This window comes from Pseudoalteromonas sp. Of11M-6 (assembly GCF_022347905.1).
In the GTDB taxonomy this organism is placed as follows: domain Bacteria; phylum Pseudomonadota; class Gammaproteobacteria; order Enterobacterales; family Alteromonadaceae; genus Pseudoalteromonas.
In genome coordinates this window covers 1-57,671 of the sequence record NZ_JAKRFW010000011.1, presented here as the reverse complement: position 1 = coordinate 57,671, position 57,671 = coordinate 1, and the positions used below count along the sequence as shown (strand labels likewise).

Below are 57,671 nucleotides of genomic sequence, written 5' to 3'. Positions count from 1 at the left end.
ACGCACTGTGTGAATCAACTTGATGTGAGTGCAGCGGATTCAGGGTTAACGATCATACAAATCCAAACAATAAACTCATTTACATCACCCTATATTTGTCTCTATGTGTATTTATCGGTGAGATATTAAGCAAATACACATCTCCCAGCGTAAATCACATGCTAAGCCATTGTAATGGCATTAATCCTATGTATAATGCGAGACATAGTTAGTTGTTAGATGTATAAACACTAACAGTACTGAATTTATTCAGGGGCTGATTAGGATTCGACGGGATTCAAGAAGCCTAAGGTGCATGTCGAGGTGCGGCTGGCCTCGTAAAAAAGCCGTATTTAAAGTAATCGCAAACGACGATAACTACGCTCTAGCGGCATAATAGCCCGCTAGCACTCCTCCATGATATTCTTGTGGATCTGGTTCTGGAGTGTCACCCTACACAAGATCGCTACGGAAACCCTGGCCGGGGTTGAAGGGCTAAAACTAAGCGGCCTCGCCTTTACTTATCGTGTTCGTCCGAGATTTAAAGGTTAACCAAAAGACGATACTAAACATGTAGGACCGAAGGTCGACGCTTTCCGGACGGGGGTTCAAACCCCCCCAGCTCCACCAAATTTTAGCGTTATAAATCAACCAGTTAGAGAGATTTTCTTTAACTGGTTTTTTTACGCCTGAAGCAAAGTGTCCACATCGTGACCACATTTGTTTTTTGAAAGTCCGCAATTTGTTCATCAGGGCGGTACATTGCCACAGTTCAAAAATATTTTTTCTGCGCGCATGGCAAGTTTTGTGAACAGGTAAAAACGGAGTGTGCTTGCGTTAACCATCAAGGGGCACGCCCCTTAATAATCCCCTTAGCTTTGACTTCCATGAATAGGTTTTGTTTCGTGTGGTGGTTTAGGTAATCTTACGCATCTTGCCAGTTTTCAAGCTCCTTGCCATGTATGGAATGTGGTCGGGATTCTCGGTTAGGAACTCGACCATTTGTCTGATTTCGACCTCTGATTGACAGGGAACCCAAAGCGTAACCTTGTTAAGTCCCCTATCCTTTTGCTTTTGTTCATACCGCTGATTACGTGTTTTCATGTGTCACCAGTGACGGGCTATGTATGTTGCCCTTGTTGATGTAGCGTGAATTGGTTTGTGGTGTGCGGTTGGGAAGCGCCAAAAGCGAAATTCAGACAAGCTGAATTGCGCTTTTTTGGGCGCTTCCGTTAGCCGTTACTCTGAGTACAACTTCGATGCAGCATCATCAGGGATTTGATTGAAGATATCGCCCATCGGTTTATACCTAAAAATGGCCGCTAACGTTTCCCCAATGTACGCCTCGATACCGATTTCTGTGTTTCGCAATCGATACCCGAGCATCAATAGTTCATTGCGATTGAACCTATCGATGAGCTGTTTGGATTCGGTTTCGACGACCAGTGTTAACTCAACAATTTGCCCCTTGTAAATTTCAGAGTACGTAACATATGCGCGGTTTGTTTGTATGAGTTCACGCATTCGTTGTTTTGGATCACTCGATATATTGACCCGTTTAGGTTTGGGTGTTGCCTGATTGGTGTTTGTCTCGGTCGACGTTGTGTCGGTTCTTGGCGTCGTTTGCTCACTGGCCTGTTTAGATTTGTCATCAACGATTTGTGTTTCACCACTAAACAAACTCGATAGATAGTAAATGGCGTAAGCAAAGATGGCGATAAAAAATGGCAAGTAAAGCTTAAAACTCTTTGATTTAAACAGGTTTACCCTATCGTCTTGGTAGACGTCTTTGTTATTGGTGTCCTGTTGGTGACTGAGGTATGAGCCAAAGTATTTAGGGTCGTAAGTATCTGTGCCTGATTTGATTTTCTTGAAAACAACATCACTTTTTTCACCCGACATAATGCCTTGGTACATTTCCCATTTGTACTTTTTATCGAGTCCGACCATAGATAATTTTAGAAACGTGATTTTGCGCTCAACTCGTCGTTTCCATGTTGTATGGCAGTCAGCCAGTGCTTGACCCATACACACAATGTCCATCCCCTTATGACGGTGTTCGGCAATAAACTTGGTCATTTCATCACTGAGTTTTTGACGCCCAGAGGGGAAAAAATTTTGTAGCTCATCGATAACCAGCAATGAATCATTTTCCACGTGTTTATAGACCTCAGTAACTTGCTCTTCAGTAATTTCGGTATAGAGTTCTTTAAGCTCATCGACCGTCTTACCTGTCAGCTCGGATACTTTGTCGTAGTTAAAGCCATTGAGTCGAGCATACACTTTACGACCTCTTTCGAGGTTGGGAATAATGTGCTTAACAATGGCTTCGTAACTTTTGCCAGAGCCTGGCAAACCCTCATGGAAAATAATCATTGCTGTGTCCTTACCACTGGAATAGTGTTAATAATTTTCGGGTGAGTCGGAATGTATACCCAAGACCAATAATCGCCAGTGCATCAGCAAACCCCGTTACCCCGAGCAAATACGCGACATCATTAGGGATAGCGCTAGAAAAGCCACTAATCCCACCTTGGATAAAATCAGGGGGCTCTATCATCGAAAACACATGCCTGAATCCCTCTAATATCAATGAAAATACCTGTAATGACAGCCACATTAGGGCATTAATTACAAAGAGGCAGACACCATAAAACCACTCGACCAGTGCTTGCCATGTGGCGATTAGCCAATCTATAAAATCATTCAATTGCTATCCTCCATGCAAAGAACGCTGCGCACAGCATTAGAATTGCTCGAATGAGCGGTAAAATATCCTGAACCACAGGACTACAAAATTGGTCAATTGATACCTCGAAAGATGCGTCTAAGACTCGAACGTTAGTTGACCATGTAGGACATGAGCCACCAAATGAGGTTTGGAAAAACCCGTTGACGGCCTCGAAAATCGGCTCTTTTTTCATTTCGGTGACGTGTTCTTCAAGTACCGTTCCGAAGTTTTCTTCTTCCCAATCAAATTCCGCGATTTCAGTCCATGCATCGGGTTTTGTTTCTAAATCTAGCGCTGGTTTTTCACCGTCATACTCGGCCATTTTGGTTAATAAATCGGTCTGTTTTTTCAGCTCTTTGTTAGTCTCACCAATAGCAGCAATAATGCCGTCCTCATCAACACCATTGATATCGGTTTCAGTGCCATCCTCACAGATGATTTTTGCGTCGCCTTTTTCAGCACCTGCAACCGTAGTGCATGATTTGCCATTTTCTAATGTTGCTGAGGTCTCAGCACAAACGATACTCGCCCCATCAGGCGTGGCAATAACAGAGCAGTCTTTGCCGTTCTCACCATCGACACCATCAGCGCCCGACTCCCCTTTTTCGCCTTTATCACCCTTATCACCTTTTTCACCTTTTAGGCCGTCCGTTCCTGATTCCCCTTTTTCACCCTTTTCGCCTTTCTCGCCTTTTTCACCATCTACGCCGTCAACACCGTCAACACCATCTTGGCCACGTTCGCCCTTTATACCGCGTTCGCCTTGGTCACCCTTTTCCCCTTTCTCGCCCTTTTCGCCTTGGTCGCCTTTTAACGTGCCTGACTGGATTAATTCATTGAGTTTGGTTTGCGATATAAACGAGGCTTCGATAGCTGAGATGCGCTGATTATCGAGCGCGCTGGATTCGGCGAGCATGCGAACCTGATTCCAGTTGATTGCGATAGCGCTATCTGGGCAATCCACTTTGAATATATCGCCGTCCCTTGTTGCGGTGCAAAATTTATCCTCATATTCAGGCTCTGGATTCGGGCTGGATGCGTTGCCGCAGCTCGCACCTGTAAATGTCGTCCCATTAACTGGAGACCACATCGTGTGTGAATCAGTTTGATGCTCGTTAATCCACACATTAGCAGTCACTTCACAATAGGCCATTGAGCCGTCAGGTTTACGCCCGTTCTCAACACAGCGTAATTTTGAGCTATCAGGATACTTATCATTGGGCGTAGTAACCGAGTAAAAACCCGCATCATTAGAAACTAAATCACTACACTTTTTAGGTTCTTCAGGGACTTCATTCGGTTGCAATCGGCGGTAGCACATTTCGTCGGCTTCACCATCACGTACCCAAATACCATCGCGTATGCTAATACGCAATTTTGCGGTATGCCTTGGCGAGCTGTCAGACGGACAGGATACGCTATCCTCAATGGTTCTAACGTGGTTTGCACTAAAGCGTTGGCTATACTCGCGAAGTTCGCAGTCTCCCTTCCAGTTTTCAACACCCTGAACGCCCCTTACTTCATTGTCACTAACCCATTCATAGTTAAAATGGCAACGACTGGCGCCATATGCCTCAGCCTGACTACTCCAAACACCACGACATGCTTCTCCTGCGGTTTCTCCCTCTGAAATGGATGTTGACGATGTGTCACACTGATACTCGCTGATAGTTTCAACTTTCGGACGTCTCGGGTCACCGACGTCATATTGAGTCGCTAAATCCGTTGCGGCCATTACCCCAAACGCGCAAATTGAACCTAACAGCAACACCAACCACAGGCGAACGATAAACCATGCTGTTTTTAATGGATGGCGCAGCATGTAGCATGCTAACCGCCACAATGACCGTGCGAACCTATTCAGATTCGAAGCCGCGAATGACTGCAACCGCGCAGGCGATACCCAGTGACGCATACCATAATCCCCATATCATTTGTAAACCCTCTGTGTTTAGATCAAAAAAGCCCCGCGAAATGAGGGGCTTTGTAGACTTGGCGTGTTGGTTAGCGGAACCAGCCGATTACCTTGTTGTAACCCCACTTAGCAACGCCCGGTGCGATTTTAACTGCTGCAATTGCAGTGATTGCCGCCACGATTGTTGCTGAGTCAACTGCGCCTGTGATACCTGAAAAGTCCATAATGTTCTCCTTAAAGTGTGTGTTTTATGGTTTGTCGTGTTCTGGCCGAAACCAGTTGATTACTGTTCCATAGCCCCAAGAGACTAAGTAACAAAGAATGACCAAACTGAAGCCAGCCATGAAAAGCATCTGTGCATCAGCTTGGGTAATTGCGCTTGGGTCAAAGAGACTTGAACCAAGCAAGAACTGTTGATATTCGTTAGGCTCAAGCAGTACAAAGCCCGTGCAATCGTCTATGGATTGTGGCGTTGGTTTGAGTTCGCCATATTCGAGCTGTACGCAAGTAGCCATGATTTCCCCCTTACTTCGCTTGCTGTGTTGCAATGGAGTTCAAGCGGAAGCCTTTCCATTCCATTTGGCGTGCTACGTTTGCGCCCTCGTAATATTCAAGGTTCAGTAGTACAGGTTTTAAGCCCCACCCGTTCGGGTCGGATTGGAGTTTTTCTAGCTGCGAGAATGTGCCGTTAGCCATTTGGTCATTCGTGACCTTTACCGTCCAAATGCTCGCGGGGCTTTTGGTGTGAAATTTAAATTCAGCGGTTTCAGGCAGTGGCGCGCCTTTGTCGTCCGTACGGTTAACACGTTGTAAGTCTGTGATTGCACCTTCAATACTGGCCATGGTTATTGCTCCTTTGAATAGTCTTCAATAAGTTGATGTTGTGACCGTAGTAGGTCGTTTAATTTGCTGTGTTGCATGTGAATTCCTTAGGGTTACAGTTAATGACACAAGTCCAAGGCGACTTCGTCGCTACCGACTACAGAAAGTGCCTCGTAATCCATAAACAAACACATGTTCTGATAGTCTTCGATTGCGCAGGATTCTAAGAACTGCATTTCTTCAACGCTTGGTTGTTCAAAGCGGCCATCATCTACCCAGTTCTGGATAGATTCAGATACTCCGAGCATTATCTTGCGCTGCGATTGAATGTCTTTTTCAGTCAAGACTTGGTTCGTACCGCGACGGGTAATAACCACAACCGAATCCCATGCAACGCCTAAAATACGTTTGGCTGGCATATCGCCATATTTGGTGGTGAAGTACGGGCTATTAGATTCACTGCGGCTGATTTCCCCTGTGATTTGGTCAACGATGTCAGGGATTTGATAGTGAATGCGTACCGCTTGGTCTTTACGTTTAACCTGCACACCACCCATCGCAAGACAAAAAGCCGCCCAATCGGAAGCGTCGGCCGCAGCTCTTACTTTCTCAAGGGCGTAACGGGAAACCGTGTCTAAGTTTGTGTTCATAGAGTTTGCAACCTCACATTTGCCGCTTTCACCCATGCCAAGGCGTCTAAGTTCGCGCCATGTGGTCACACTTGGGCCACCGATTTGCTGAAAACGTCTGATATTAAAAGTACTCGCCCATGTGGATGCGCGTTCGGCGGCATCAGCGGGAGCGATTGAGATTTTTCCCGCTTCAGAGCAAGTCACTTGATTGATGTGTTCACCGTTAACAGCTTTGGTGATGTATTTGGCGATATACCCCGCAGCACTGCCCTTTTTCGGGTCGATGCTGATTGCCTTAAAACGGGTTGATGATGTACGGACTTCACTCGGTGTGTCTTCAAGTGCCAAGGCTTTAAGGATTTTTCTAGCCTTAATCGCTTGGCCTTTTTCCATAAATAGCAGCATGTGCCAGTGTGGACAGCCGTCATGATGAGGCTCTACCACACGGAAACCATAAGGGCGAATATCTGATTTTGCGAACAATGCCCTTGCACGTTTCCATAGGTCATTGAAATAGTCCTGTGCATCGTTCGGTGTTGAGCCGTTGTATTTGCGGTTAGGAATGCCGCTTGCGTGTACCGAGTGAAAACGACTTGGCGCGGTGATGGTATAAAACTCTCCACGGTGGCCGAGTGTCTTTGAACACTCTTCAAAGCCACGAATGCGCACCATGAGTTCAGCGGCTAGCTGTTTACCAGACGTTGAACTTTTAGCAGCAACGTCTTTCAGTGATTCAAATTCATCAAAGGGGCTGGCATCATTTGGCACAACATACAAATCATTCATGATTGCGTCTGATTTGGCGTTGCGTTCGCGCTTGCTGCGAATCGTAAATTCGCTGACATAAGGCGATGACTTCTTATGTACGGTACGCATATCACGGGCTAGTTGCTCGATAACCAATGCTTGTTTGGTACGTAAACGACGACGCCACCAAAGCGGGCAAGCCATGCGATTTAGCGCACCTTTCAATAGGTTCATAACACTTTGACGATAGGCAGGAGAAAGCTTTGAGCGCTCAGCAGGTGATAACGTAAAGTAGTCATCATCAAATGTAGGTGGTTCAATGCAGTACACTCGAAAGTCAGCGCATAGTTTTTTATAGAGCTTGTAAGTCGGTTCACTGCACTTCAAGCGCAATTCGAATAAACGTGCCTTGTCTTCTGCGATTTCGCAAAGCTCATCATCAGAGACACTAAGATTAATACCACCTAAAGTAAGTACCCTATCGGCCTCTAATAAGCGTTTGCGTGCTTCAGCGTAACCAAAGAATTTTTCGGTAACCAAATAACCATTAGCAAGCATGACCGCTAAGTTGCTATGGGTATGTAGGATATCAGAACGCAATTGGTGACTATCGAGTTTTGATTCCGCCAAACGCTCTTTGTTCGGCAATTTAGCGCGAGCAAGGATAGCCGCAGCACTGGTATCAGGTCTGATATCAGCAACGGCATTTACCGCTGATTGTGCAGGGAATGTTTTTTCAAAAATCGTCAATTGGCGTTCGTTAAGCATGGCTAGCCCTACCCTTGAACTTGAAATTCTAAATTCGCGGCTTTGGCTGCCTCTGCATATAATGCAACCATGTTGATATATTTTTTGACACGAGCAGGATTCTCGTGAGGTGCGCACGGCGGGGTGTATGTGGGTAAGCGTCCATTTGCTACAGCATTAACCACATCCTTGACCTTTTGACCTTGCAGCCTAGCGTATTCGTCATACGTCAAAATAGGCGATGCGAGAGATAAAATTAATTGGTTACTCATGTTATATTCGTCTTTGTCTGTCTGAAACTAACGAAACGAAGCTTAGATATAGAAATTTTCTATGTCAATAGATATTTTCTATACTTGCGTGGATTTTTTACATATGAAAATAAACACAACTATCGAAGTGCTTGAAAAACTAAGGGTTTTATATGATTCGAAAACTCTAACTGAGCTGTCACGAAAATTAGGGAAAAACTCAAGTTGGGCTGCACAAGCTAAGAAAAATGATGCAATTCCGCTAGTAGAGTGCAGGCAAGCGTGTATTGATTTTGAAATTTCAATGGATTGGTTACTGTTCGACTCTAAAGGTACTACACTAGATAAAGCTTCAGTGCTGGAGGAAATTCAAGAGGGACTTTACGAGTCTAAGGAACTTGGAATTTTGGATGAAATAAGTGTAGAGCAACTAAAAGCGACATCTGTACTTATACTTAAGAGAATTGAAAATTTGGTAACTATCGAAAGTAAAGATAGAATCACTCTAGGTAATGCCAGAGAAGCTAAATAAACTTAGCTAGCTTTAAGTGAACGAAGATTACGATTTGCGTTATATATTAATATATATATAATTCGAGAGCCCATCGAAGCGGCAACTTTGATGGGCGATTACATTTCAATGCAGAAATGAAGCTTTAATCGGGAGTCGATCTATAGTGTGTAGGCACTTTGATCGTCTTTCCGTTCTGCTTTTTAGTATGTGATTTAACATATACTTTTTTCTTATTGGCTTTTGTCTTTGCCATAATTTTACCTTTTAAAGGGAAACTGCCCTATCAGACGTTGGTTAAATCACAACCAACGCTCAATCATTATACTATTTTATTTGATTATGAAAAGTGAATAGGTCTTCTGAGTCGATATCAACTTAAAGCGATTGTCCAAGAGGCTAACAAGCTTAAAAATAATAAGTCAGCAAACCCTTCCAATACTACTCTGCTCAGACTTTGTTGTCGAAAAAGCTTGATACACCACTTTTGCTACCTCATCTATCTTGTATGCACGTTTGGCATCAAATTGGTAAAGCTTTAAGCTGGCACTGATACAAGCTTTTTCTAACAGTGCATCTCTTTCCTGTCGTGATTTTTGCTTATGCGATTTATCATTTAACTCAATGGCCGCTAGTACCTTAGAAGTTTGTGGGTCACATAAAACATAATCGAAATGTTTTGAAGATATAGCATTAAAAGACTTCTGCCATAGTGATCGGTCTCCGCTAACATCTGGTTTTAAAACATCAGCAACTCTAACCTTTGAAAAGATAACCGCCTTACTTCCAATCACTGAAACTAAAACGTGATAAAAACTCAATTCGGCGGGAGACATTAACTCTGATATTTGCTTGTATTTAAAATCAGACTGCTTAGGTTCGTCGTTCTCGGTACTCCCCTTTTTAGAGCTTTTGGCCGCGAATACAACAAAGAGAGCCATAGCCAAAAAAAGTAAACCTATTAAAGTGTATTCTGTGATGAAGTTCATTTTACAATCCTTAGTGCCCTGTCAGGCTCGATATTTTCCTTTAACAACCTCTGTTGATAGAGGTCAAACTTTATATCCCATAGACGCTTAGCTTCAACTCGCTTTTCTATGGGTAATAATTTTATAGCTTGGTACTCCGACAATAACAACATGGCAAGTTCGCCTAACGGCATATCTTGCTCGCCTTGTTCTTTTAATACGAAAAAGAAAATCAAAAATACTAATATAAAACAGAGCAATGCTAGCGGTAGCTCGATATACATTGACGAACCTTGATATTTGACCAGCTAAGAATGAAGTTTGTTGAGATTAAAACTGCTGTTGTATTTACAATAACGGTGTAAAAATCATAAAACCAATGTGTTTGATGACGATATACAAATGCTAAAAAGTGCATAGCTAAGTATGCCGACATATTGACTATCGACATTAGATAAGCGAGTTTAACTTCACTTGCATGGCGTTCTTTAGTCATCGTATGAACAACGAATATTGCAAATACGGTAAACGCATCATAAATAAGCCAATTAAGATAATACGCATTAAGTGCAAAATATCGTCCCCCATCTTGTACAAGTTCACTCATGAAGAAGCTGGCCGAGTATGAGAGCGCGTAACAAACAGCTGCATACTTAATTGATAAATTCTTATCTTTAAAAAATGCCCACAAAGCAGCCGTGATCATTAAACAAAAAACTAAGGTGTCCATGGCCACTACCTGAGACCATGAACTGAGTAAATTAACTTCTAACATGGCAAACGTTTAACTATTAACCGTGCTAGTTTTAGTTACCTTTGCCGTTGCAGGCTCTTTTTCCGGTGGAACTACGACTGCACCACCATCACGGCCACCTGATATTTTTTGAAGTAAACTTAAAGGGATTGTTGATTTTTGGAATTGCATCGCTGTAACCTCCATTTGTTGCGATTCAGGGTATATTAATTTTTTGTAAAGTTTTGGTCAATGGAGTTTCGATGTATGACTATAAAAAAAGTGGCAAGTGGGTATAAAATAGACATCAGGCCGTGGGGAAGCGATGGCCGAAGGATTCGAAAGGTGTTTCCTACCCGAGGTGAGGCACAAAGATATTTAAACCACATGGTCGCTCAAGCTGAGGACAAACCTTGGAAGCAAGAAAAAACGGATCTCAGAAAGCTATCAGATATCGTCGCAACGTGGTACAAAATTCACGGCCAAACTTATACCGACCCGCAAAAAGCACTCAATAAATTAGAGATGATGTGCGAAGCATTCGGTAACCCAATTGCTCAATCATTCAGCTCAAAAACGTATGTTGATTGGCGTGGTAACCGAATGACAGGTGAAAAGGCTATTTCAGGTAAAACGGCCAATAATGACTTGGCACTTATCAAGGGGGTATTCAACAAGCTAATTGAAGTGGGTGAAATCAACTACCCGAATCCCCTAACTGATGTTAAACCATTTAGGCTACAGCAGACCGAACTTGCTTTTTTAACTGAAGATGAAATACAAACAGTGCTTAACGAGCTTAAACGCTCGTCAAATCCGCACGTCTATATCGTGGCAAAAATTTGCTTAGCTACTGGATGCCGAATAAGTGAAGCATCTTCACTAAAAGGTTCTCAAGTGATCCACTCCGGTGGTAACTGCAAAATTATGTTTATGAAGACCAAGGGCAAAAAGAACCGTACAGTGCCAATCACTCAAGCACTTTATGATGAGATACCCAAAAAATCAGGGCCACTATTTGCAGATTGCCGAAAGGCATTCGAACGAGCTATAAACAACACAGATATTATTCTACCAACTGGTCAGTGTAGCCATGTGTTAAGGCACACGTTCGCCAGTCACTTTATGATGAACGGAGGGAATATATTGGTATTACAACAGATACTAGGCCATGCGAAGATAGAGCAAACGATGGTTTACGCACACTTCGCACCGAGTCATTTAGAAGATGCTATTAGGTTTGGACCTAAAATTGAATGATAAACATAGAGTGTTACCAAGTTAGAGCTTCGCCTTTTATATGTTTATAATCTTGTAAAGCGTCACTTTTATCAATAAAATCAAGGATATAATCTTCATCAAACTCTAATTTCCGTAAAAATTTTTCTACTGAATCACTATCCTCGAATGCTTCATATATTTTGTTGTTGTCGACAATTTCTGGAAGTATGTCCCTAATATAACTAATCAGGGGTGAAGAAAAAATACGCTCCATTCTCTTCTGCTTAAGCTTAGCATTAGAGTTTTCAATTAAGCTCTCAAAATTTTCAGGCTGAAGCTTTTCCATAATAGTTTCAGTATATTCTTTGAGAACTGAACTTATTCCCTGCAAGCCAGATATTTGTGTAGAAAGGTCATCCAAGTTTTTATCAGCACTCTTTTCTGCTAGAAAGTCCGCGAATAGACCTGCCCACTGGTCTCTAAGCCAATTAGCTATATCATCAAACTTCTCAAAATCCTTTATCAGGTTATTCCGTTTCTGAGAGTAAATATCATCAATAAGTTTGAAGATGTTTGTATTATCTACATGAGCATATTCTATATCTGACCTGGTCCTATTCTTCTTGTAAGTATGGTATTCAGAGTGAACATTCTTTTCGATAAAAACATAGATAGGTATATCGCTTTTTCTAGCAGTTTCATATTCTTTTTTTGTTATTGAGTTATAGAACTTTATTCCCATATCCTCTTCACTTGCTTCTGCTTCAGATGCAGGAGCACCGTATCTACCACCTATGATAAGAACAAGAATATGACAGTTTTTAATCTCTTCGTAACATGAAACATCAAGAGGAGAGTCATGATGAAAAGAAATATCACCTTCCTCAAATAATACAGACTCATAACCATAGTTTTCAACGAATGCTTGTATACTATTTCTTATATGTTTCAGATCATAGTATGTAGAGCTGATAAATATCCTAGGCTTGGCCACAATAAATTCCTTAAAAAGTCGACTGCACTTATATAAACATGACCTTTAATTAAAGGCCATCATAGAAGCTAAAGTGTCCACATTGTGCCCACATTCACTAGTTAACACAAGATTCAACTAGCTTACACTAGATTACAAGCTATTGTTTTTGATATAAATCATTGTTTTTAAAAGAGCTGTGAGAAAATCGACGCTTTCCGGACGGGGGTTCAAATCCCCCCAGCTCCACCAAATAGCGACACTGAAACCCCATCAAAACACTGTTTTTGATGGGGTTTTTGTTTATTTATGGTTTGGGAATTGGTTCAATATGGGGTAGATCTGGGCGTGGAATGTCCCCAGTGTGCCCCGAGAAGAATGCACAAAAAAGCCGCATATAGCGGCTTCCAATCAAGTATTTCGGTTTAGAAGAACAGTGGTAACACTGCTTTCAGCACAGCGGCAATCTCTGGGTTAGTTACTGCCAGAGCACCAGAAGCGGCCCTCAAAGTTGAAGAACATCTGAAGAAGAACAACTAAAAAATAGAAGAAAAACTATTACAGTCAATTTAAATTTTTCTTTAAACAGAAGTAATAGTAACTTTAATATTACCAAACACCAAGCCGTTCGTACTGCTGGCGCTTCTGGTTCAGCTTTTCATCAGACTTAACTAACCTAAGTAATGCACGCAAGTAGCCTGCAGACGTGTTGTAGTCTCTGAGCTGTTCACACACTTGCAGTAAACGAGTTAGTATTTTCTTTTGCATAGGGAACAGCTTATTCAGCTTTTCCAGCTCAGCTTTGGCTTCCTCATACCTTGCATTTAGACCAAGTAATGATGCGTAACACAAAGACACATTGAAGTTGTCCGCATCATTGATTCGAGCAATCTCAATAAGGTCCTTTGCTAGATCAATGTTTCGCCACTTCAACATGGCTTTTATAGCAATAACTCGTGCAGATTCAATATCATTATCACCGCTATTCATAAAGACAGAGTGGTTATCTTCTATCAATTGCTCTAAGTCATTCCAACGTTCATCACGGTAAAGGGCGTGACATTGAAGGAACAGTGCATAGTTATTTTTGCTACGCTGATACTCTAGCTGAGCTGTCTTAGCTGCAGCTTTGTAATCAGTATCTTCTAGAGCCTGAGTAACCTCACTAGACCAATCTTTTCGAGTTGTTGTAGTCGTCTTAATGGTATTCTTTGGTGCAATGAAGGCAAGCTGTCTTTGCTTAGAAGCTTGAAAATCCGCTTTCAATGCTTGAATAGAACCATAACGATCTTGTGGATGCTTGTTCAAACATTTCAAGATCACAGCTTCTAATTCAGGGCATACACCAGAGTTGATTTCACTCGGTTTTGCAAAAGGAGCGTGGCTTCTCACCTCGATCTGTGTATCGTGAGGCAAGCGCCCCGTCATTAGCTGATACAACAGCACGCCTAGGCTATATACATCCCCAAAAAGCAACTCTTCCGCTTTTCCCTTACGCGAGCCACAATCACAAAATTCCGGCGCTGAATAAAGCACAGTGCCGCCATTTTCACGCGTTCTAACATAGAACTCTAACGGCAACGCTGAGCTACCAAAATCCGTTAATTTAACCAGATCATTTTGCCCAATAAGTATGTTGTGTGGCTTGATATCGCCATGTGAGATTGGTGGTACCAGTTCAGAAAGGTATTCAACAGCATCCAGAACTTGCTCGAATACATTGAAATAGTATTTTGGTGAGTTAACCGCGACACACTCATACTCGTTGCCAGGAAAAGCTTTCTCGGAACGGTTTAAATGAAACTCACGATTCTCTAATTTCTGGGCTAACGTTTCACTTGGAAAGTACTCCATCTCTATCACGTACAAGTGCTTCTCGGAAGGGATTCTCCCCATCTCAAATACTTGAATCACGTTTGGATGAGGATCTAACCCTATTAACTCTTTGCCTTCTGCTAGTACACGATCTGGTTGCGAGTTTTGTTTTGGAATCTTAATAGCGACAGTTTGCCCATCGGCTAGTCGTTCAGCTCGATAAACCCACCCGTGGGTCCCATCACCCAAACACTCTAACAAATAGTATTTATCCCCAAGCTGTTTATTCGCTTTAGGTAAAAACAGCCCTGCTACTTGATTCATTGCGCCTCCCAAAAGCTAACAGATTGTAGAAACAATTTTTGGCTCACCGAGTCTTCAAAAAAGAAACGATTAATCAAAAGCTGAGCGTTCTCGATACCCGGAATAAAAACACCTTTGCTATTCATCGCGCCATATTTTGCCAATTGATTTAACTCTCTAATATCTGGCGCAGAAACCACTTCTTTGCTCCAAAAAGAAAGCACAAGTAATGAAGGCTTCCTATTCCAACGATGGAAAGCCTCTAACAGATTCATTAACTTTGCTATTAGCTTTGTCTTGTCTGGTGTTGAACCATCATAACGCTCAAACTCAATGACTACTTCTGGTGATTGAGTCGCGTATGAGAACCATACAGAATCTGAACGAATATCATTACCCGCCCCCGATGGTGCAGGTGCCTCGACAACGGCCATAAAACCAAGCTGGTGCCCCAATGTGTTCCAAACACTACACCCTAAGCTATGAACCAGTACATCCTCATCTTTCACTCCCCAACCCGTTAGCACAGGGAAAGTTTTATCGATAAAGGCGTTTTGATTTAGCTCCGCTTTGATCTTGGATACCGTGTCAGCCATCAAAACGCTCCCAGACACTTAGTACATCTGGCGACTCACCGCCATGGATTAGTGCTTTAGTTCCGACTTTAACCAATAGAGGAGCTGGTATCGAACGGCCACAAATCAAGGCTTCACCCGTTGAAAGGCTGGATAGCTCATCAAGGTCTGCTTTACTCACCATGTCTGATGCCTTGGCAATGAATCGTTGGTCATCAGGGTTCTTTAAGCGCATGGTTATTAACGTATTACATTGAGAAGTCACATCGGCATCAAGCTTTGATGGGCGTTGACTAACTATCCCAAAGCCCACGCCAAATTTACGACCCTCACCGGCAATCTTTTTAATAATGCGGTGACTGACAGCATTACCACCAGCTGGCGCAAAGTTATGCCCTTCTTCGTATACCAAAAAGCACGGGCGTGTCTTGTCTGTCTTACTGGATGCAGCGCTTAGAATCTCACTCGATAGTAAGCCACAAACCACCTGTTTAGCGGTATCGCTTAACCCCTGCAAATCAACGACAACCAATCGCCCTTTGCGGTTCGAAGCTCGACCAACCATCTGATAAATATCAGTCGGCTCTTTCATTGCTGCTGAGTAAAAGCTTTTCGCTTCATTCAAAACACGGCTAAGCTTCATTGACGCTACAGCAGCACTTCGTCCGTTGAGTGCTTTGGCTTCTGCCTCAGATAAGTCATCCCAATCACGAAGCTCTTCGATGCCATCACCCAAGAAATAGCGCAAACGGTTAATATCGCGTGGGGTACTCTTATCAACACTACGCCAATAGCGAATCGCGACATCTAGCACACGTTGCTGTGGTTCTGTTAGCCCAGGTAAAATCTCTGAAATATCATCCATTTCAAAGTTATCAAACTGCAACGCCAATGGATGGTTCTTACCAGCATATTTATGATTGAAGGCATCATCCTGAGGTGTATAAACCTGAATACCCGCATCAGCTGCTTGAAGCTTCTCGATCATTGCCTTTATTTCAGGTAAGGCGGTTTGGTCTCGACTATCTTCTACAGAATCAAGGCCATCACTGAACTGCAGCTCACCTTTAGACAACGCTCGCCCATATTCTCCATGGGGGTCGAACACCACAACGGTACCATTATTAAAGGCAACCAAGCGCTCGATAATCCTACCAACTGTATAAGACTTACCAGAACCGGTCATCGCCAAAATGGCCATGTGTTCGGTGACTAGCTTGTTGACATCAAGGTATACCGGTACCGTATTTTCACCTCTTTCATAACCAACAAGGTTACCTAGATGAAGGCTACTATCTTCCTTAAATTCATAGAACTTACTTAAGAACTTAAAATCAACGGTTTCAACTTTAGCGCCAGGATCAAGCGGACGACGAGGAATTTTGATCTGGTTCGTTGCTGGGTCTCGGTATCCCACCAACTCGATAGTGGCATGCATGTTCTCGCCCGTCATATTGGCGCCTGGGAGCAGTTCTAGCTCGGTAACACTGTCCCCGAAGCCCGAATTAAAGAGCATATTTGAGCGATGAATTTTATTTACTCTGCCCAGTACAGCGACATCGAGCTCATCTCTTCGCTCTTGGTGCATAATCCGAACAAACTCTCCTCTTCGCACGGAGAAAGAGTTTTCTACAACCATAGTGAGTTTGTTTGCGTCACCGGTATTACCAACCAATTTACCTAGTACACTGTGTTTCATTTTTATTCCTCGTCCAACCCAGATAACCAGGTATCTTCTACATCGTTATTCTTGATTGCATCGCTTAACCCCTGACGGTAATACGCTGCAAACTGGTCCAGCATTTTCAATTGCTGCATCGCTAAAAGTTGTGGTAGTGGCTTTAGCTTGCTTTGACCTTGGATATCTAAAGCCATCAGTTTCCAAGCGACTGCATCAAGCTTTTTGGTGTCCCAGTCTTGAGCTTCACCCGCAAGCTGTACCATTTGAATTTGACTGGTGTGTCCGCCTCGATAGTGAAAGCCAATAACACCAGCATCAACTGCTTCAGCTGGCTCCATTCTTGAGCAGTTCTCTGTCATCCTAAATGCCATCGTGCGCGTAAACGATCCCAAAATGCCATGAATGAAACGCTTATCACCAATACCGGCTAAGCGAGACCCTATATCAGCGAGCTTATCCAAATTTTTCTGCTGGAGCTCATCTGTCGTTAACAAGTGCTTGCGACCTTCTTCTGTACGCAAATCTTGCTTGGCAATGTTAACGATGGCACTAAATCTTTCGGATACAATACTCGCTAATACAGGACCTTGAGGGTTCCACGGGAACAATTGTTCCCGATAGCTGGACCAGAATTGCGCTATCACATTTTTTGTACGCTGGTACTCCTCAACGTGTTTTACATTACGATCCAATGGCGTCATTGCCCTATCCAAAAATAGTGGCGTATCTAATAGAATTAATTGACTAGGGTTTCCTTGCTTTAGCTGCTTCTCGACCAATTGATAGGCCTGGCGAATTTCCACCAAATCTAGACGTTTTCGTTGCGCTTCAAAATCGATATCATCCAACTCTGATACAGAATCGTTACTACCGGTCCCCACTTGGTTTTGTTCGATACACATATCTATGCGAACCGCACCAGACGCGTATATATAGCCGCCTAAGGCGTTTTTAATACAGGAATGGGTGGCAATCCCGGAGACCGTCAAGTCAATAACCTTTGGCCGTTCAACACGCTTTACGAGACCAGCACTTTTGAACAATGGTGCAACGGCAAGCACATCTCTGATTTGTTGTAACAATCGCCCTGCACTTCCCGGCAGACGGATTTGTGATTCAACCGCCAAAGATTGCGCTAAGTTTTGTTTTCTCATCGTGTTGCATCCTTTAGCTGCTCTGCGTAAAGCCAGTAAGCACTGTCTTTGAGTATTTCTAACCCCTCAGTGGTTAGCCCACTCTCGTTTACATATCCAATTGCTAACAATCGAGAAAAGCCCTCATCCATTTCATTCCCTGTAAACTGAAAAACGGGAAATGCTTGATTAGATAGATAGGCATTCAGTTCTCTCGCAGAGATCGCCTGCCATGCGTATATACAGGCCATGATCGAATAATCAGTCGCTATTAACTGGGTTGGTTCATTGGCGGCGTCAGTCTCGATAGCATCTGGTGTTCCTGCTAACCGGTCAAAGAACGCAAACCATTCCCGCACTAACTCAGTTTCGTCAATTAATGAGATTGACCAAATTGGCAAACAAGTAACTGCAAACACTCCCGAGGCAGCATGATGTTTCAGGTAACGAGTATTCGCCGCAGAAGCGCCCCAAAGATGACCCTGTGAACGCTCACAAACACCTTGTCTACCTGCAATCTGCTGGGTTACCTCGGACTCTAATAGTCGCGCCAAAGGCGAATCGACAGAAGGCACTGCCTCACTGAAACCAATCTGCCAGTCTATATCCTCATCAATCACTCCAGAGGAGTAAGGGGGAAGCAACATCAACGTTCGCCCAGACAGCAACGCCCAGTCGCGCCACTCTCTCTTATTGGCTGCATCAAGCTGTTGAAAGTCTTTACCTAACATCAATACGCAACCTTGATGCGGTAGTGTTTCAGTGACGGGCTCCGTTCCAATAAGCGAACTTAAAAACCGCCCTCTGCGATGATTAGCAAGTGAAAGTGCTAAATAGAAAGTCATTAAGCGCCTCCAAAGGTGATTTGAAGTTTAATGATTCCTTTGTCCACTAATTCACTTTGCTCCTGAGAAGTAAGGTTAGGTTCTAATTTGCTGAGCATCAGCGAAGAAATTTCCACCCAGCGCTCAACAGAAATCGAGGTTCCTTGCAAGGCATATTCCGCGAGCTTGTACCAATCGCGATGACGACACTCAAGCTCAATAGCCAAATCAGACAACGATAAATCGGTAAACTCTTCATCTTTGATCGTCGAAAGTGCTGGCTTGCCTACCGCCATTAAAAGCGGCGTCACTTCTGGCCTTAAAGTCTGATTGGCCTTTTCAATGATTTCATTTCGATACCTCTTTACCGCAGACTCTACACTGTTCACCTTACCCATTAGCACACCGAGCTGTGCAGTTATGGGTCTCATTAACTTCACTGGTACATCTTTAATTGCTGAGAACTGCCCCGTTCTAGCATCGGTTGAGAACTTCTCTCTAAAGAGATCAACTTGCTCGTCTAGTTCCAGTAATGCATCTTCGATATCACGCAACGAATCTTGATACTCGAGGACTTTTTTTGGGTGTTCAGCTTCAGGGTAGTCGACCGGCAACATGTCACCAAGCTGGTGCTTGAGGGCCGAAAGCTTATTGTCCAGTTTGCTAAAATCAGCCTTTGTATCAGCAAACATTTTAAGCAAGCTACGATAAGCCTGTACGATATAACCACTGATATCCTCAAAGCTTCGATGGCTACCACTTCGGATATCAACACCCACTTCTCTGGCAAGATCATCCAGTCGACTGGAAACCTTGTCTAATTGCAACGTACGCAAATAGAAGTTAAGCGTCTCGGTTGAACCTTGATATTCGATTCGTTGTGTTTCGGTAACCTGAGACTGCTTGATCGCCCCTTGTAAAATGTTACTAATCGTCCCCAAAGAGAGGGTAAACAACTTAACGGGGAACGGAGCTTTAGCTGCAGGTTCGTCGCTAATAATCGAAGCGACGTTCGCACATGCCTCATCAATTCGTTTCGCAGAAGTTTGTACAAACTGAGCAAACTGATATGCCTGTTCAATACGCGAATACAGCGAACGAGAGTCATCTTCTAATCGAATACGCTGCTCCAACCGCAAATCCGCGCTTGCTTCTCGAGTATCTCGTACGGCACGAATATGATTGAGCACTTGATGCCGCAGACGAAGCAATTCGGGGAGCTCATCAACAACTGCGGATAGCTCTGATTTAAGATTTGTTTCCTTGTCGCTAATTTGAACCACCAGCTCAGCTGCCGCTTCCAAATGATTATGTGCTTTGGTGGTTTCAGTTCCATGCTTACCCTGCATGCCGGCAAACAAACCTGGGATCTTATCCTCTCCGAATACTTCTCTTAGCGCTTCAACTCGCCCTTGATAGCTATCCTCGCCTTTGCCTTTAAACCAAGCAACTGCGTAACCAAGCTCTCCTTCTTCAATCTCAGAGCGTGTAACAGGTAGCCATTTTTCTTTCTTAGCTTGGCGATCTTCAATCTTCGCTAAGTTCAGTTGGCTGCAGAGCCACATCCAATCACTGAATACCGCTTTAGAAGATAAGCCTTGACTCGCTGGGGACCACAAATACCCCCAGTACCACTTCTCTTGAGCGTCGTCCAATGTCCATGATTTGGCTTTTTTCGGGTTGGCTATCTCAGCCAAAAATGCAGGTACACGCGCCTGTGCCTGTGCCGGGTGCTCAATGTCGCTAAAAAGACCAGCATGTTCGTTTGACTGATAGCCACTTTGTAAAACTTTACCGTTTAGTGATAAACGGCTGAACACCGCTCGAATATCTGCCGCATCAACGCCATGCTCAGGCAAAATATCATTCAAGCTATTGACGTTGTTATCTTGGACTAGGAGTAAATGCCAAGCCTTAAAAAGCTTATTGCGATCATCATCGTTAATACGCCCAGAAGGCTTTAGAGGCCAGGCTATCAAACCACGCTCATTTAGCCATTGTCGCCATTCATGAATTCGGCTGTAGGTGTAATCACGAATGTTATTCAGACGGTTCTTGAACTTCGAGGTAAACACCTGCTCATTAAGCTCAAAGCCCTCTTGCAGACGCTGGTCGACACCAATTCTTTCAATCACATCAATTTCACTGGTGTTGAGATAATAGAGTAAGATGTTCTCTTTCAAATCGTCTTTAACACTGCCCTTGGCGTAATCGTCCATCACCCCAATCGAACCGGTGAATGCAACAACAGGTACACGCCCAATCGCCCCATATTGGCCTGTTATTTCTTCGTTTAGACGTGTGAGCTCATCTTTACTGTCTACCCAAGCAAACGCAGCTTTCCCTTGAGGATGAAGCTTTAAGCCCTCACAATACTGCAATCCAGAGCTTGCGCCTCGCCCTCCACCTGCTTTAGTAAATTGGATAGCCAAGTCTTGTTTACTTACAAAGGCTTCTTGGTTGTAGTTCCAATCTCGATCCAATAAGCGAAATAGCCCCAACAATCGAGTACGACGTCTTACAAGTGGTGAACGCTCCCATTCAGCCTTAAGCACTGACATCGCTTTTTCATGACCGTCGGCATAGCCTACTTCACGGAAAATCATTGAGTTTTGTTGTTGGGAGCGATAACGCATGTCTAAACGAAGCAGCATCGCCACACTTGGACCGATATGGGTTTTGTCTTCATCGTCTAACTGTTGTACATCACCAAAGAAACGTTTCCATAGTGCGTCAGCAGCAAATTCTGCAGCGGGATGACTATATAGCAGACTGATCAAGTGACGGAATTCTTGAACATCTAGCGGTACAAGGAAGGTATTTTCATCACCTGTTTCGTTAATGGCAAACGTGCGTAAATTCTGACGCAGGGCTTGAAGATTCAAACCTTGATCTACGCTTGGGTAGAACCACTCATCACGATCACGGCGGAATTTTCCATCTTGCAATGCTTGACGGCAATCAAGCATCGACCAATCAACTTTACGATATAAGCTGACGATCGGCTCATCATATTCATTTTTCAGTGGCAATAACGCCAACAAATGTTGATGATCGACATCTAGCGCCTTAGGTAATTGAGCAAACAACAAATTACGCGCTTGCTTAAGAAGTGCTTTGTCCTCAGTTTGAATGCCGTTAATCGCATTGTGATCTAAAACATGATCGGAGATCCGCCCAGAATTTTCTAAGACTTGATCAAATAACTCCCCCACATTGCTAAACTCTTGGCTATTCCCTGCGAGCTTATCTAGCTCAACATCAATATTAGCCATCACCACGTTGAACCAACCAAAGTTAGCGCCACTCATGGCATAAGCCGCTTCAACTAGACCTATCGGATATTGATGACGTAGCTTGTTACCCTCTTGCAGCTTAGCGACATAATCTGATACATCAGCAAAGGCATTATTTTCGAGTTCCACTAGCTCAAAACGACGCGCCGTCGATTGAATTTCACGCAGCTGCTGCCCCAATAGCGGGGAACAAAGCGCTACATAGCGCAACCATGGCAACTTACGACGTGGATCTTCCTCTTTAATCGCTTTACCAATCAGACGGATGGCCTCTCCATCCAGTTGGCAAGCGTCGTCCCTATCGATGCCGTAGGTAGCAGCTTCTGCGACAGTCTCTAGCTCATCAAGCACAATCAAGATATATTGAATACCAAACTTTTGAAGGTATTGGTAAGCCGAATCAACCAATTGGGTGACTGTAATGGTATTGCCATTTTCATCTTGAGCTTGGTCGTAATACAGCACCTCATCAGAAAAAGCATGATCAAGCATTAACCGATTCGCTAGCTCTGCAGCTTCAAAACCAAACGGCTCAATACGTTGCAGTGCCTGTTTAGCGATACTTGATTGAATAGAGCCATCAAACTGCTTAGTCGCCAATGGGGTCAACGCTTGATATAAACCATAGGCAAACCAGTTATCGGTGTTTTGAAACTTAGACACAATTTGCGAGTAGCGAATATAGAGGCCTAAGTACTCTTCTCGCTTACTCTCATCATCAAAGAGTTCAGCGTTTTCTAGCTCTCCACTGCCGTTACGCACGTACCAACCTTTAGAGCAATCATTGATCTGTGCAATCAACTCATAACCCAAACGAGACTTACCCCGCCCCCACTCGCCTTCAACGGCAAATACGTGAGCGAATTTATCGTCTTCATGGTCAATGGTTTTAATAAACGTACGATAACGATTGAAAAATTTACTTTGCCCAACAAGCGGGTCTTTTGACGGATAATCCGAAACACCTGTTGCCGCCCAGTTATGTTGTTCTGTCAGCGCTTTCCAAACATCTTGAGATTCATTGATAGCATTATTTTTTGTCATTATGTTACATCCTTTAAAAACTGCGCTGAGGTATTACTCGTATTGGTTGAATGGGCCTGGCTGATAAGCGACTCTTGCTCTTGGCGCCAACGCAAAGCCTGGGTACGGATCGCCTCTCGCAGTTTTTTTCCGTACAGGGCAAAAGCGCGTTGGCCTTTCATGCGATAACAGGCATCAGCAAACTGTGGGTTAATTTGGTAGTAATCCAGCTCGCCACTAATGCCATCTCGATGTTGCCATACTTGGCGTTTAAGCAATAACTCAATCACATCGCCAAGCTGCTGGTCAAGCTCTTGAGTACTGATAGCAGCTGGGAATAACGCCATAGATAATTCAGCCAAGATCCGCGAAACAAACTGAGCCAAGCTACCGCACAGCACCTCATCGCCATCTCGGTTTAGCACTAACACCTGCACCAAACTGGGTTTATAGCCACTTTGCCCGGATGGCAACTCAAGCATTAAACCGCCTAGCCCTTCGCTTGACCATATATCCTGCTCATAGGTGATCGCCGCTAGCAGCAATGCCCAAGGCGAACTGAGTACCCAATCGAGCGCTAAATCACTGCGGGTCTTTGTTGCATCTAGGGGGAGGTTATCAAATGTATGTTGGTCAAAATCATATTGCCCTATCTTTTGCTGCCCAAGCTCATGACGAGCACAGTCATCTGATTGTCTGGTCTCGATAGAACGAGAAGATGAGTAAGATGAAGAGAGCGAAACCAACAGATACGGGTTGTATTTAGTATTGGCTTTAGGCACCAGCAACAAGCGTCCCTTTACCCAATCAATGTCTGGGCGCTGACCTTGTAAAGCAGTTGGCGCGATCACCGGTAAGGCTTGTCCGCGCCATAAGCTCAATTGATAAGCGGTGGTTAATACGCGTGTTAAAATAGGTAGCGCACTAATACTGTCTGCTTGGGTACCCAATAGCTCACGCTCTATCGCACTATAAGGTGTTGCACTCAAAGAGGCCTCAGCGAGTGAAGCTTCTACCCACTCGCTGGCAGCGCCAAGCTGGTGGATACGCTCAACCAATTGCAGTGGATCGCTCAGCTCAGACGCCTCTTGGCAGCGTGCCGCCATAAGGTTTAACCAAGGCTGACGGAATTGGCTATCACAAGCGAGTACAGCAGCCACCAGCTGCGAGCTTGAACCAAGTTCGGTCACACCATCAAGTAGCCGCTTACTGGCTACCCAATGTTTGCCATCATCACAGGGGTAAGCCAAGCCAGTGAGCAGCTCGCGAACGGCTTTATCTTGAATAATGGCGCAGCCACTTTCCAACAGACGCTCTAACGGCCTGACCACGCTAGCCAACAAAAAGTTTTCGCTTTGCAGTAATTCGTCACTCAAGACGTGTGATGATGGCTGTTCCATTAGGCCTCCGCCATCGTATCGTCAGCGTCAAGCGCTTGATTGGCTTGTTCTAACAGGTCATAGAGCTGCTCGATATCGTCAAACAGAGGATCACCTTCGCCATCAATGCCCTCAGCTGTCATGCGTTCAAGCAATGCACGATCAAGTGACTCATCGCCTGCTTCTAGTGCTTGCTGAGCGGAAACCAACTGCGATTCGGTAAGCTGCCCTTCAATAAGGGCTTCAACCAGGGTTTTGGCTGCTTGAGTCAGTCTTGTAGAAAGCTTAAACAAGGTGTCAGCTGTGCTAAGAGCTTCACCAAGAAAGTTCTGAAAACCCAAATCAACATCTGGCACAGGAAGATTTCGTAAAGCGCCACTTGATAGATTTAACTGTCCGGTTGAGCCATACACGCCTTTTTCTATCAAGCGCTGCCCCGTATAAGTTCGAAGAAAACCGGCGATAAACGCTGGATTAGCTTTGTTTGAATCAATACGAACTAAGAATAAAGAATCGGTTATATATACCTCTTCATCATCCATAAAAATCGACGCACGACCAACTGTTCCTGCTCCTTGCCTTGTAACCAAAATGTCATTTCTTCTTAGTCGAACAATACGTTTGTTTTGCTCATCATCGGGGTCAACCGTTTCGTAACCAGTCTCATCCAAAAACAAATCTCTTGTTTGCTTTGATTTAATACATTTCTTTCCTATCGATGAAAATTTAGGCGTTGCTCCTTGTCGAATAGGCTCCAAACTAATTGCTTGCAAACTCTTGTAGTGCTTTGCAGAAGTTATAATGTCGAATGCTTCAGTAATTGCTGGTCGATACGTTTGCGCTGATAAAAAGTCATCAATAGCATCGGTTGCCACGGTGTTGATATGAAAAAACTCTCTTTCAGTGTCAACTGAGCCCATTTTGTTTTTATCGATAACGGTTTGAAAAGCCTGTTTAGTATCAAGGTCCTCATTTTTTAGTGACAAAAAATTTGTCAATTCCTTCGTTGCTTCTTTTTTGTCATTCACTAATAAGTCAGTGAGAGCTTCGGTAAGCGATGTAGGAAGAGTTTCTTGAATCAGTGCATCAATGAAAGCGGGGATGCGATACAACACCTTAGCCCAAGCGCGCAGTTGCTCGGCTTGACGAACTTTATCCCCGATGTATTTTTGGGAAATGGGATTAGGGCAATATACTTTTAGGAACCTCACTGCATCAGTTGAAGTCGTGGGCTGAGCGACCTCCTTAAGCTGTCTTTTTAACTGAGATAAACCAAACAGAGATGAGCAAAATGCATGTAAATAACCTGAATCTGATTCACCATCATGCAGTTTTGCAATAATAATATTCGGAGAAATACTTGTTTCACCTTCAATAAGTGCTACGCAAGGAACTCCTACACGACCAAAATATAAGTTACTTCCGTTATAAACTTTTAATCCATTACCCAATAAAAGGGACTTAGGAACCTTTACGAGTGACGAATCATCAAAAATATTTGATGTAATGTTTAATGGTCTAATGAAGTTAACACCATTTTCAGAATATAAATCATCTGCAATAGCATTCCCACCAAAAGGACCACAAGAAACACCATCAACGAGTGAATTAAGTGCTTTTGCACCGAGGTTATCTAATTTGTCATCCAGAGCAAGATATTCTGGATGATAGAAACCAGCATCTAAACGCTCACCTAATTTTGAAGCATCAACTTTGACTTGAAACATCACTCACCTCGCTTATAAGCAGCGACAATTGGGTCTAAGTCATTGCTTACACCAGCGGCATAGTCTTCAATGTTGTTCTTAACCAAGTAACCTAAGGTTTCTGCTACGGCCATAAACACATCGGTTTGTGGTTCAGGCAAAAACTGCTCTGGGTGCTTCTCACTAGCAGGGCGCTTTTGTAAGTAAAGGATTGAGGTTTTTGCACCTGTACCAGAAAGCTTAAAGGTATCGGATGGTAGTGATACTACGGCTTTTACAATTGCCTTTCCGCCGCTAAACTCACCGGTTTTTTCATCTTTTTTACCCATGATGTATTCGCGTACATAACGGTCACCCGAGTTACACAAGATACCGTCTGGCAATACAATCATTAAACGGCCACCAGGTTTAAGTAGCTGCAAACAGCGATCGATAAACAGTACGGCAGGGTCAATCGAGCCGCCTTTAACAGGTTTCCATTCGCCATTTTTACTTGGCTTGCTGCCCAGTGCGAGGCCTGACACACTCGGGAACAACTCGTACTTAGGCTTCTTACCCGTAGAAACATTACGCAAGTCTGTTCGGAAGCCAGCCCAAACTGGTGAGCCATCTTCGTTTAGTTCTAGTGGACCTGTGTCTTCCCACGTCATTTTGGTGTAGTCGTAGTAGGCGTTGTAGGAATCGACGACCTCTTCAGCAGGGCGGAATCCACCCAATACTTGTTCCATATCCGCTTCGTACGCTTTTTTCGACTCTTTACCGCGTTTATCAGATTTAAACTTCGGAGTACCAAATGGTGGGTTGGTACAGATCAAATCAAAGCTGTTAGGTTTTAGCGACGGCGTGGTTAATGAGTTACCGGTATAGAAGATTTTTGCTTTTGGTGCGCCTTGCAGTGCCATATTCACACGTGCCAGCATCACCATACGCGGCGCAGCATCTGCCCCCACAAAGCCATTTTCCAGTAAGTGGTTAAATTGCTGTTCGCGCTCTTGATCTGATAGACCCGCTACCGTATGCAGGAAGTTTTTAACGCGGCTTAACGCGACAGAACCAAAGCCGTAAGAACCACATGTAGGGTCGCAAAAGCGGAACTGACCAGAGGTGATTTGCGCGACGGCATTAGTATCGTTTTCAATGTCATGGAAAACCATATCCAGCATTGCATCTTTGACTGGCTTCGGCGTCAGGTAAATACCCAAACCGCCTTTGGATTCAAAGTTTGCGCGCAGGAATACATCGAACACACGACCAAGGAAGTCAGCCGATACATCGGCCAATGTGCCTTGGCGAGTTTCACCGTTTTTCTCATCGGTGAATGGTCCCAGGTCTTGAATCGCTTTTAACAGAGTTTCGTAGTTGCGCGGCTTTTCTAGGCGAAGGTGAGTTTTCGCATCAAAGATCGGGTTCGCTTCACCCGCGTCGTTAACCACAACATAGTCCGGATGTGATTTGAAATGGTCAAATGCAGCCTGGATCAGCTCAACAGCAGCATCACCATGTGCTTGTACATATTGGTAAGTAAAGATTTCTGGTAGCTGATACGCCTTGCCATTGTGTTCAAAACCAAGGTCACTACCTGATTTGTGGTGCACTCGGAATGATTCTAAGAACAGAATCTTCGCTACTTCCTCAATAATGTCGTTTTTGTCCGACACCTTATCTTTAACGGTTTGATAAACCTGTTCATGAAACGCGTCAAGGTCTTGCATTAGGTTACGGTATACCATAGCTGACCAAGCCAGATTCTGCTCTCCGCTCAAGCGTTCGTAATCGCGAATAAGCTCAATACCTGGAATTTCAGGTACCGCTTGGCTAAAACCTTTAAACTCATAGCTACGCTGGTTGTTCGCATCTGCCAAACAGATAAACGCTGGCCATTGGCTCTCGTCACCCAGCATGTCATTTTCACCCAGCAGCTCAAATACTAGTGCATCTAACGATTCTGGCTCTGAGTAATGCCAGTTACCATCACCAAGCACCAGTAACAAGATCTTTGGTGTTTGGTTACCCTCAACAATACCCCAGACAAGCTCTGCTTGATAAAAGTCTTGTGTTGCTTCTAGCGGTAGCGATTCGCTAAATTGACGAAATTGTTTGCGAACTGGCGTATAAATTGGAGCGAGTTCTGTAGCATTACTCATAATTCTTTTCCTAATACGTGCCTCTTTTGTTGAGGCTTTTCTATTGATCCAGGCTCAAAGGTCAAATTGGTTTACTTCAAGATAGGGATAACTAAGCAAGCTTAATTAAGGGCCCCATCATGGTTAATTTGGGGTGTTCTTGCACCGCGCTTTTCAGCATGCCCTCTGTGGCGACGATATGGCTGGGCAGCTTACTGAGCGCTAGCTTTACTGGTAACGGCCGCTTCAGCTCGACGACCAAATCTAGCAAAATGTCACCTAAGTTTTGGCTACTGTTATCCGCCGTAGCTTTCCCTTCAGTTCGAAGAGAAAATAGACCAGTATTCGCCTCTCTCTCCACTGCTGATTGGCAGTTTAGCCATAACGACAACTGACTCTTCTGCCAGCCTAACTCTTGCCAAATATGGCTTTGTTTTGACCAGATATCGTCAAGAGCTTGTGGCTGACTCGTCAGGCCATCAAGGGTCTGTTGCAGCGCTTGCCGTAACTCGATGTCAGTTAACATGGTTCACCTCGTCTAGATTTGGATGAACACTGCTATACACTTGTGCCATCTGTGCCTTTATCTGCTTCATCTCTGCCAGTGCTTGGCTTTGCTTTTTCAAGATGTTGTCTAATTCATTGTGCCAACGCGTCGCCAGCTCACTGGTTAACGGTGGAAACGTCACCTTGGCAAGATCGGATAAATTTATAAAAGCTTGTACACTGCCACTGACTAATTGAGCCATTTGCCATTTGATTAACGGCGTTTCTAACAGCAAGGTGTACGCTCCTGCATACTGGTGGAAAAACAGCGTTGCTAAATGCTCACTCGCCAGCGTATCTTGAGGCAAATTTTCGTTTATCCACAATACCTTACTTTCTCTCGCGAATGTTGAGAGCAGCACATCATTTTTTTGTACCAAGCGCTTTTTCACTCGGCTGATCTTAATCGTTTCGTCATGGTTTGAGTCGATCAGGGTAAGGTCATCAGACACTCGAAAGTTCGGCTTTAAATCTTTAATTTTAAGTAACTGATACCGTTCTGGCAGCGCTTGCTCTTGTTTCGGTTCAATAACTGCAAGTTCAGATAGATATTGGCCGCCGTTAGCGGATAGTTGATGGGTTACTTTATTGTGCTCTGAGTAACCAAAATCTAAACGCTCACTTAAGTCTTCAGATTTGAACCATGCCGTCTTTACCCTATTCTCATTCCACGAGATGGATAAGTTATCTAAGAAATCAGTTAACCAGGCTGAAACCTGTTCGCGCAGGTCTCGCAGCGACATTTGACTAAAGTAAAGCCGTTCTAAACACGAAAGGTAGTGCTCAGAAAGAGGAGTAAATTCATCAGGGGTTGGCGCTAAAGGCATATTCTTTAACTGCGACAGGCCCACACGAACCAGCTCGTCTTTTCGAATTCTGTTCTCTAGATAGTCAACATATAGAGGTTGCTGCAAGCAATAAGTTAACCAAAGCGCATCGTGGCGGTTTAAGCCACGAACGATTGCCATGTTGGCATCAATCGGATGTTGTCGATCAAACTCAGAAATATAAGCTGCAGATGCACTGCCGACCCTACGTACGACAACATCGGAAGGCTTAACGCAAGACTCGAATGAAAGTATCGGTGTTTGGTACTGACTACTCTCCGGATTCAATCTCATGTCAGCAACATGCCTCATTCGGTAATAGCGCTCTCCCACCAGAGTAGTTTCAATATCTATCGCTAGTTTCCTTGTTTCCTCATCAACCAATTTTGGCTGGTATTTGAGGGTTATAGGATCTCTTTTATTAGTATCCAACAAAGAAACATTTGCCATATACCACTCTGATTCTGGGCTTTCGCTAAATCGCCAACCATCAACAAACTTGACTTTATGGTCCTTCAACTGTGCCCATTGTTTTTGTTTTGCAAGCACGGGAAGAATAGCCGCCTTTGACAGGTGATAATCAGCCCGCCAGTCCGTCGCCTCTTCAAACTCTTCTTTTGGTATTTTTTTAATACTAACGGCCTGCATAGTGCCCCCCGATGCTTTTCTTATTTATGTACCTTAGTCGAACCGCCTGAAAAAATCAACAAATTAACATGCGAGTCAAAAGCGATGAGCAAAAAACAAAACCAACCATAAAACAATCTGAAATTTTAATTTGCGAGTTCAAAGCGAAAAAATAAAAATATTTCAAATTCACTGTTGACAGAATGCACAATCATGTTCAGTATACAAATGACATCGCAAACTTGCGAGTCCAAAGCGAAAATAAATTTATTATTAGAAGGAGCAGCCATGCTTAAAGTTACACCACTATCGATATACCTACTAAAATCTGAAGAGAGCTCAAATACTTCAGCAATCAAACTCAATGATGCGAAAAGCCATAATGTTGAGATAGAAGGGACCACCAGTACATTACATGTTCAAATACCTACTTCTAATCCCCCTGCTTTTACAGGATTATTTCATGCAGACAATCAGTTAAATGATGTCGATTTTGGCACTAATCAATCAACAGGAGCTGTATTAGAGGTACGCCACGCAGGCAAGACTTTTTTCATAGCCTTTGGAGCTGGCTATCACATGCTAGAAATGAGTTCCATGGTTCCGGACTTCGGATTAAGAACAGCCCTCAACCTTGTTGAGCGTAAAGATATCCGCGGTATTGATACAGCTTCAAATAAACACACTCCACTGAACAACCGTATTCAAAGCGGTTTAGGTATTGAAGTATCTGATTTTCCAATTGACATAGACGAAGATTTTCTGTCTGCAATCGAAGGAGCCAGTAGTGAAAAAATATTTGGTTCTCGTGTGGCAGGCCGAAGAAAGGCTTTACGAATCAAATATAAAGGGACCTTAACAGGCCTTCCAAAGCTATTACTTCGAGCATATTTAAAATATAGTGAGGAATTACCTAATGAATTTAAATGGGTGGACAATATTCGCGAAGTGACTGAAAGCTCAGTCACTACTTCTCTAAATATTGAGCTCATAAAGCGTTTAGTCAATTTATATAAAAATGGGCCAACAACAGGCGATAACCTAATGCTAATCGCTCCTGAAGTATATGAATCAGAGCTGATCACAGGCTTTAGCTATGGGGCAAGAAATAAGGAGCGCTCGGATCTTTTATGTTTGGAGCGATACTTAAGCTACATAATGCAAAAAGAGAATCAATTAAACCTCAAGCATTTAAAGGTTGACCATAAGGTATATGCTAAAGATGATAATCACAATACCTTACAAATATGGTCTGGCTACGAATGTATTTACTGTGAGTTTATTCACAACGGTAAACACTATGAACTTCGAGCAGGTGTATGGTATGAAATAAATACTGACTTCGTTAAAGAAATCAATACCGTTATGGGGAGAATCCCTATTTATCCATTAGCTTTACCTGAATACAACCATGATTCAGAAGGTGATTACAATAAAGATGTAGCTGCTAATGACACAAATATTAAATGCTTAGATACCAAAAATATCTATATTGGTGGTGGACAAAGTCGATTTGAATTCTGTGATTTAGTAAATTTAAACAATGGCCATGACAAGTTAACCGATTTAATTCATGTGAAGCATTATACTTCGTCGGCAACTTTGAGCCACCTGTTCAGTCAAGGTGTTGTTTCAGCTGAAATATTTAGGGCTAGCGAAGTAGCTCGTCAAAAATTATATACAAACCACCCTGGTGTTATGCCGCTAACAGATCCAGAGGCTATGCCTGATACAGGTAAGTATCGAGTGGTTTATGCTATCTATGATATTGCAGAACTACCAACAAAATTGCCATTTTTCTCTAAAGTTAATTTGAAAAATGCTTACAACCGCTTGAAGGTTTTAGGTTATGAAGTGGCATTAGCTCATATAAAAGTTTCGTCAGATAAAATGGCTAGTCTAAAATACAAAGGCCAAGCAAATAAAAAACAAGTAAGTGCGGCTGCTTAACAGAAGTTTACCTAGGGATTTGGGCTTAATTTAAGAGTGTTAGGCCCCCTTATTAATTTGCATCTCTAGCCGTCGCTTTTACCAAAATCCAATCTTCTACCTCACCTTCAACCCAGGCTACTGAATTTGCGCCTAATGACACGCTTTTAGGGAATTCGTCTTTAGCCATAAATCTGTAGACAGTTGCTCTGCTTAAGCCTGTTATATTTAGTACTTCTGATAATTTAATTAGTCTCATTTTATTCTCCTAATGGCTTAGTACATACCACAGGGGGAGGAGCATACTTTGATTACTTATAAGCCAAAGAACACCAGTGCCCAAAATTTGTCGTTCCAGCCAGCGGTTTTCAATTTGCTCCGTTGACTCGGTAAGCCGCATTCACACTGCTTGAGCATATTCATTACAAAACGCCTGAATAGGGCCATATTTTCCACCGCACCATCGAGACAAATTCTTGATGAATCCTCTTTAAAAACAACATCTAGTACATAGTGCTGACAGTTCTCTATACGCCAGTGTTGACGGATTTAGCGCCCTAGCACCTTATTTTTTGGTGACATTGAGCTGACGTAGTAGCTGGTATCAATACTGGTTTTACCGCCGCAGGTTCTGTGTCGTTCTACCGCGTTGAAATTGATCGGTTACAGCCTGATATAGCTTGGGCTGATTCTTTTTAACCTGCACCACAACATCGGCTTTTTTCGCAGCGATCATTTCAAGTGTTTGCCGTTGACAATGTAGCGCATTCACTGTGATAACACAGCCCTTAATATCAAGCATTTCAAGCAATTGCCGCACAACATTTATCTCGCCTTGCTTGGTTTCAGTGGACTGTTGTGACAGTACTGACTCTGTATCGTATACAGTAACAAGTTGTAATGCCGTCTTTTTATCGCCGCGATACGAACCACGCAGTACTTTACCGTCGAGTGCAATTTATCCAAATAACAATTCATAATGTGTCTTTCATGAGCCAAATTAGGCATAAATTCAGGATTGTCACTTCACCGTAATCACTATCAATTCTATGCTATCTGGACTAACATATTGATTAGAATTAAAGCGTAAGGAATATAGCGTGTCGTTAGCGAATGCTCACACAGTTCGCCAGAGCCGATTTTTGCCACTTGTTGCTGCACTACTTGTGTTAGTTGGCAGTATGCTTTATGGGCTGGTGTTATATGAGCAAGAAAAGGAGCATCATGCTGAAAAGGTAGCGGCGGCACTTGCCTCACGGCTTGACCATGTGACTGAGGGTGTAAACGAGCGCGTTACGCTGTATTGGTACGGTATTTTAGGGCTTCGCACTGCAATTTATGCGAATCAACAACACAGCTTTGACTATCAGGCGATGCAGCGTTATATCAGGTCGTTTGACTTCCAAGCGGAATATTCTGGGGCTCGTGGCGTGGGGATCATCAAATATGTCCCCGTTGATAGCGTAAGCAGCTTTGTGCAACAAGCACAAGCTGAGCGTACAGACAGAACATTCTCCATCAAAACGCTAAACCCACATAGCACCAGCAAATTTGTTATCCAGTACATTGAACCCGAAGCAAACAACGATAAAGCCGTCGGCTTGGATATAGGTTCCGAAGCTAGTCGTAGAACAGCGGCAATAGAAGCTGCAACTGCCAATGAGCCGAGGCTTACCGCCCCAATTACCTTAGTGCAAGCCGACAATAAAATTAAATACGGCTTTTTGATACTCGCGCCAATTTATACCTCTATTGGTATGGCAACAAATGAAGAAAATCGGTTAGACAACTTAGTTGGTTGGACTTATTCCCCGTTACTTATCGATGAGATCCTGTCGACTTTGCTGTCTTTTCGACAAGATGTTTCAATTCAAATTTCCGATGTAACCAATAACGATGAAAACACACCATTTTATCAGGTGCTAAAAGAAGATATTAAAGAGTTGGATAACTCGGTGGCTAAACAGGTCACCTTGTTTGGTCGCTCTTGGGAAGTAAAAATTTGGCCAACTCCGCAATTTATCCGTTCACTCAATCTCGTCTCTCCTAATACCATTTTGCAAGTTGCGCTGCTGGTGTCTGCGCTACTGGCAATCATCACTTATATTCTGCTTTTAAGCTTTACGCGTCAGCGCTTAGCAGAAAAGGAAAAGCTAGCAGCCGAAGAAGAAAAAGCACAGTCCCTTGCTAAACTGAACTCTTCATTAGAACAGGAAGTAAAAGCACGAACTAAAGAAATCGTAAAATACAGCCAACTTCACACCAGCATTGTTGAAGGTTCGGGTTATGCCATTGTCGCCACCGATCCTGACGGTATCATTACCCAGTTTAACCCTGCAGCTGAGCGTTTATTAGGGTACAAAAAAGATGAACTCATTGGTAAATCATCCCCTGCCATTTTCCATCTTGAGGAAGAGGTCATAGCAAGAGCAAAAGCGTTAACGGAAGAGCTTGGCAGAGTCATTGAACCTGGGTTTGAAGTGTTTGTCGCCAAAGCCAAACAAGGTGTGGTAGATACTAGTCGATGGACTTACGTTACTAAGCAGAATCAACACGTTCAAATTAAGTTAAATGTAACAACCTTGACCGACGAACACGGCAATATTGATGGGTTTTTGGGCATCGCATTAGATCTCACTGAGCAGCTCAAACATGAGCGAGAACTCTCGCACGCCAAAGAAGCAGCTGAGCAAGCAGCCAAAGCCAAAGCCGTCTTTTTGGCGAATATGAGTCATGAAATACGAACTCCCATGAATGGCTTATACGGCACATTACAACTATTAAAGTCGGAACCACTTAACAGCACCGCTACCAACCTACTTGAGAAGGCGACTTACTCGGTTAAGGCACTTAATACTATCATCAACGATATTTTGGATTTCTCTAAAATTGAAGCCGGTAGAATTGAGCTTGAAGAACGACCATTTAATATTGAGGTGTTGGTTGAACACCTACGCTCAGATTTCTTAGTGTTGGCAAAAAACAAGGGATTAAAGCTTAAGATCTACGTTGAACTTGAGCATAAGTTTTGGCTTGGAGACGAAGTCAGAGTCAGGCAAGTGTTGCTTAACCTCTTGTCAAACTCCATTAAGTTTACTGAAACTGGTAGTATTATTACCCATATAAAACCACTTCAAAATGATTCAGGTATGCTTATCACCGTTGCCGACACCGGCATAGGAATGACAGAAGCCACAATCAAAAAACTCTTTTCACGATTTGAGCAGGCGGATAAGTCCACCACCAGAAAATTTGGTGGTACGGGACTCGGCCTTTCTATCACCCGCTCCCTAATCGACCTGATGGGCGGCACGATAAAAGTAGAAAGTACTGTCGGAGAAGGCAGTCAATTTAGCATCGAGTTGCCCTTGCAAAAGGCTAAGTGTACATCAGAGCAACCAAAAGGCGATCCGCTAACAGCAGCAGACTTGAGCGGTACGTCCATATTGCTGGCTGAGGATAATCCAGTAAACCAGCTGGTAGTGCGCTCTATGATCAGTAAAGCCAATGGTGATATTACGATTGCGAATAATGGTAAAGAGTCCATTGAACAATTCGAGCTAAACAAACCCGACTTAATACTTATGGATATTCAAATGCCTGAAATGGATGGCGTTGAAGCCTGCAAGCGTCTCAAAAGAAAGGATCCCAATATCCCAATAATCGCATTGACTGCAAATGCCTTTGCGGAAGACAAAGCCTTGTATGAGCGCGTCGGATTTGATGGTTATGTTGCCAAACCCATAGAGCAGCTTGAGCTTATCAATACCATAGCGACCGTACTCGCACAGAGCCGCAATGTACAATAATAAATTAAGAAGCAAAAAACACTTTGCGGATACATTAAACATTCTTAATCGTTTAACAAAACACGTGTACCAGTCTTCCTTTGCTGATAAAATAAGCATGCTTTATAAAACGCTCAGAGATTTACGCCATGAAATGTTCTATATCACTTTTACTTAGTTTACTTATCACATTTTTGGCATTTGAAACTTTAGCGAAATGTAGCAAAACTTTGCGCATAGGAATGAACGAAACACTGTGGCCTCCTTATATTTCCCGTAAAGAAGGTAATGTCTCTGGTTTAGAGATTAATGCGCTAAACACCTTGTTTAACGACTCATCTTATTGCTTGGAATATGTCTTTTATCCCACTTCAGCGAGAATGCTAGCAGAGCTAAAGGTAGGTAAGGTAGATGTACTAATGGCTGCGACCAAAACGGCATCTAGAGCTAAGTTTGCTTACTTCACTACACCTTACCGCCAAGAAGTCATGGCATTATTCCAACATAAAGAAAAACCAAAAATTGGCGGCGAAGTCGAGTCGTTGATCCTTGCAGGAAACACATTTGCTCTGAATGCCGGCAGCTACTATGGAATTGCCTTTGAAAAACTGATCCAAGACTTTTATAACGATCAGCTGGTACACCTGCCCAATGCCGCTCGCCGCTTTAAAATGTTGGGTAAACAGCGAGTTGATTATGTTGTTGAAGATAAGCTCGCGGGCGAGCACTTTATTCAAGCCAAAGAGTATACCGATGTTATCTATTCTGGTATCGAGGCGAATAGAACTCCGGTTAGCTATATGCTTAGCAAAGTCAGTTTAACCACTGTAGACCTTGAAAATATTAATCGGCTAATTGAATTGCACCAGAGTGAACTCAACAATTTGTTTTCTTTTCATCACGTTTCCGATCCCCATTTATAATTGAAGAGGTAACCTCTACATTGTTGCTTATCTTTGTATAATGCTGTTTGTCGTAATTGATTTGGAACTATTTGTTACTGCCGACTACAGTTAATAGATGCGCAAAAATGTGGTTGGGATTTGCTTGGTTCGGTTTTTACTCTTTGTAACTTGTACATTTTATTTTTGCCAACATGCGTTGGCGAAAGACTTCTCATATTTTGAAAGTAAGCTAGACGAGGCCAGCGACTATTTAACGGTTAACCCTGCACAATCCTTGATTATTCTCGACAGTTTAGAGCAACTGCAAGATGTACCTGTACCGTTATTTATTCAGTGGCATTTGCTGAGCGCTCGTGCATCTGTACCAACAAACAAAGTTGATAGGCTCTATACCTCAATAAACGCGACCTTTCTGTATCCAGATGACATGTTTTTTAAAGCCAACCTCCCTACCATTTTGAGTGCGCTAGGGATTTGGTTACGCCGACAAGAATACCTTGATGATGCTGATACTAGTCTTAAGTGTGCCTACAAATATGCAGAAAATGACCGCCAACGACTTACGCTGACTAACAGTATGGCGCTAGTTGCCCGCAACCAAGATGACTACCAAAAAGCGAGAACATTGTATGCCAAAGCACGCAAATTAGCTGAGGAGTTAAAGCAAACCCCGGTACTTGCGATGATCGAAAGCAATTTGGGTAGCCTCGCACTTGATCAAGGTCGAGTATTTGAAGCCGAGCAGTATTTTCGCCATGCTCTGTTGGGCTATCAAGCCGTTGATAAACGCTCGGGTCAAATCTCAGCGGGGATTAACTTGATGTTTGTCTTTCTTATTCAAAAACAAATCGTGAACTACGAACGTTTACAAGGGCCCACGTCTACCCTAACCACAGCCTTTCCAAACGAATCAAAACAAGCTTGGCTACAATGGCTTGAGGCGCGCTATAAACAACTCGAGGGGGAGATGCCCAACCAAAGCACTAAGCAAGCGTTACAACTGGCATATACCCAGTTAGAAAGCGATAAAGTAAAGCTACTAGTACATAGATATTTAGCAAAAGAGTTAGGCGTCGAAGTAACGGCTCCCCTCCCCATCACAGCCAAGTCTTTTTCAAGCCCTTGGTTTGATAGAGTGAAGCTGTGTAGCTGGTAAGCAAATACATTCGTTCCTAAACGCAAAAAAGCCGCTCAATGAGCGGCTTTTTCAAATTGAATTTGCTTATTCAGCAGCCTTAGAGACCATCACCATTGCAGGGCGCAATAGACGACCGTTTAAGGTATACCCTTTTTGCATCACAGCAAGCACAGTATTTGGTGATACATCATTGCTTGGCTGAATTGACATTGCTTGGTGTAGCTCTGGGTTAAATGCTTCACCCTGCGGGTTTACCGCTTCAACACCAAATTTAGCAAGGGCATCAGCAAATGTCTTGATAGTCATATCAATACCTTCAAGCACTGGCTTTAAAGTTTCGTTTTCTTTGTCAGAAAACTCAATCGCACGCTCTAGGTTATCGATTACAGGTAGTAATTCGTTTGAGAACTTTTCTAGCGCAAATTTATGCGCTTTTTCAACATCCTGCGCTGCACGGCGACGAACATTTTCAAGCTCAGCAGCGGCGCGAACAACGCTATCTTTTTGTGAGTCGATAGTTTGCTTAGCGGTTTCAAGCTCAGCATACAGACCAGCGATTTCTTCTTCTGGGCTCAACTCACCCGCATTTTCTGCCTGCTCTTCCTGAGTTTGTTGTTCTGCTTGTGCTTCTACAACTTCCGCTTCCGCTTGTGTTTGTTCTTGTTCAAGCTCTTGCTCTGGGGCTTTTGTCTGCTCAGACATGTGGTGATTCTCCGATTCTTTACAACTGCGGTAATTATGGGGATTGAAATGAGAGTTTCAACCCTTTATTGCGGCAATTTTTTGAATTCCGACAAGATAGCTTCGATCTTTGAATCCGCAGGGCAAATGACGCAAAAGCGACTTTGATATTCTCCTTTGGAGAAATACGGCACACTAAGCACCACTACGCGATGTAAACCGAGCATGCTTAGCTCTTCGCCAAGCAACACGGATATACCGTCTTTAAACGCCAAGCGGTCTTCAACTTGGTCTAAAAATCCGACGCCAAGATTAATCTCTCTATCCAACTCTAGGCGGTTATATAAGTAGCGCTCGCCCACAACAATCGCATTATCTGAGCCTAATTGCTGACTTAACTGCTTAGTCCACTGGGCCAAAATATGATGACAACTCGGCGGTGCGCTGTGTGCCATGGCGCGCATTCGGTGCAACCCTTCAACTAAAGTTTGTTGACTGAATACAGTATTCATCCAAGCCGCGAACTGGTAACGCAACGCGTCGGAGTCATCAACGGGTTTATCTATACAAATATTGTGTGATTGCCCCGCTCTGTCTAACAGCAGGACCAGCCAATTTTTACGATCAAAATCGAGCACTTCGACACGGAACATTTGTTTGCTGCTAACTTGTGGTAATCCAACGCAGCAACAGACCTGGAAGTTTTGGCTCAATAAGTGGGCAAAAGAGACTATTGCGGATTGATCTGGTTGCCAATGAACGGCAACATCAGCCAGAGGAAAAAACTCCTGTAGCCAGAATTTTACACCTTGATCGGTGGGCACGCGGCCAGCTGACGTGTGCGGCGAATACAATAAGCCTTGATTTTCAAGTCTTGCCATTGCATTGCGCACGGTTGCAGAACAAATAGCAAGGCCGTCCTGCTTTGCTATTTTGCTGGATGCAACAGGCTGCCCTTCACCATTACAATAATGGCGCATGACCGCACACAGAATTTGTTCATCTCTGGGATTTAGTTTCATAATTATTTTAATATGGGTGTCAATTGCCAGTTTCAAGCACTACGCTTTTAATATAATCTTGCAACAAAGATACCAAGGACAAATGACTGAATGACGACCACGTTTAACACCATCGGCTTAATTGGCAAACCCAACCACGAAGGCGCGGGGACGACCTTACAACGACTCTACACATTTTTGCAAGCATTAGGATATGAAGTACTCGTAGAAGATCGCGTTGCGGAGCAAATAAAGTCGTTAGACGAAGACGCTGTTGTCGAGTTAGTTGAACTAGGTAAACGCTGCGATCTTGCTATTGTTGTTGGTGGTGACGGTAACATGCTTGGTGCGGCAAGAGTACTGGCTCGTTTTGATGTCGCCGTGATTGGGGTTAACCGCGGTAACTTAGGCTTTTTGACAGATTTGAACCCCGAAGGCTTTGAAGCGCAGCTAGAAGCGGTGTTAAGCGGCCAATTTATTGAAGAATCGAGATTTCTGTTAGAGGTGGCAGTATATCGACATCACCAACTTAAAAGCGCAAATTTAGCAATGAACGAAGCCGTATTACACGCTGATAAGGTTGCTCATATGATTGAATTTGAGGCCTTTATCAACGACGACTTTGTATTTTCCCAGCGCTCAGACGGTTTAATTGTCTCGACACCGACGGGGTCAACCGCTTACTCGCTTTCTGGTGGCGGGCCTATTTTAACCCCAGAACTCGACGCTATTTCTTTGGTGCCTATGTTTCCGCATACCTTATCCAGCCGGCCTTTAGTGGTGGATGCAGAAAAAGAAGTCAAACTTAAGTTAAGTCTAGAAAACACCGACAGCTTACAAGTAAGTTGTGACAGCCATGTTGTACTGGCTGTGCTACCTGGCGACGAGGTTATCATCAAAAAAGCGGAAAAAAGACTAAGATTGATCCACCCTAAATGCTACTCCTACTACAATGTTCTTAGACAGAAATTAAATTGGGGCAGTAGGCTTTACTAAGCACGCAAAGTTACGCAAAATAACCTTGGTTAATTTTTCTAATTTAGGTAAATAACAATAAAATGGCTTACGTTGTATTTTTCACATTGGCGCTGCTTATCACTATACTTTCAGTGTATTTAGTGATTGAAAATAATAGAAGAAAAGCCCGTGAAGCGGAAAAAAAAGCCTTTAACGATCGTTTAAAAGTGATTAGTAGCAACTTTAAACTTAAAGTTGCTGAATTCGTCGAAGCGAAGATTTTAAGGCCAAAATACGCACCGCAGATCAATGCAATTGTTGGCAACTTTTTTGTCGTTCAAGCCCACTCGGAAGAAAACTTAGCGCAACTGGAAAAAGTGTCTGAGTTATTTATCTATTCAGTGACAAACGAGCTTAACAAGTGTCGCTCAAATGGCAATATGGATTTGCTTGCTGAGCAATTACAATATTTTGTTGCCGAATTACCCACGGCAGGCATTGCCTATAATCGCGATTTCTATCGCGAGATGCTCCCGGCCCTCATTGCTCGCATTCAAACACCTGAAACACCAGCACAACAGCAAGATGAAGATGTATTAGACTCACCAGAACTAACTAGCTCAGAGCCAACCAACCAACAAAAGCAAGCAGCAGCCTTAGTAAAAGAGCATGCCGTCGGTTAATCTTGCTATTATTTTTAGCAGAATTTTTTAATTTGAGTTGCTAAACAACAAAATACTGTATAAATTAACAGTAATTCTCTGTTAGGGTGTACAGTATGCTTTTAGCTTTAAATATTCAAAATTTTGCTATTGTTAGTGCGCTAAATACTGACTGGCATTGTGGCATGACCGCAATTACAGGTGAAACAGGCGCAGGTAAGTCCATTGCAATTGATGCGCTTTCTTTATGTCTCGGTGAGCGCGCTGATCCTTCTGCTATTCGTCCAGGTACCGACAAAGCGGATATCTCTGCTCAGTTTGATGTTTCAAATCTCCCAGCTGCCAAACGCTTTCTAACGGAGCATATGCTAGATAACGAAGAGAATGAATGTATTCTTCGTCGTGTTATTAGTAAAAGTGGGCGTAGTAAAAGCTACATCAATGGCTCCCCTGTTACTGCTGGCCAGCAAAAAGAGTTAGGCCAACATCTTATTGCAATCCATGGACAACACGCCCATCAGCTACTGCTAAAGCCAGAATATCAACTGCACTTGCTAGATGCCTATGCTAACCACACGACTTTGTTACAAGCAGTTAAGGGGCAATATAATCACTACCATAAACTGCAAAAAGAATATGCCGAACTACAAAAGTCACAGCAGGCACAAGCCGCAAAAAAACAACTTCTTGAGTACCAAGTAGCGGAGCTTGACGAGTTTGCCCTACAAGAAGGCGAATATGAAGATATTGAGACCGAACATTCACGCCTAAGCCATAGCCAAACCATTTTAGAACAATGCCACCGTGAGCTCTCTCGCCTTTATGAAAATGACGAGCAGACTGTGCTATCGCAACTACAACAAAGTGCACAAGTGTTCTCTGAACTCACCAGTTTTGATAAAACCCTTGAGAATATTGCGCAAGTGCTTGAAGAGGCAGCAGTACAAGTGGAAGAAGCCAGTAGAGAGATCCGCAGTTATTCTGACTCAGTCGAACAAGATCCGATGCGACTACAAGAGCTAGAAGATAGACTCTCTCAAGCCCTAGATTTAGCCAGAAAGCATCAAGTTCAGCCAGAATTGCTATATCAGCACCATCAAGCACTACAACACGAGCTTGAGTCTATTAGCTCTGATTCTGCACGACTGGATGCGTTAGAGGAGGAAATTGCTGAAGCCATCAACGCTTATAACCAAGCTGCACAAGGATTAAGTCAAAGCCGCCAGCAAGCCAGTGCATCTCTTAACGAACGTATTTCTGCAAGTATGAAAGAGCTTGCGATGGGTGATGGTCAATTTGAGATCCAGTTAACGCCTAATCTTGGCGCTAAACCGAGCCCGCTTGGGTATGACCACATTGAATTTTACGTCTCTACTAACCCAGGCCAACCTTTACAGCCTATGGGCAAAGTTGCCTCGGGTGGTGAACTATCTCGGATAAGCTTAGCCATTCAAGTGATTATCGCAACACGCGTTACGACACCCACTTTGATTTTCGATGAAGTTGATGTAGGGATATCAGGTCCAACGGCTGCAACCGTAGGTAAATTGCTACGTCAGCTTGGCCAGTCCACGCAAGTTATTTGTGTTACCCATTTACCGCAAGTGGCATGCAGTGGTCATAACCAGTTCTTTGTCGCAAAACGGGTAGAACATGGCGAAACCTTTACCAAAATGACCCCAATGGCAGAAAGCCAACGCATTGATGAAATAGCAAGGTTAATTGGTGGAGATAAAATAAGTGACACGACAAGAGCGAGTGCCAAGGAGTTACTACAAGTACAAAGTGCTTAGCCGTTATCAGGCGGATTGCACCTGTTGATTAACGCGCAGCGTTATACCGAATCGCTGCGCGGATCAATGTACAGAAATGGGCTTCATTGATGGTGTCCTGCTGTTTTATATCAATCGCCCGTCTAGTGTTACCAGCAAACCCTGTATTGAATAACTGGTGCTCATCTTCAAACTTTGCACCGTATGCAAAGGTAAGTTTGACCTTATCTTTGTATACTTCGCCCGTGCAGATCATGCCAGCTTTTGACCAGACAGGCACTCCTGTTGGGTTGCTTGGCTTACGCCACTTGATATCTTCTTCTACCTCTTTATCAACACTTAGGATCAGACTTCTGACCTGCTGCAATACCACTGCACGCCAATCGCTTAAGCTCGCTATCTTTGCAGTGACCGCATCAGCGCCTGAGTTTATTGTTTCATTCATGATCTTTCCTTAATACTATTGATAAATATATGTTGAGTAAAATTAAGTTAGTGGCTAACAAGGGCCTGTTGACCTTTGCTGTTTGACTTTTGTTCTTCTGAGTGCGTTTTGGTCGCGACGCTCAACTTGCCGCCTAGTAATCTAGGTAAAAGTTGAGCAACAATGAACAAAGCACACTCAGGTGAACCCAAAGGGCAGCGCTTGATTGGCATTTCTACTGTGTTATCGCCTGACTCACATAGAACAACTATGCTACGCAGACTCTGCCTTGTATAAACACCAATCAAACTGCTGCAAAAACAAACTTAAAAGATAAACAGTCCCTACGCAAAATTCAAATAAAAAAACCCCAGCTACAACGAATGTAGTTGGGGTTTGTGAACGACAAAAGCGTTAAACTTCTAAATAATCCAAAATGCCTTCAGCAGCGTTGCGGCCTTCAAAAATCGCCGTTACCACTAAATCAGAACCTCGTACCGCGTCGCCACCGGCAAAGATCTTAGGATTACTTGTTTGATGTGTAAATGCGCCTTTTTCTGGTGCAACAATACCGCCCCAGTGATTTATTGCGACATCGTATTGTGCTAACCAATCAAGGTTGTGAGGCTTAAAACCAAATGCCATGATCACCGCGTCGGCTTCTAGTGTATGCTCAGAGCCTTCCACGGTTTCAGCACTACGGCGACCATTTTTGTCAGGTTCACCTAATTGTGTTTTCACCATTTTAACGCCCGTGACTTTGCCTGAGCTATCAATTTCAATACCAACCGGCTGTAAATTGAATCTAAATTCAACCCCTTCTTCTTTGGCATTTTTAACTTCTCGAACTGAGCCTGGCATGTTTTCTTCATCACGACGATAAGCACAGATCACGGATTGCGCATTTTGTCTGACTGACGTTCTAACACAGTCCATCGCTGTGTCACCACCACCTAGTACCACCACGCGCTTACCAGCCATGTTCACATAGTTATGCTGACTTTCGTCATAGCCCATAACTCGGTTGGTGTTACCAATCAAAAATGGTAGCGCATCATAAACACCATCGGCATCTTCATTTGCAAGATTACCTTTCATGCTTTGGTACGTCCCCACACCTAAGAATACGGCGTCGTATTGCGACAATAACTCGTCCATTGAGACATCACGACCAACCTCGGTATTGAGTTTAAACTCAACGCCCATTTCGGTGAAAATCTCGCGACGGTTTTCCATTACCGATTTTTCTAATTTGAATGACGGGATCCCAAAGGTCAGCAAGCCACCAATCTCTGGGTTACGATCATACACCACAGGGCGCACGCCGTTTCGCACTAGAATATCTGCACAGCCAAGCCCTGCCGGACCCGCGCCTATGATTGCGACTTTCTTATCAGTCCAAGTAACGTAAGAAAGATCAGGCTTCCAGCCCTGTGCAAACGCCGTATCAGTAATATATTTTTCAATATTTCCTATAGTCACTGCACCAAACTCTTCGTTCAGCGTACACGACCCCTCACAAAGCCTATCTTGCGGACATACTCGACCACACACTTCAGGCAAACTATTGGTACGGTGAGATAGCTCCGCTGCCTCAATGATTCTGCCGGTACGAATAAGTTTGAGCCATTGCGGAATATAGTTGTGAACTGGACACTTCCATTCACAATACGGATTACCACAATCTAAACAACGATCGGATTGCGAATGAACTTGCTGCTCAGAAAATGGCTCATAAATTTCAACAAAAGATTGCTTACGCGTAGAAATAGGCTTTTTGCGCGGATCTACACGTTGTACATCGATAAATTGGTAAACGTTCTCGCTCATTGCTCTCTCCTACTGCGCCTGAATTCTTAGCTCAGCGCTACTACGCGCTCGGTGGCCAAGTAAACTGTTTAAATCGCTCGACTTTGGCTTTACCAATGTAAACATTGGCAAATACAACTCAAAGTTAGCTAAGATCTGCTCAGCTCGAGTTGAGCTCGTTAAATCTAAATGCTCTGCAATTAAACCGCGTAGATGTTCTTGGTGCGATGCCAGCGCTTTGAGGTCTACCAGCTCGACCAACTCAGGGTTGATCCGCTTATCAAAATCACTTTCTTCATCAAGTACATAGGCAAAACCACCGGTCATGCCTGCGCCAAAGTTAACGCCAACTTGACCAAGCACACACACCACGCCTCCCGTCATGTATTCGCAGCCATTATCACCAAGCCCTTCAACAACCGCTTGTACACCCGAATTCCGCACAGCAAAGCGCTCCCCAGCTCGACCTGCTGCAAACAACTTGCCGCCGGTCGCGCCATATAAACAGGTGTTACCGATGATAGCCGCCTGATGAGAGGCAAAGCTTGAGCCAACAGGAGGACGCACGACTAGCTTTCCACCAGCCATCCCTTTACCAACATAATCGTTAGCATCACCGACTAATGTCATTTCAAGGCCACCCGCATTCCACACCCCAAACGATTGCCCTGCTGTACCATGTAACTCAAGTGCGATTGGATCTGCTGCCATACCTTGGTTACCATGCTTGCTCGCGATATAACCAGACAGCATTGCACCGATAGAGCGATCCGTATTGGATATACGACTCACCAACGAGATACCTGTCATTTCATCGATTGCCGTCTTCGCTTTCGCTAGTAAGCTTTCGTTCAACGCACCACTGTAATGTGATGGATTAGTATGGGTGCAATACAGCGCTTCATTTGACGGATTGTTCGGCTTCGCTAGAAGCGGACTTAAGTCGAGCTTTTTCTGCTTCGCAGTATTACCTTCAATGGCTTCAAGTAAATCCGTTCTACCAATCAAATCGGTGAGTTTTGTGACTCCCAAAGCGGCCATCAGTTCACGAGCCTCTTGCGCAATAAACTTAAAGTAGTTCATCGCCATTTCTGGCAATCCGTGATAATGCTTTTGACGCAACGTATCATCTTGCGTAGCAACACCGGTTGCACAGTTATTAAGGTGACAGATCCGCAGGTATTTACAGCCAAGCGCAACCATAGGGCCGGTACCAAAACCAAAGCTCTCAGCACCCAAAATTGCAGCTTTAATAATATCTAATCCGGTCTTTAAGCCGCCATCTGTTTGCAACCTAATGCGGTGGCGTAGACCATTTTCAACCAACGCCTGTTGTGTTTCAGCAAGGCCGAGCTCCCACGGGCTACCTGCATACTTTACCGATGTCAGCGGACTCGCCCCAGTACCACCATCATAACCGGCAATGGTAATGAGATCGGCATACGCTTTAGCAACACCAGTCGCAATCGTGCCGACACCGGGTTCTGAAACCAGTTTGACCGAGATCATCGCTTCAGGATTGACCTGTTTGAGGTCAAAAATAAGCTGAGCTAAGTCTTCGATCGAATAAATATCGTGATGCGGCGGCGGCGAAATCAAAGTAACACCAGGAACCGAATAGCGTAGCTTCGCGATATAAGGGGTGACTTTTTCACCTGGAAGCTGACCACCCTCGCCCGGCTTTGCCCCTTGCGCAACTTTGATTTGAATAACGTCAGCTGAACGCAAATAATGTGGTGTCACACCGAATCGGCCAGAAGCAACCTGCTTAATACGCGAATTCTTTTCTGTACCAAAACGTAGCTTATCCTCACCACCCTCACCAGAGTTAGAGCAACCGCCGAGGCGATTCATCGCAATTGCTAACGCCTCGTGTGCCTCTGGTGATAATGCACCGATACTCATCGCAGCTGAGTCAAAACGTTTGTAGAGCTCGGTAGCAGGCTCAACGTCATTGATGTCGATTGCTTGTTGCGCCGTATTAAGCTTAAGCATATCTCGCAGATTTGTAATTGGGCGGTTATTTACCAGCTCCGCGTATTTAACGTAGTCTTGATAGTTACCCGAACGAACAGCGGTCTGCAAAGTTTGCACGACATCTGGGTTATACGCATGGTATTCACCACCATGCACATACTTTAATAATCCACCGTGTGATAGTAGTTTACGCTTGCTAAATGCCAATTTATTGAGTTGTTGTTGCTCCAAGGCAAAATCGTCAAAACACGCACCTTTAATACGGTTTGCAACTCCTTTAAAGCACAATTCAACCACCTCATCGGATAAACCGACGGCTTCAAACAACATCGAACAACGATAGGAAGCAATGGTACTGATCCCCATCTTCGACATGATTTTGTATAAACCTTTGTTAATCGCGCCGCGATAAGACAAAGTCACCTCGCGGTAAGACTTTTTAATGATCTTCTTATCACACATTGCAACAAGGGTTTCGTAGGCTAGATAAGGATAAATCGCTGTTGCGCCAAAACCTAACAAAACAGCAAACTGGTGCGGATCTCTAACACTACCTGTTTCAACCAAAATATTGGTGTCGCAACGCTGGTTGCCATCCACTAGTCGTCTTTGTACTGCCCCCACGGCCATCGCCGCTGGGATAACTTGTTTACCTGCAGCGATTTCTCGGTCACTGAGCACTAACATCACGCACCCAGAACCTGCTTTTGCAACGGCTTCATCACAAATGCGCTTGATTGCATTTTGCAATGACTCTTCAATCTCGTAAATCAATGAAATTTTACACGCACAGTAATGGTCATCATCGGCGGCTAATAGCTGCTGCATGTCAGAATAAGTCAATACTGGCGAGGCAAATTGCAAACGTTTAGCGTGACCTGTGGTTTCGTTGAAAACGTTTTGCTCACGACCAATACAAGTCGCCAGTGACATTACATGATTTTCCCGTAATGGATCGATTGGCGGGTTCGTGACCTGAGCAAACTTCTGGCGGAAGTAGTCAAATATCGAACGGTGTCCTTCAGATAGCACTGCAAATGGCGTATCGTCACCCATTGAGCCGGTTGCTTCTTGGCCGTTTTCGCCCATTACGCGGATCACTTGGTCGAGCTCTTCATTGGTATAACCAAACTGCTTCTGATAGGTCAGCAAAGTTTCGTCGTCAAGATCGCGCTTGCCAGCTGCTTTCTCATCTAGCGCTTCAAATGGCGTTAAACGCTTAACATTTTGCTCAAGCCAAGTTTTGTACGGGTGTCTGGATTTCAAGTCTTGATCGATTTCATCGGACTGCCAAATCTTGCCATGTAAGGTATCAACCACCAGTAATTCACCTGGACCCACGCGACCTTTTTCTATAACTTCATCTGGCGCGTAATCCCAAATGCCCACTTCCGAGGCAAGCGTAATAAAGCCGTCTTGCGTGATCACATAGCGGGCAGGACGAAGACCGTTGCGGTCCAAATTACACGCAGCAAAGCGCCCATCAGACATCACGATGCCAGCTGGGCCATCCCACGGTTCCATATGCATGGAGTTAAAGTCATAGAATGCGCGTAAGTCTTCATCCATGGCACGATTTTTCTGCCATGCAGGTGGCACTAACATACGCATAGCGCGGAATAAGTCCATGCCACCAGCTAAAAATAGCTCTAGCATGTTATCTAAACTAGACGAGTCAGAACCCGTTTCATTGACAAACGGTGCCGCATTTTGCAAGTCTGGTAACAACGGTGACGCGAACTTGTAAGCACGTGCTCTCGCCCACTGACGGTTACCTTCAATAGTATTGATCTCACCATTGTGAGCTAAATAGCGGAACGGTTGCGCCAACGGCCATCGAGGCTGTGTATTGGTTGAAAAGCGCTGATGGAATACACAAATCGCACTGGTCATCCGCATATCAGCAAGATCCGTATAAAAATTCGGTAAATCCGCCGGCATCATTAAGCCTTTGTAGATAGTCACTAAACCAGACAAACTACAAATATAAAACTGCTCATCTTGTTCTAAACGCTTTTCGATGCGTCGTCTTGCTATATATAGACGACGCTCTAAATCTTTAGGACGCCACCCTTCAGGCGCACCGACAAAAACCTGTTTAAACTGCGGTAATTGTGCTTTAGCGATAGGACCTAACATAGATGGATCGGTGGGTACTTCACGCCAACCAATGAGCGTCAGTGTTTCTTTTTCTAATTCTTCACTGATCACTTTCTCAGCCGCAGCTGCAAGCTCATGATCCTGATTTAAAAATAGCATACCTACCGCATAGTTTTTGCCCACATGCCAATCATTTTCAGCTGCGACGGCGCGAAAAAAACTATCCGGTTTTTGTAATAACAGTCCGCAGCCATCGCCGGTTTTGCCATCTGCAGAAATACCACCTCGGTGCTGCATGCGGTCCAAACCTGTGATTGCTGTACGGATCAGTTTGTGACTCGGCTGACCGCTTACATGCGCAATCAAGCCAAATCCACAGTTATCTTTTTCTAATTTTGAGTCGTATAACATAGACTCCTCCCCTTGCTACAACGGCCAGCCCATGACGGTACGACGAAATGCTGGCAGATATTCAAAATTAGCCTTGATTGAAAGTAGAGTCAACACAAATATGAATACATATTCATAAACTTGAATATTTCTCATTGGTAAGACAAGTTAGCCAAAACTGTAATAAATTTGCCACTTTGAAAATAGTGAATATAAATTTGTAAAATGACACCGGTATCACACCAATAAAAACGCAACAAAACACAACCAGGAATAAACGTTTACGTAAACGTAAACGTTTATAAAAATGAATAATTATTCACTTTTTCAGTTTTGTAAAACTCAATACCGAAGCACGTTCTATTACACTGTTTATATAGGTATGCAAAACAGAGAGCGTTTTTAGCTTGACGCTAACGTCAACTTAAGTTGATAAAAATAAGCGAGTAGCTCTGAGTTAGATAAGCGCGGATAGCGTTAATGAAAGTGTAGATATCTTAAATTCAATGAACTGCCGGTTTTCAACCAAACAGCAGACAAAAAGACTTGCTAAGAAAAGTAGGTAGGAAGATATTAGAAGATTTTTAGAAAATAAAGCATGGCAGAGTATCTACTCTGCCATTAGCGGTTAGCTTATTCCGCTGCTGCTTCGTCTTTCTTATATTTAGCTGCTGTTTCAGTAATAAGAGGTTGAAGCTCACCCTTTTGGAACATCTCAATGATGATGTCACAACCACCGATTAACTCACCTTCTACCCAAAGCTGAGGGAAAGTTGGCCAGTTCGCATAATGCGGTAGTTCAGCACGAATGTCTGGATTTAATAAAATGTCAACATAAGCAAACTGCTCACCACACGCCATCAAAGCCTGAGATGCCTGCGAAGAGAAACCACAGTTAGGGAGTTTTGGCGACCCTTTCATATATAGAATAATTGGATTTTCTTCGATCTGCTGTTTAATCTTGTCAATAGTTTCCATTAGTTACCTCAAAATGACGTTTCATCCAATGCTTATCAATATTTAGTTTAGCATCGGCGTTTTAGCTTGCTACTCACCTTAACAACACCTGTTGCATTCATAATGCCAAACTTTAAGCAGCGATAGAACCTTAGCTGCCATGGCTAAAATAAGCATAACCGCCTGTCACGATGTTCTACGCTTTGACTTCTATTCGGCATATGTTCACAAAGAATGTGTATTATAAGTCATTAAGTCACTGGCACGCATTGCTGTTTGCCAAAACTTGAGTAAAATAGTCAGGAATTATAGTATCACTATATAGGCCAATGGTATAGAAAAGTGGGCTGATGTTAGCTACCTTTCGTATGCGTTATTGGCAAATCAACCAAAAAATGGAGATTAATATGGCATTTGAACTACCGTCACTACCTTATGCACTAAATGCTCTTGAGCCGCACGTTTCTCAAGAGACGCTAGAATTCCACCACGGTAAGCACCACAACACATACGTTGTAAAGCTTAACGGTCTTATCGAAGGTACTGACTTTGAAGGTAAATCACTAGAAGAGATCGTATGTAGCTCTGAAGGTGGTGTTTTCAACAATGCTGCTCAAATCTGGAACCACACTTTCTACTGGCACAGCCTTGCGCCAAATGCAGGTGGCGAACCAACAGGTAAAGTTGCTGAACTAATTAATGCAAAATGGGGCTCATTCGCAGCATTCCAAGAAGCTTTCAACGACAAAGCAGTTAACAACTTTGGTTCAAGCTGGACTTGGTTAGTACAACTAGCTGACGGTTCTCTAGATATCGTTAACACTTCAAATGCAGCAACGCCGCTGACTGAAGAAGGTGTTACACCTATCATCACAGTTGACCTGTGGGAACACGCTTACTACATCGATTACCGTAATGTTCGTCCTGATTACCTTAAAGGTTTCTGGGCACTTGTTAACTGGGATTTCGCAAACAGCAACCTAGCTTAACATCAACTATCAGTATTGATGCAACAATGGGGCGCAACAGCGCCCTTTTTTATGTCTGTAACTCAACATTAATACATAAAAAATCTAGTTTTTTTTGGGTATTCTTCATATCGCGACTAAGCTTTAAGTAACCTTTCCAAATCTGTGATCCGCAAACCACACCAAGTAGCTTATTGGAGGTCGTTATGACAATATTTGAACATTATCAGGCCAGATATGAAGCCGCGCAAGAAGAAGAGTACACCATCGCGGAATTTCTTGAAATTTGTAAAAATGACAAATCAGCCTATGCCAGCGCACCTGAGCGACTTCTGATGGCAATAGGCGAACCAGAAATGATCGATACGTCGAAAGATGCCAGGCTTAGCAGGCTGTTTTCGAATAGAGTAATAGCTCGATACCCTGCCTTCAATGAGTTTTACGGTATGGAGGATGCCATCGAACAAATCGTATCGTATCTCAAACATGCCGCACAGGGGCTTGAAGAGTGCAAACAAGTACTCTATTTACTCGGCCCGGTAGGTGGTGGTAAATCGTCTATCGCAGAAAAGCTCAAGTATTTGATGCAAAAGGTGCCGGTTTATTCTTTAAAAGGCTCACCCGTTAATGACCACCCGCTTTGCTTGTTTAGCCCACAAGAAGATGCTGACCTACTTGAAAAAGAGTACGGCATTCCTGGGCGCTATATTAAAACGATCATGTCTCCATGGGCGACCAAACGCTTACATGAGTACAATGGCGATATTACGCAATTTAAGGTCGTAAAACGTTACCCTTCCATTCTTGATCAAATTGCTATCGCGAAAACGGAGCCTGGGGATGAGAACAACCAAGATATCTCAGCACTGGTGGGCAAAGTAGATATCCGTAAACTGGAGCATTTCGCTCAAAATGACCCCGATGCCTATGCGTATTCTGGCGCGCTATGCCTTGCGAACCAAGGTTTGATGGAGTTTGTCGAGATGTTTAAAGCACCCATTAAGGTGCTACACCCGCTACTAACTGCAACCCAAGAAGGCAACTACAATGGTACGGAGGGTATTTCCGCCCTACCATTTAGCGGCCTAATACTTGCTCACTCTAACGAATCTGAATGGCAAACCTTTAAGAACAATAAAAACAACGAGGCATTTTTAGACCGTGTTTACATCGTTAAAGTGCCTTATTGTTTACGCGTGTCCGAAGAGGTCAAAATTTACGAGAAACTTATTGAAAATAGTGAACTCAGGGAAGCCCCCTGTGCGCCTGGCACTTTAGAAACTTTAGCGAAGTTTTCAGCACTGTCTCGGATTAAAGAGCCAGAGAACTCCAGTATCTATTCAAAAATGCGGGTGTACGATGGTGAAAGCTTAAAAGACACAGATCCAAAAGCTAAGTCCTATCAAGAATACAGAGACTACGCTGGTGTGGACGAAGGCATGAGCGGCCTCTCAACTCGCTTTGCCTTTAAGATCCTCTCTCGTGTGTTTAACTTTGACCACAGTGAAGTCGCAGCAAACCCAGTTCATTTATTTTATGTACTTGAGCAACAAATTGAGCGCGAACAATTTAACGCAGAAGTACAAGAGCGCTACCTAAGCCACCTTAAAGGGTATCTAATTCCGCAATATGTCGAATTTATTGGTAAAGAGCTACAAACAGCTTACCTTGAGTCGTACTCTGAGTACGGCCAAAACATTTTTGACCGCTATGTTACCTATGCAGATTTTTGGATCCAAGATCAAGAATATCGTGACCCAGATACTGGCCAACTGTTTGATAGAGCCGCACTTAACGGCGAGCTGGAAAAGATTGAAAAGCCAGCCGGTATTTCCAATCCCAAAGATTTCCGTAACGAGATAGTCAACTTTGTTTTAAGAGCAAGAGCCCATCACAATGGTGACAATCCAGTATGGACCAGCTATGAAAAACTAAGAACGGTTATCGAGAAGAAAATGTTCTCTAATACCGAAGACTTACTCCCTGTGATTTCGTTTAATGCAAAAACCTCTGCCGAAGATCAGAAGAAGCACGAGGACTTTGTCAATCGTATGGTTGATAAAGGCTATACCCAAAAACAAGTTCGCCTACTTTCAGAATGGTATTTAAGAGTTAGAAAGTCACAGTAACTTGTTAGTATGAAGAGGGTGTTATATGGCGCATTTTATTGACCGCCGTCTTAACGGCAAAAATAAGAGCACTCTGAACCGCCAACGTTTTATCCGCCGCTACAAAAAGCAGATAAAGAAAGCGGTTTCAGAGGCCATCAACAAACGTAGTGTGACTGATATCTCCAGTGGCGAAAGCATTTCTATCCCACAACGAGATATCAGCGAGCCCACTTTCCATCAGGGAAAAGGGGGTGACAGAGAACTCATTCACCCAGGTAACGATCAATTTTCAACGGGCGATCGGATCCAGCGCCCTCCTTCTGGGCAAGGTGGTGGGTCAGGTGATGGCGAGGCAAGTAACCAAGGCGAAGGACAAGACGACTTTGTATTTTCTATTTCAAAAGACGAATACTTAGACCTATTGTTTGAAGACTTGGAGTTACCCAATTTACAACAAAGCCAGTTAGATAAATTAATGCAATTGAAAACGCACCGAGCTGGCTTTTGTAATGATGGTATGCCTAGTAACCTAGATATTGTACGTAGTTTAAAAGGCTCAATGGCACGCCGCATTGCGATGACCTCGAGTAAACGCCGAGAGTTAAGGGAGTTGGAGGAAGAACTGGCGAATATGCTCGCTGAACCGGTTCCTCCTCAACAAAAAATCAATGATATAGAACTGCGGATCCAAGTGCTAAAAGAGCAAATAGCCGCGGTGCCTTTCATCGACAATTACGACCTACGCTTTCGTAATTACGAAAGGCGTCCGCACCCCACCAGCAAAGCGGTCATGTTTTGCTTGATGGATGTGTCTGGCTCAATGGATCAAGCCACCAAAGACATGGCAAAACGTTTTTATATTTTGCTCTATCAGTTCTTAACCCGCACTTATAAAGATATTGAGGTAGTCTATATCCGCCACCATACCCAAGCAAAAGAAGTAGACGAGCAAGAGTTTTTCTACTCGCAAGAGACAGGTGGCACAATTGTCTCTAGTGCACTGAAATTAATGGATGAAATAATTCAAGAGCGTTATGCCCAAGGCGATTGGAATATTTACGCAGCACAAGCCTCTGACGGTGATAACTGGGCAGATGATTCTCCACAATGCACCCAAATACTCTCTAACAAACTACTTAAAATTGTCCGCTACTATGCATATATAGAGATAACGACCCGTGCACACCAAAGTCTGTGGCGGGAGTATCAAGGAGTAGCCAACTCCTTTGACAACTTTGCTATGCAGCACATTCGAGGTGTAGAAGATATTTACCCTATCTTTAGAGAATTGTTCAAGAAGAACAAAAATAAGCAAAGTGCGGCATAATTTTTGGAGGGTTGCGCGATGACATATCAGCCAATTGACGATGGTCCAGATTGGACCTTTGATTTACTTGATACTTATCATCAGGAAATTGCTCGTGTAGCCGAGCATTACAGACTTGACACTTACCCAAATCAAATTGAGGTGATCACAGCTGAGCAGATGATGGATGCCTACTCAAGTGTTGGCATGCCAATTGGTTATGCACATTGGTCGTACGGTAAAAAATTTATCCAGACTGAGCAAACCTACAAACGAGGTCAAATGGGTCTTGCCTACGAGATTGTGATTAACTCTAATCCTTGTATTGCGTACTTAATGGAAGAAAATACCATGCCTATGCAGGCACTGGTGATGGCGCATGCGTGCTATGGTCATAATTCTTTCTTCAAGGGTAACTATCTATTTAAAACCTGGACGGACGCATCATCCATCATTGATTACTTGGTATTCGCTAAAAATTATGTCGCCAAGTGTGAAGAAAAGTACGGTATTGATGAGGTAGAAAACCTGATTGACTCTTGTCATGCATTAATGAATTACGGCGTTGATCGATATAAAAGGCCGCAACGGATCTCTATGTTTGAAGAGCAAAAACGGCAAAAAGAACGGGAAGATTATTTGCAGTCCCAAGTTAATGAATTATGGCGAACCATTCCTAAAGGTGAAGATGAAGAAACCGACAACCGTGCCCGTTTCCCATCAGAACCCCAGGAAAATATACTGTATTTCATCGAGAAAAATGCCCCATTGTTGGAATCTTGGCAACGCGAGATTATTCGTATTGTGCGTAAAGTATCACAGTACTTCTACCCGCAAAGACAAACTCAAGTCATGAATGAAGGCTGGGCTACATTTTGGCATTACACTATTTTGAACCATTTATATGACGAGGGAAAACTAAGTGATTCGTTTATGTTGGAGTTTTTGCAAAGCCATACCAATGTTGTGTATCAACCGCCATACAATAGTAAATTTTATTCTGGGATAAACCCCTATGCGCTCGGCTTTAATATGATGGTCGATATTCGCCGTATATGCGAAAACCCAACGGAAGAAGACAAACAGTGGTTCCCGGAATTTGCGGGGAGCAACTGGCTGGATACACTGCATTTTGCGATGCAAAATTTTAAAGACGAGAGCTTTATCAGCCAATTTTTATCTCCAAAGCTCATGCGCGACTTTAAGCTTTTTACGATTGTCGACAAACAAAAATCTCCGCACTTAGAAGTTGGCCCTATTCACGACGAAATGGGTTATCAACAACTTCGCAGTGCCCTTTCAGCGCAGTACAACCTCAGTAACCATGAGCCTAATATTCAAGTTTATGACGTCGATGTACGGGGAGATCGCTCACTTACGCTAAGGTATGTACCGCAAGGCGGGATCCCACTTGCCGCTTCAAAGCAAGAAGTGATAAAGCACCTCTATCGCTTATGGGGATTTAAAGTGAAACTTGAACAAGTAGATGAAAATGGCAATATCGAGCAGATAGCTCAATGCCCTGAAGAGGAAAGTGAATCGTAACTCTGTTAGTTTGACTTAGGAGACGGCAAACAGGTTGTATTTGCCGTGACTCCTTTCTAATGCTTAGACACTTTAGCTTCAACTACTCTACAGTGAGGTGTGTTATTAAATTCTAGACAGCACGTAAACACTTCCAACTGCAGAGCTTCGCTATTCAAAGTGCCGGTTACTTAAAAAAATTGAAGCTAAGTGGATAAATCCATACTTCCCCATTATTGGCTTTCATCGCGGCAATGATGGCAAATATAATATTAAGAATAGCTAACACAACGAACCCTAAAATACCAACCGCGACAAAAACTAAAATACCGCAAATTATGGAATAGATGATTAAGCTAATTAACCAATTAATAGTGGCTTTTCCGTGTTGGTCGATTGTTTCGCTTTTATCCTTATTGGTTGCCCACATAACCACCGGTAATACAAGCCCTAGTCCCGGAGCAACAAAGCTCGCCAGTTGGCTCAAATGTAATAACATACAGTATGTATTTAGCGGCATCCCCCAGTATTCATTATTATCGTTCATTTTTCATTCCCTTTTATTGTTGTAAGTGATTACGCATTTCAAGCAAGTGTTTCATATTGACTGAAGTCTATGGAATTCTTCCTAATGAGTTAAAATCATTTAAGGAACTACTATTCACCTGCCTCATCTTAAAATAAATGGCTAAAGACCTCTAATTGAGAACTCAACTCCCCACTCCTCCATTAAAGCTAGATAAGCCATGATTTACAAGTCTTTTGATATCAAGAGCATGAGCGTAGACCTAACAACTCTGGTTAACCGCTATAGTTTAAAGACAAGGTTTATTCAATTTTCACCAAGTAAATAGTGTCTACTCAGACTAAGGCTTTACCAATTTTGGGTATAGATTTAAGATGAACCAAAGGACTCTAATCCAGACATAAAACCAATGGATCAATACAAAACCAAATTTGTTGTTGTTTATCTAATTGCTGCAATAATTACTGCGGCATGCCTATTAATGAATGGACCGATGCGTCCTGGCTTGCCTCTTGATAACACGGTAATAATGCGTATGGAGTTTATTGCCGAAAACTTAGTATTGTCCACTTCCCCTTTAATGGCACACCTCTAAACTGGAGTTTTCCAACTTAGTGCGGTAAATCGCCGGAGGCAAGTTACCAAGGCTCTCATGTGT

The 57,671-nt window shown here is 43.5% G+C and carries 45 protein-coding genes, 1 other RNA gene and 1 pseudogene; 14 read left to right on the top strand and 33 right to left on the bottom strand.

What is annotated here, in order from left to right:
- The first annotated feature begins 252 nt into the window (after positions 1–252).
- Positions 253–609: a transfer-messenger RNA gene (gene ssrA / locus MHN32_RS07625) on the top strand.
- A gap of 609 nt (positions 610–1,218) precedes the next feature.
- Here ssrA and MHN32_RS07620 read toward each other — a convergent pair.
- The 8 genes from MHN32_RS07620 to MHN32_RS07590 all read right to left on the bottom strand — a co-directional run bounded on the left by MHN32_RS07620 (position 1,219) and on the right by MHN32_RS07590 (position 7,845).
- Entirely contained in the window at positions 1,219–2,355 is a 1,137-nt protein-coding gene (locus tag MHN32_RS07620; RefSeq protein ID WP_239421434.1) for a zonular occludens toxin domain-containing protein, read from the bottom strand.
- 10 nt (positions 2,356–2,365) lie between these two features.
- Positions 2,366–2,689 carry a hypothetical protein gene (locus MHN32_RS07615; RefSeq protein WP_239421433.1) on the bottom strand — a complete coding sequence of 108 codons (324 nt, stop codon included), beginning with the start codon at positions 2,687–2,689 and terminating at the stop codon, positions 2,366–2,368.
- Positions 2,682–4,625 carry a collagen-like protein gene (locus MHN32_RS07610; protein ID WP_239421432.1) on the bottom strand — a complete coding sequence of 648 codons (1,944 nt, stop codon included), beginning with the start codon at positions 4,623–4,625 and terminating at the stop codon, positions 2,682–2,684. Before MHN32_RS07610 ends, MHN32_RS07615 begins: the two co-directional genes overlap by 8 nt.
- An 89-nt stretch (positions 4,626–4,714) precedes the next feature.
- Positions 4,715–4,849 carry a hypothetical protein gene (locus MHN32_RS23725; RefSeq protein ID WP_275440285.1) on the bottom strand — a complete coding sequence of 45 codons (135 nt, stop codon included), beginning with the start codon at positions 4,847–4,849 and terminating at the stop codon, positions 4,715–4,717.
- Between the two features lie 24 nt (positions 4,850–4,873).
- The gene (locus MHN32_RS07605; RefSeq protein WP_239421431.1) at positions 4,874–5,140 is read right to left on the bottom strand and encodes a hypothetical protein; all 267 of its coding nucleotides are present in this window, start codon (positions 5,138–5,140) and stop codon (positions 4,874–4,876) included.
- A gap of 10 nt (positions 5,141–5,150) precedes the next feature.
- A complete protein-coding gene (locus MHN32_RS07600; protein ID WP_010377253.1) occupies positions 5,151–5,468 on the bottom strand; it encodes a hypothetical protein in 318 nt (105 codons plus the stop codon).
- Between the two features lie 98 nt (positions 5,469–5,566).
- Entirely contained in the window at positions 5,567–7,594 is a 2,028-nt protein-coding gene (locus MHN32_RS07595; RefSeq protein ID WP_239421430.1) for a replication endonuclease, read from the bottom strand.
- Between the two features lie 8 nt (positions 7,595–7,602).
- On the bottom strand, positions 7,603–7,845 hold the full coding sequence (locus MHN32_RS07590; protein WP_239421429.1) for a DNA-binding protein: 243 nt from the start codon (positions 7,843–7,845) through the stop codon (positions 7,603–7,605).
- 61 nt (positions 7,846–7,906) lie between these two features.
- Between MHN32_RS07590 and MHN32_RS07585 the strand changes: the two genes are divergently transcribed.
- Positions 7,907–8,356 carry a hypothetical protein gene (locus MHN32_RS07585; RefSeq protein ID WP_239421428.1) on the top strand — a complete coding sequence of 150 codons (450 nt, stop codon included), beginning with the start codon at positions 7,907–7,909 and terminating at the stop codon, positions 8,354–8,356.
- 401 nt (positions 8,357–8,757) lie between these two features.
- Here the strand turns inward: MHN32_RS07585 and MHN32_RS07580 are convergent, their stop codons facing one another.
- Genes MHN32_RS07580 through MHN32_RS07565 form a run of 4 tightly spaced genes read right to left on the bottom strand, consistent with a single transcriptional unit; the run spans position 8,758 to position 10,228 of the window.
- Positions 8,758–9,324: a DUF2726 domain-containing protein gene (locus MHN32_RS07580; RefSeq protein ID WP_239421427.1), complete on the bottom strand. Its 567-nt coding sequence runs from the start codon at positions 9,322–9,324 to the stop codon at positions 8,758–8,760.
- Positions 9,321–9,587 carry a hypothetical protein gene (locus MHN32_RS07575; RefSeq protein WP_239421426.1) on the bottom strand — a complete coding sequence of 89 codons (267 nt, stop codon included), beginning with the start codon at positions 9,585–9,587 and terminating at the stop codon, positions 9,321–9,323. Before MHN32_RS07575 ends, MHN32_RS07580 begins: the two co-directional genes overlap by 4 nt.
- Positions 9,566–10,033: a hypothetical protein gene (locus tag MHN32_RS07570; RefSeq protein ID WP_239421425.1), complete on the bottom strand. Its 468-nt coding sequence runs from the start codon at positions 10,031–10,033 to the stop codon at positions 9,566–9,568. The genes MHN32_RS07575 and MHN32_RS07570 overlap by 22 nt, the downstream gene beginning before the upstream one ends.
- A 54-nt stretch (positions 10,034–10,087) precedes the next feature.
- A complete protein-coding gene (locus tag MHN32_RS07565; protein WP_239421424.1) occupies positions 10,088–10,228 on the bottom strand; it encodes a hypothetical protein in 141 nt (46 codons plus the stop codon).
- Between the two features lie 75 nt (positions 10,229–10,303).
- Between MHN32_RS07565 and MHN32_RS07560 the strand changes: the two genes are divergently transcribed.
- Positions 10,304–11,296 carry a tyrosine-type recombinase/integrase gene (locus tag MHN32_RS07560; RefSeq protein ID WP_239421423.1) on the top strand — a complete coding sequence of 331 codons (993 nt, stop codon included), beginning with the start codon at positions 10,304–10,306 and terminating at the stop codon, positions 11,294–11,296.
- 13 nt (positions 11,297–11,309) lie between these two features.
- On the opposite strand, the gene MHN32_RS07555 is transcribed toward MHN32_RS07560, so the two are convergent.
- The 12 genes from MHN32_RS07555 to MHN32_RS07500 form a co-directional block, all read right to left on the bottom strand.
- Positions 11,310–12,251, bottom strand: a complete 942-nt coding sequence (locus tag MHN32_RS07555; protein WP_239421422.1) for a DUF4062 domain-containing protein — start codon at positions 12,249–12,251, stop codon at positions 11,310–11,312.
- A gap of 588 nt (positions 12,252–12,839) precedes the next feature.
- On the bottom strand, positions 12,840–14,369 hold the full coding sequence (locus MHN32_RS07550) for a serine/threonine-protein kinase (RefSeq protein ID WP_239421421.1): 1,530 nt from the start codon (positions 14,367–14,369) through the stop codon (positions 12,840–12,842).
- Positions 14,366–14,944, bottom strand: a complete 579-nt coding sequence (locus tag MHN32_RS07545) for a hypothetical protein (protein ID WP_239421420.1) — start codon at positions 14,942–14,944, stop codon at positions 14,366–14,368. Before MHN32_RS07545 ends, MHN32_RS07550 begins: the two co-directional genes overlap by 4 nt.
- A complete protein-coding gene (locus tag MHN32_RS07540) occupies positions 14,937–16,622 on the bottom strand; it encodes an ATP-binding protein (RefSeq protein WP_239421419.1) in 1,686 nt (561 codons plus the stop codon). The genes MHN32_RS07545 and MHN32_RS07540 overlap by 8 nt, the downstream gene beginning before the upstream one ends.
- Positions 16,623–16,624: 2 nt before the next feature.
- Complete coding sequence (locus MHN32_RS07535; protein ID WP_239421418.1) at positions 16,625–17,758, bottom strand: hypothetical protein; 1,134 nt, start codon at positions 17,756–17,758, stop codon at positions 16,625–16,627.
- Entirely contained in the window at positions 17,755–18,582 is an 828-nt protein-coding gene (locus MHN32_RS07530) for a hypothetical protein (protein WP_239421417.1), read from the bottom strand. The genes MHN32_RS07535 and MHN32_RS07530 overlap by 4 nt, the downstream gene beginning before the upstream one ends.
- Positions 18,582–22,901, bottom strand: coding sequence for a hypothetical protein (locus tag MHN32_RS07525; protein ID WP_239421416.1), 4,320 nt, complete (start codon positions 22,899–22,901; stop codon positions 18,582–18,584). The genes MHN32_RS07530 and MHN32_RS07525 overlap by 1 nt, the downstream gene beginning before the upstream one ends.
- On the bottom strand, positions 22,901–24,280 hold the full coding sequence (locus MHN32_RS07520) for a hypothetical protein (RefSeq protein WP_239421415.1): 1,380 nt from the start codon (positions 24,278–24,280) through the stop codon (positions 22,901–22,903). The genes MHN32_RS07525 and MHN32_RS07520 overlap by 1 nt, the downstream gene beginning before the upstream one ends.
- Positions 24,280–25,986: a hypothetical protein gene (locus MHN32_RS07515; RefSeq protein WP_239421414.1), complete on the bottom strand. Its 1,707-nt coding sequence runs from the start codon at positions 25,984–25,986 to the stop codon at positions 24,280–24,282. The genes MHN32_RS07520 and MHN32_RS07515 overlap by 1 nt, the downstream gene beginning before the upstream one ends.
- A complete protein-coding gene (locus MHN32_RS07510) occupies positions 25,986–28,109 on the bottom strand; it encodes an N-6 DNA methylase (RefSeq protein WP_239421413.1) in 2,124 nt (707 codons plus the stop codon). Before MHN32_RS07510 ends, MHN32_RS07515 begins: the two co-directional genes overlap by 1 nt.
- A gap of 91 nt (positions 28,110–28,200) precedes the next feature.
- Positions 28,201–28,614: a hypothetical protein gene (locus MHN32_RS07505; protein ID WP_239421412.1), complete on the bottom strand. Its 414-nt coding sequence runs from the start codon at positions 28,612–28,614 to the stop codon at positions 28,201–28,203.
- The gene (locus tag MHN32_RS07500; RefSeq protein WP_239421411.1) at positions 28,604–30,109 is read right to left on the bottom strand and encodes a hypothetical protein; all 1,506 of its coding nucleotides are present in this window, start codon (positions 30,107–30,109) and stop codon (positions 28,604–28,606) included. The genes MHN32_RS07505 and MHN32_RS07500 overlap by 11 nt, the downstream gene beginning before the upstream one ends.
- A 267-nt stretch (positions 30,110–30,376) precedes the next feature.
- Here MHN32_RS07500 and MHN32_RS07495 point away from each other — a divergent pair, with 267 nt between their 5' ends.
- On the top strand, positions 30,377–32,038 hold the full coding sequence (locus MHN32_RS07495) for a TIGR04141 family sporadically distributed protein (protein ID WP_239421410.1): 1,662 nt from the start codon (positions 30,377–30,379) through the stop codon (positions 32,036–32,038).
- 52 nt (positions 32,039–32,090) lie between these two features.
- On the opposite strand, the gene MHN32_RS07490 is transcribed toward MHN32_RS07495, so the two are convergent.
- Positions 32,091–32,276, bottom strand: a complete 186-nt coding sequence (locus tag MHN32_RS07490; RefSeq protein ID WP_239421409.1) for an AlpA family transcriptional regulator — start codon at positions 32,274–32,276, stop codon at positions 32,091–32,093.
- 56 nt (positions 32,277–32,332) lie between these two features.
- Positions 32,333–32,975: pseudogene (locus MHN32_RS07485) on the bottom strand (ISAs1 family transposase); the annotation flags it as partial.
- 142 nt (positions 32,976–33,117) lie between these two features.
- On the opposite strand from MHN32_RS07485, the gene MHN32_RS07480 reads away from it, so the two are divergent.
- The 3 genes from MHN32_RS07480 (at position 33,118) to MHN32_RS07470 (ending at position 37,866) form a co-directional block, all read left to right on the top strand.
- A complete protein-coding gene (locus MHN32_RS07480) occupies positions 33,118–35,826 on the top strand; it encodes a CHASE domain-containing protein (protein ID WP_237116937.1) in 2,709 nt (902 codons plus the stop codon).
- A 221-nt stretch (positions 35,827–36,047) separates the two neighbouring features.
- On the top strand, positions 36,048–36,728 hold the full coding sequence (locus MHN32_RS07475) for a transporter substrate-binding domain-containing protein (protein ID WP_237116936.1): 681 nt from the start codon (positions 36,048–36,050) through the stop codon (positions 36,726–36,728).
- 97 nt (positions 36,729–36,825) lie between these two features.
- Positions 36,826–37,866 (top strand): tetratricopeptide repeat protein, encoded by a 1,041-nt coding sequence (locus tag MHN32_RS07470; protein WP_010606438.1) that lies wholly within the window; start codon positions 36,826–36,828, stop codon positions 37,864–37,866.
- A 66-nt stretch (positions 37,867–37,932) separates the two neighbouring features.
- Here the strand turns inward: MHN32_RS07470 and grpE are convergent, their stop codons facing one another.
- Both grpE and MHN32_RS07460 read right to left on the bottom strand, forming a co-directional pair.
- Entirely contained in the window at positions 37,933–38,550 is a 618-nt protein-coding gene (gene grpE, locus MHN32_RS07465; RefSeq protein WP_102056533.1) for a nucleotide exchange factor GrpE, read from the bottom strand.
- Between the two features lie 65 nt (positions 38,551–38,615).
- Positions 38,616–39,551 carry an HrcA family transcriptional regulator gene (locus MHN32_RS07460; protein WP_206471604.1) on the bottom strand — a complete coding sequence of 312 codons (936 nt, stop codon included), beginning with the start codon at positions 39,549–39,551 and terminating at the stop codon, positions 38,616–38,618.
- A 90-nt stretch (positions 39,552–39,641) separates the two neighbouring features.
- On the opposite strand from MHN32_RS07460, the gene nadK reads away from it, so the two are divergent.
- From nadK to recN, 3 genes are all read left to right on the top strand, one after another.
- Positions 39,642–40,526, top strand: a complete 885-nt coding sequence (nadK, locus tag MHN32_RS07455) for an NAD(+) kinase (protein ID WP_045990546.1) — start codon at positions 39,642–39,644, stop codon at positions 40,524–40,526.
- A 62-nt stretch (positions 40,527–40,588) separates the two neighbouring features.
- On the top strand, positions 40,589–41,170 hold the full coding sequence (locus MHN32_RS07450) for a hypothetical protein (protein WP_239421408.1): 582 nt from the start codon (positions 40,589–40,591) through the stop codon (positions 41,168–41,170).
- 95 nt (positions 41,171–41,265) lie between these two features.
- Positions 41,266–42,942 (top strand): DNA repair protein RecN, encoded by a 1,677-nt coding sequence (gene recN / locus MHN32_RS07445; protein WP_174168587.1) that lies wholly within the window; start codon positions 41,266–41,268, stop codon positions 42,940–42,942.
- 28 nt (positions 42,943–42,970) lie between these two features.
- On the opposite strand, the gene MHN32_RS07440 is transcribed toward recN, so the two are convergent.
- The 4 genes from MHN32_RS07440 to MHN32_RS07425 all read right to left on the bottom strand — a co-directional run bounded on the left by MHN32_RS07440 (position 42,971) and on the right by MHN32_RS07425 (position 50,599).
- Complete coding sequence (locus tag MHN32_RS07440) at positions 42,971–43,366, bottom strand: DUF1801 domain-containing protein (protein ID WP_010606434.1); 396 nt, start codon at positions 43,364–43,366, stop codon at positions 42,971–42,973.
- A gap of 393 nt (positions 43,367–43,759) precedes the next feature.
- Positions 43,760–45,175, bottom strand: a complete 1,416-nt coding sequence (locus MHN32_RS07435; RefSeq protein ID WP_206471603.1) for an FAD-dependent oxidoreductase — start codon at positions 45,173–45,175, stop codon at positions 43,760–43,762.
- A gap of 9 nt (positions 45,176–45,184) precedes the next feature.
- The gene (gene gltB / locus MHN32_RS07430; RefSeq protein WP_239421407.1) at positions 45,185–49,642 is read right to left on the bottom strand and encodes a glutamate synthase large subunit; all 4,458 of its coding nucleotides are present in this window, start codon (positions 49,640–49,642) and stop codon (positions 45,185–45,187) included.
- A gap of 612 nt (positions 49,643–50,254) precedes the next feature.
- Positions 50,255–50,599 carry a Grx4 family monothiol glutaredoxin gene (locus MHN32_RS07425; RefSeq protein ID WP_239421406.1) on the bottom strand — a complete coding sequence of 115 codons (345 nt, stop codon included), beginning with the start codon at positions 50,597–50,599 and terminating at the stop codon, positions 50,255–50,257.
- 386 nt (positions 50,600–50,985) lie between these two features.
- On the opposite strand from MHN32_RS07425, the gene MHN32_RS07420 reads away from it, so the two are divergent.
- The 4 genes from MHN32_RS07420 to MHN32_RS07405 all read left to right on the top strand — a co-directional run bounded on the left by MHN32_RS07420 (position 50,986) and on the right by MHN32_RS07405 (position 56,508).
- A complete protein-coding gene (locus MHN32_RS07420; protein WP_010375405.1) occupies positions 50,986–51,567 on the top strand; it encodes a Fe-Mn family superoxide dismutase in 582 nt (193 codons plus the stop codon).
- Positions 51,568–51,752: 185 nt separating this feature from the next.
- Complete coding sequence (locus MHN32_RS07415) at positions 51,753–53,675, top strand: PrkA family serine protein kinase (RefSeq protein WP_010606431.1); 1,923 nt, start codon at positions 51,753–51,755, stop codon at positions 53,673–53,675.
- A gap of 25 nt (positions 53,676–53,700) precedes the next feature.
- Positions 53,701–54,984, top strand: coding sequence for a YeaH/YhbH family protein (locus MHN32_RS07410; protein ID WP_237116932.1), 1,284 nt, complete (start codon positions 53,701–53,703; stop codon positions 54,982–54,984).
- A gap of 18 nt (positions 54,985–55,002) precedes the next feature.
- Positions 55,003–56,508: a SpoVR family protein gene (locus tag MHN32_RS07405; RefSeq protein ID WP_010606429.1), complete on the top strand. Its 1,506-nt coding sequence runs from the start codon at positions 55,003–55,005 to the stop codon at positions 56,506–56,508.
- A gap of 166 nt (positions 56,509–56,674) precedes the next feature.
- Here MHN32_RS07405 and MHN32_RS07400 read toward each other — a convergent pair whose 3' ends face one another.
- Positions 56,675–57,034, bottom strand: a complete 360-nt coding sequence (locus MHN32_RS07400; protein ID WP_211868524.1) for a DUF4870 domain-containing protein — start codon at positions 57,032–57,034, stop codon at positions 56,675–56,677.
- Positions 57,035–57,671 lie beyond the last annotated feature (637 nt).

Excerpts from the sequence above, each read along its gene's own strand:
- MHN32_RS07440 (WP_010606434.1), bottom strand. The coding sequence starts at position 43,366 with ATGAATGAAACAATAAACTCAGGCGCTGATGCGGTCACTGCAAAGATA.
- MHN32_RS07450 (WP_239421408.1), top strand. The coding sequence starts at position 40,589 with ATGGCTTACGTTGTATTTTTCACATTGGCGCTGCTTATCACTATACTT.
- MHN32_RS07470 (WP_010606438.1), top strand. The coding sequence starts at position 36,826 with ATGCGCAAAAATGTGGTTGGGATTTGCTTGGTTCGGTTTTTACTCTTT.
- MHN32_RS07525 (WP_239421416.1), bottom strand. The coding sequence starts at position 22,901 with ATGACAAAAAATAATGCTATCAATGAATCTCAAGATGTTTGGAAAGCG.
- MHN32_RS07605 (WP_239421431.1), bottom strand. The coding sequence starts at position 5,140 with ATGGCTACTTGCGTACAGCTCGAATATGGCGAACTCAAACCAACGCCA.
- MHN32_RS07505 (WP_239421412.1), bottom strand. The coding sequence starts at position 28,614 with ATGTTAACTGACATCGAGTTACGGCAAGCGCTGCAACAGACCCTTGAT.
- MHN32_RS07580 (WP_239421427.1), bottom strand. The coding sequence starts at position 9,324 with ATGAACTTCATCACAGAATACACTTTAATAGGTTTACTTTTTTTGGCT.
- MHN32_RS07565 (WP_239421424.1), bottom strand. The coding sequence starts at position 10,228 with ATGCAATTCCAAAAATCAACAATCCCTTTAAGTTTACTTCAAAAAATA.
- MHN32_RS07590 (WP_239421429.1), bottom strand. The coding sequence starts at position 7,845 with ATGAGTAACCAATTAATTTTATCTCTCGCATCGCCTATTTTGACGTAT.
- MHN32_RS07575 (WP_239421426.1), bottom strand. The coding sequence starts at position 9,587 with ATGTATATCGAGCTACCGCTAGCATTGCTCTGTTTTATATTAGTATTT.
- gltB (WP_239421407.1), bottom strand. The coding sequence starts at position 49,642 with ATGTTATACGACTCAAAATTAGAAAAAGATAACTGTGGATTTGGCTTG.
- MHN32_RS07420 (WP_010375405.1), top strand. The coding sequence starts at position 50,986 with ATGGCATTTGAACTACCGTCACTACCTTATGCACTAAATGCTCTTGAG.
- recN (WP_174168587.1), top strand. The coding sequence starts at position 41,266 with ATGCTTTTAGCTTTAAATATTCAAAATTTTGCTATTGTTAGTGCGCTA.
- MHN32_RS07550 (WP_239421421.1), bottom strand. The coding sequence starts at position 14,369 with ATGAATCAAGTAGCAGGGCTGTTTTTACCTAAAGCGAATAAACAGCTT.
- MHN32_RS07435 (WP_206471603.1), bottom strand. The coding sequence starts at position 45,175 with ATGAGCGAGAACGTTTACCAATTTATCGATGTACAACGTGTAGATCCG.
- MHN32_RS07600 (WP_010377253.1), bottom strand. The coding sequence starts at position 5,468 with ATGGCCAGTATTGAAGGTGCAATCACAGACTTACAACGTGTTAACCGT.
- MHN32_RS07620 (WP_239421434.1), bottom strand. The coding sequence starts at position 2,355 with ATGATTATTTTCCATGAGGGTTTGCCAGGCTCTGGCAAAAGTTACGAA.
- MHN32_RS07475 (WP_237116936.1), top strand. The coding sequence starts at position 36,048 with ATGAACGAAACACTGTGGCCTCCTTATATTTCCCGTAAAGAAGGTAAT.
- MHN32_RS07530 (WP_239421417.1), bottom strand. The coding sequence starts at position 18,582 with ATGACTTTCTATTTAGCACTTTCACTTGCTAATCATCGCAGAGGGCGG.
- MHN32_RS23725 (WP_275440285.1), bottom strand. The coding sequence starts at position 4,849 with ATGGACTTTTCAGGTATCACAGGCGCAGTTGACTCAGCAACAATCGTG.
- nadK (WP_045990546.1), top strand. The coding sequence starts at position 39,642 with ATGACGACCACGTTTAACACCATCGGCTTAATTGGCAAACCCAACCAC.
- MHN32_RS07585 (WP_239421428.1), top strand. The coding sequence starts at position 7,907 with ATGTCAATAGATATTTTCTATACTTGCGTGGATTTTTTACATATGAAA.
- MHN32_RS07570 (WP_239421425.1), bottom strand. The coding sequence starts at position 10,033 with ATGGACACCTTAGTTTTTTGTTTAATGATCACGGCTGCTTTGTGGGCA.
- MHN32_RS07460 (WP_206471604.1), bottom strand. The coding sequence starts at position 39,551 with ATGAAACTAAATCCCAGAGATGAACAAATTCTGTGTGCGGTCATGCGC.
- MHN32_RS07540 (WP_239421419.1), bottom strand. The coding sequence starts at position 16,622 with ATGAAACACAGTGTACTAGGTAAATTGGTTGGTAATACCGGTGACGCA.
- MHN32_RS07490 (WP_239421409.1), bottom strand. The coding sequence starts at position 32,276 with ATGAGACTAATTAAATTATCAGAAGTACTAAATATAACAGGCTTAAGC.
- MHN32_RS07545 (WP_239421420.1), bottom strand. The coding sequence starts at position 14,944 with ATGGCTGACACGGTATCCAAGATCAAAGCGGAGCTAAATCAAAACGCC.
- MHN32_RS07595 (WP_239421430.1), bottom strand. The coding sequence starts at position 7,594 with ATGCTTAACGAACGCCAATTGACGATTTTTGAAAAAACATTCCCTGCA.
- MHN32_RS07610 (WP_239421432.1), bottom strand. The coding sequence starts at position 4,625 with ATGCGTCACTGGGTATCGCCTGCGCGGTTGCAGTCATTCGCGGCTTCG.
- MHN32_RS07535 (WP_239421418.1), bottom strand. The coding sequence starts at position 17,758 with ATGAGAAAACAAAACTTAGCGCAATCTTTGGCGGTTGAATCACAAATC.
- MHN32_RS07405 (WP_010606429.1), top strand. The coding sequence starts at position 55,003 with ATGACATATCAGCCAATTGACGATGGTCCAGATTGGACCTTTGATTTA.
- MHN32_RS07510 (WP_239421413.1), bottom strand. The coding sequence starts at position 28,109 with ATGAGTAATGCTACAGAACTCGCTCCAATTTATACGCCAGTTCGCAAA.
- MHN32_RS07500 (WP_239421411.1), bottom strand. The coding sequence starts at position 30,109 with ATGCAGGCCGTTAGTATTAAAAAAATACCAAAAGAAGAGTTTGAAGAG.
- MHN32_RS07415 (WP_010606431.1), top strand. The coding sequence starts at position 51,753 with ATGACAATATTTGAACATTATCAGGCCAGATATGAAGCCGCGCAAGAA.
- MHN32_RS07425 (WP_239421406.1), bottom strand. The coding sequence starts at position 50,599 with ATGGAAACTATTGACAAGATTAAACAGCAGATCGAAGAAAATCCAATT.
- grpE (WP_102056533.1), bottom strand. The coding sequence starts at position 38,550 with ATGTCTGAGCAGACAAAAGCCCCAGAGCAAGAGCTTGAACAAGAACAA.
- MHN32_RS07560 (WP_239421423.1), top strand. The coding sequence starts at position 10,304 with ATGACTATAAAAAAAGTGGCAAGTGGGTATAAAATAGACATCAGGCCG.
- MHN32_RS07495 (WP_239421410.1), top strand. The coding sequence starts at position 30,377 with ATGCTTAAAGTTACACCACTATCGATATACCTACTAAAATCTGAAGAG.
- MHN32_RS07515 (WP_239421414.1), bottom strand. The coding sequence starts at position 25,986 with ATGTTTCAAGTCAAAGTTGATGCTTCAAAATTAGGTGAGCGTTTAGAT.
- MHN32_RS07410 (WP_237116932.1), top strand. The coding sequence starts at position 53,701 with ATGGCGCATTTTATTGACCGCCGTCTTAACGGCAAAAATAAGAGCACT.
- MHN32_RS07520 (WP_239421415.1), bottom strand. The coding sequence starts at position 24,280 with ATGGAACAGCCATCATCACACGTCTTGAGTGACGAATTACTGCAAAGC.
- MHN32_RS07400 (WP_211868524.1), bottom strand. The coding sequence starts at position 57,034 with ATGAACGATAATAATGAATACTGGGGGATGCCGCTAAATACATACTGT.